Consider the following 56,250-nt stretch of genomic DNA (forward strand, 5'->3'; position numbering starts at 1 on the left):
AAGCTCGCCGACCTGGTCGTGGTCGACTCCGAGAGCTACGACCTGGTCGCCGTCATGCGCCGCGGCCGCTGGGTGCTCGGCGGCGAGGCGTTCCGGCCCGTGAAGGCCGACTGAGCGACCCGCCCGGAACACGACGCGGCCGCCCGTCCCCCTCGGGGGCGGGCGGCCGCGTCGCGTCCGCGGCGGCGTCAGCCGCTCGGCTCGATGGTGATCTGGTCGATCAGGATCGGCCCGGAGGGCACCGTGAAGGTCACCGAGTTCGGCCCGGCCTGGAACTGCGGGAGTATCCAGGTGGAGAACCAGGCGGCGGTCTGGTCCTTGGGGGGCGCCCCGTAGATCTTGTAGGTCACCCCGCTCGGCCAGTCCTTGCCGTTCACCGCGGCCCCGCCCTTGATGTCCGCGCCCGAGTAGTTGTAGTGCACGCTCAGCTTGTACGTCCCGGCCGTGGCGATGTCGCCGGTCCAGGTCACCGAACCGCCCGGCTGGAGCGTCAGGTAGCTGCCGTCGGCGGACTTGGCGCCCTTGACGCTGTTGCCGGACGGCGCGTTCTGCGCCTGGAGCTGGCCCGCGTCCACGCTCGTCGGCCCGGAGATGGCGGTGGCGCTCGACGTGGGGCCGGCGCTCGCGTTCGTGGCCGTCGGCGCCGGGCTGTTGGGGGCCGGCGGGGCGGTGGTCGCGGCGCCGCCCTTGGTGTTCTTGGTGTCGTCCGGGTCCCCGGTGGAGAGCGCTATGCCGGCGCCGATCGCTATCGCCGCGACCACGGCGACCGCGCCGATCACCGCGCCCTTGCTCCGGCCGCTGCTGCGCGGCTCCTCCCCCGGCTGCGGCCGGGAGTGCTCCGCGTAGCGGGTCTGCTGGGTGGGCGCGGCACCGTACTCGGGCTGCTGCGGCGATCCGGGCTGACCGCCGTACGGGGCCTGCGGCTGACCGCCCGGGTACCCCTGCGGCGGCATGCCCTGCTGGCCGTACGGCTGCTGCTGCTGTTGCTGCGCCCGCTGCGGCCCCCCTTGATGGTAGTGCTGGCCGTACTGCGCGCGCCCGACCTCCATCGGGCGGTTGTACGACGTGCGCGGGACCCCCTGCTGCGGCTCGGCCGGCTGCCCGGTGGAACCGTCGGCCGGGCGGTAGAGGTAGCCGAACGGGTCGTCGTCCTGCGGGGCACCGCCCCCCTGGCCCTCGGGCACTCCGTTGCTGCCGGCGGTCGTCACGGTGGTCTGCTCCCCCATCCGGTGCGCCGCCAGCTGCGGGCGGCGCAGATCATGGACGCTGTCGTACCGGGAACCCTACCTGTCGGATGTGACGGCGGGAAAAGACCCCTTGACAACTCACGGGTAACCCGGGCCGACCTGGGCGGACCCGAGCCCGCACCGGCCGTCCGCCGGTTCAGCCCGCGCGCCGGTGCGAGCGCTCGCCGCGCGCTCCGCGCACCGCCCCGCCCCGGGCCCGCTTCTCGTCGTACATCCGCTCGTCGGCGGTGTGCAGCACCTCCTCGATGCTCATCCCGCAGCCGGCCCAGCCGACCCCGAGGCTCACCCCCACCCGCATCGCCCGTCCGTCGATCCGCATCGGCGGGATGATGGCGCCCCGCAGCCGGTGGGCGAGGTCCTTGGCCTCCTCGCGGCCGATCCCGTCGGCCAGCACCACGAACTCGTCACCGCCGAGCCGGGCCACCGTGTCACCGTCCCGGACGGCCTGGCTCAGCCGCCGGGCCACCTCGACCAGCACCGCGTCGCCCGCGTTGTGGCCGAACCGGTCGTTGATCGACTTGAATCCGTCCAGGTCGCAGAAGAGCACCGCGAGCCCCTTGTCCACCGCCGCCGCGCCGCCGGAGCGGAACGGCGCCGACCAGGCTTCGCCGCCCGGCCCGTACTCGGCCGGGACCACCGCGTGGACGTGCTCCCCGTAGCCCGGGGCGAGCCCGCTCGGCAGGCCCTCGGGCAGTCCGTAGCCGTGCACCGGCCCGGCGTACGGGTCCGCGCCCTCCAGCCGCTCGTGCGCCGTGTGCGCGCTGTAGGAGTCGGCCGGGTAGCCGTACGGCTGCGGGTAGGCCGCCTCGACCTGGCCGGCCGCGGCGCCGACCGGCTGCGGCTGGGCGCAGAGCCGGCGGGCCAGCCGGGTCTTGAGCTCGGCGCCGTTCGGCAGCCCGGTGAGCGCGTCGTGGCTGGCCCGGTGGGCGAGCTGGAACTCGTGCCGCTTGCGGTCCTCGATGTCCTCGACGTGGGTGAGCAGGAAGCTCGGGCCCTCGGCCGCGTCCGCGACGATCGAGTTGCGCAGGCAGACCCACTGGTAGCCGCCGTCCCGCCGGGACAGCCGCAGCTCCGCGCGGCCGCTCTCGGCGCTGGTGCGCTCCAGCAGCGCCCGGTCCTCGGGGTGCACGAGGTCGGCGAAGCTCTGCTGCCGCAGCACCGCCCGGGGCCGGCCGAGCAGCCGGCAGAGCGCGTCGTTGACCCTGGTCAGCTGGCCGCGCCCGACGCCGTGCAGCTCGGTGATCGCCATCCCGCTGGGCGCGTACTCGAAGGCCTGGCGGAAGCTCTCCTCGCTGGCCCGCAGCGCCTGCTGCTCCTTCTCCAGGCGGGCCAGCGCGCGTTGCATCTCGGCCCGCAGCCGGGCGTTGCCGATCGCGATGGAGGCCTGCAGGGAGAACATCTCCAGGGCCTCGCGGGTCCACGCCCCGGGCCGCTTGCCGCTGCGCGGGCGGTCCACCGAGAGGACGCCGAGGAGGTCGCCGCCGGCGCTGTACATCGGGGCGAGCAGCCCGTCGGCGGGGTGCCAGTCATTGGCGTACACCGGCAGCGGGCTGTCCCCGATCCAGCGCGGGATGTCGCTGGCGACGGCCCAGCCGCGGTCGTACGGCAGGAAGCGCAGGGTGCCCCAGTGGTCGCTGACGCCGAGCAGCCGGTCCCAGGACTCCCGGGAGCCGACCTGGCCGAGCAGCACGGAGGGGCCGCCCATCGGGCTCTCCTCCAGCTCCCAGACGGCCGCCACCACGAGGTCGCCGTCCGGCCGGACCAGGCTGACGGCGGCGGCGTCGAAGCCGAGCCCGTGCACCGCGCCTTCGACAACGGCCTGGAGCGTGCCAGCGAGGCTGCGGGCAGCGTTGAGGTCCGCCACGACCCGGTGCAAGGTGCGGAGGGTCGCGAGACGGACGTACGGCTCCGACTCGGCTTCCATGCGGGGGCTCCCCGGCTGCTTCGGATAGTTCTTGATTGGTTATCGTCCGATTGCCAGAAGAACTGAATCACAGGGAGCACAGCGCTCGGCACGCTCGGTCAGCAATAGGCCATCACTTGTGACTTAAATCACACGACACTAATGCGCCCTTAATCAGTTCATCTGTCCCATAGCGGGACATAAAGCGCTATCGGCACATTTCTGGTGGTCGACCGCATGGGCCCCGGACTGAAGCCGACTGGGCCCGCCGGTCCGGCCGCTTCACTCCTGAGGGTGAGTTCGGCCACCGGGCGCAACCCTTCGGCCGGAGCGCCGGTCCTACGACCAAGGCCCGATGCCGTTCCTCCCGGGTGACGACTACCGTGCGGTACGTGTACCCGTCCCCGCAGCCCGAAGCTGCCCCCCACGCCACGCCCGACGAGTTCCGGGCTGCCCTCTCCCAGCTCGCCGCCGGCGTGAGCCTGGTGACCGTCCACGACCCCGAGGACGGCGAGGACGTCGGCATGACCGCCACGTCCTTCCTCTCGGTGTCGCTGGAGCCGCCGCTGGTGCTGATCTCGGTCCGCGAGGACTCCCGGATGGACGAGGTCCTCTCCCGGACGGACACCTGGGCGGTCTCGGTGCTGACCGAGGGACAGAAGACGCTCGGCTCCCGGTTCGCCATGAAGGGCCGGCTCAGCGACCGGCTGCTGTTCGCGGACACCCCGCACCGGCGCGGCCCGCGCACCGGAGCCCCGCTGATCGACGGCGCGCTGGCCACCGTCGAGTGCCGCACCGAGCAGCGGATACCCGCCGGCGACCACACCCTGCTGCTCGGCCGCGTCCTGGAGGCCGCGGTCCCCGACCCGGCCGCCCGCCCGCTGCTCTACTTCCGCGGCGGCTACCGCACCCTCGGCTGAACCGCCCGCCGGCTACTCGCCGCCGCGCGGCGCCCGGCGGCCCTGCTTCAGTTCGGAGCGGAGCCGCTTGTTGGTCAGCCGCCGCTCGACCATTCCCCGACTCGGCCTGGTCGCCCGCCGGGCCTTCGGCGGCGGCGCGCACGCCTCGCTCAGCAGCGCCGACAGCCGGGCCGCGGCCGCCTCCCGGTTGCGCCACTGCGAGCGGAACTCCGAGGCCTGGACCACCAGCACCCGGCCGTCCACCAGCCGGCCGGCCAGCCGCTCCAGCGCACGCTCGCGCCACACCTCGGGCAGCGCCCCGGTCGACGCCAGGTCGAAGCGCAGCTCCGCCTTGGAGTCGGAGGTGTTGACGTGCTGGCCGCCGGGGCCGGAGGAACGCGAGAAGCGCCAGACGAGCTCGGCGTCGGGGACGACCACCGACCCCCGTACGCGGATGGGCTCGGACATGCGTCCATCATCCCGCGCCCGGCCCGCCCGGTCACCCGGTTATCGGTACGCCCCCGCGCCCGCGCACCCGGTTACCCCGATCCGCCCCGAGCCCCGACAATGGCGTACGTGATCGAGCTCGGCTACTCCCTCTCCAACCGTTTCCCCGACCCCCCGCAGACGGACTACCGCACCGCGTCCGTGCACGCCCTGCGCTACGACCTGTTCTGCGGCGACGTCTACCTGGACGGCGAGGGCTCGGACCTGTCCACCGCCTGGGGCTGGGTTCCGGTGCTCGACTTCGCCTGGGCGCTGTGCGACGTGGCCGAACTCCTGGACCGCGACCCGGACGGCGGCCGGGCCGCCCGGGTGCAGACCACCGACCTCGACTTCACCCAGAACACCGAGCTGCTGCGCTTCGCCCGCCGCTTCAACTGGGTCGAGGTCACCGCCACCTGGCTGCCGGACGAGCCGCCGGTGGTGGTCCGCCACGGCGAACTGCGGCGCGAGGCCCGGGACTTCCTCCAGGACACCCTGGCCGACCTCTTCGACATGCACCCCGGCCTGGCCGACAATCCGAACATCTGGACTCTGCAGGGCCGGTTCCGGCGGATCTGACACCGGCTTTGCCCGGGCTTTGCCCTCCGATTGGCGCCCGCGAAGAATTCACGCTTCCTGCGGAACCAAGCCGCCGGAGTATTGCGTTGTCCCGGGAAATAGCGCACGAAGCGAACGAAGGGACTGCAATCGTCATGCCAGTGAGCCTCTCCAAGGGTGGCAACGTCTCGCTGACCAAGGAGGCCCCCGGCCTGTCCGCGGTCACCGTCGGCCTGGGTTGGGACGTCCGCACCACGACCGGCGCCGAGTTCGACCTCGACGCCAGCGCGATCGTCCTGAACGCGGACGGCAAGGTGCTGTCCAACGCCCACTTCGTGTTCTTCAACAACACCAGCACGCCGGACAACACCGTCGTGCACACCGGTGACAACCGCACCGGTGAGGGCGCGGGCGACGACGAGGCGCTCAACATCAGCCTGTCCGGCCTGCCGGCCGAGGCCGTCAAGATCACCTTCCCGGTCACCATCTACGACGGCGTCGCCCGCGGCCAGAACTTCGGCCAGGTCCGCAACGCCTACATCCGCGTGGTGAACGCGGCCGGCGGCGCCGAGATCGCCCGCTACGACCTCTCCGAGGACGCCGCCACCGAGACCGCGATGATCTTCGGCGAGCTCTACCGCAACGGCGCGGAGTGGAAGTTCCGCGCCGTCGGCCAGGGCTACGCCTCCGGCCTGGCCGGCATCGCCCAGGACTTCGGCGTGCAGATCTGACGCACCCGCGGGAAACACCGCGGCGGGGGGGGGGGGGGGGGGGGGGGGGGCCGGCCGCGGGGGGGGGGCCGGGGGGGGCGGGGGGGGGCCGCGGGGGCCCGGCCCCCCCCCGCGGGGCCCCGCGCGCGGGGGCCGGGGCCCCCCCCCCGGCCGGGGGGGCCCCCCCCCGGGCCGGGGGGGCCCCCCCGCCCCCCCCCGGGGGGGCCCCCCGGGGGGGGGTTGGGGGGGGGGCCCCCCCCCCCCCGCCGCGGTTCTCGTTTTCCGGGGCCCGGTCGCCTCAGCGCGAGGCGCGCAGCTCCGGCAGCTCGATCAGCTCGGTCTCGTCCTCCGGCGTCAGGTCCACCACGGTCGGCTCGCCCTGTTCGGGCCGCTCGGCCGGCTCCGCCGCCCGGGCCTCGGCCTCGGCCTTCGCGGCCACCGCCTCGTCGCCCACCACGTCCGCCAGGTCGGCGCGCTCCCCCAGCTCGGCGACGCTGCCCACCGCCGGCGCCGGGGCCGCCGGGCGCGCCGGAACGGCCGAACCGCGGCCGAAGAAGCTGAAGCCCTGCCCGCGCGCCTGCCCGGACTGCGCCGGCCGCGGCCGCTGCCGCTCCCCCGGCGCGGGCGCCGCGGCGGGCACGGCCGGAGTCCCGCCGAGCTGACCGACCGTCGCGGTCAGCGCCGGGCGCACCGGCTCCGGACGCACCGGCTCGGGACGCGCCGGCTCGGGACGCACCGGCGACTGGGCGACCGGGGCCTGCCCCGGAGTGGGCACCGAGGGCGCCACCGGAGCCGGCACGGCCACCGGTGCGGGCACCGCGACCGCCGGGGCGGCCGGGGCGACCGCCGGCTCCGCCGCACGCGCCCGCAGGGCGACCTCCGCACCCGCCGTACGCGCCCGCTGCGCCTCCTGCTCCGCCGCGCGGCGCTCCAGGTGCCGCAGCACCGACGCCGCCCGCACGTACGCGGCCGGGCTGGCCGGGTGCTTCGGACGGCTCGCGGCGAGCGCCCGCTGGGCCGCCTCGGCCTCCTTGAGCGCCTGCTCGGCGACGGTCACGGCCCGCTCGCGCAGCAGCCGGGCGATCTCGGTCTCGGCCTTCGCCAGCCGCGACTTCTCCGCCGTCAGCCGCCGCCCGAACCGGGTGGCCCGCTCCTCGGCGACCTCCGCCGCGTACTCGGCCTCGGCCAACTGCTCCTCGAACCGCTCCTCGGCGCGCATCCGCTGGGCCGCGGACATCTCGGCGGCCGCCCGGGCCGCCTTGTCCCGCTGGCGCAGCAGCAGCGCGAAGCCGAGCGTCGCGATCACCGCCGCGACGCCCACCGAGCGCACCAGGATGGTGTCCTGACTGAAAAGCAGAGCGGCCAGTGCGGCGACCAGCAGTACGCCGGTGGCGGTGGGGGGGAAGGCCCGGCCGAGGACGGAGGAATGACGGTGGCGTCCGCGAGACATGTCCAAGAAACTAGCGTGCGAATTGGGGCCGTGTCAGCCCAGGGTCCCCTTCCGCCCTTGACAGGGTTCGGTTCTTACCGCACGTGCCCGGATTCTCACCCAAGATCACGAGGAAAGGGCCGCTCAGCGACACCGCAGCGACACCTCGGCGACGCCTCAGCGGTGCGAGGCCGCCTGACCGCCCGGGTCGTCGTGGTTCTCCGGCAACTTGCACACGTGCTGGATCCAGAGCGCCGCCGCTATCACCGCGGCCCCCGCCAGCACCGCGAGCCCGGCCGTCACGGCCTGGTCCTTGCGGGCCGACACGTCCAGCTCGCCCAGCAGGTAGATCCCGGCCCCCGCGTAGACGCCGGTGACCACTGCCGAGACCAGCGCGCTGGCCTGCCCCAGCACCACCGCCCGGGCCGCCAGCAGCGGGTCGACCCCCTTCGCCCCGGGCTGCCGCTCGCGCACCGCCTTCAGCCGGGCCCGCAGCGACAGCGCGGTCGCCAGCAGGATCACCGCCACCGCCGTCAGCACCACCGGCGCCGCGGCGGGCACGGCCGGCAGCGTGTCCACGGAGGCCCACAGCTTGGAGCCGGCCCAGGACAGCGCCGTCGTGGCGGCGGTGATGCCGATCAGCAGGCGGAGGCGAAGCAGCTTCACTCGGAGGAGGTCCTTCCCGGGTACCAGAACCGGCCGCCCGCCCGGTGGCCCGGCGCGGCGACGCCAAGCCACCGTACCGGGCCCGGCCGGGCGGACACCCGCGCGAACGACGGACACCTACTCGTACGGCCGGGCCCCCGGTCGAGTTCCCCGGGCGCCGGCCCGGCCGTCGGCCCTCCGAGCCCGGCCCCGGACCTACTCCGGCAGCGTCAGCCGGATGTCCTCGCGGCGCTTCACGCCCTGCGCGTCCGGGCCGCCCAGCGCGGTCAGCAGCGCGTCCACCCGCCCGTGCCCGGGCACCTCGGCCTCCGGCTGGGCGTCCAGCCAGGGAGCGAGCACGAAGGCCCGCTCGTGCGAGCGCGGGTGCGGCAGCAGCAGCTGCGGGTCGTCGCTCAGCACGCCCTCGTAGGCCAGGATGTCGACGTCCAGGGTGCGCGGGCCCCAGTGGACGGTCCGCACCCGCCCGAAGGCGTCCTCGATGGCGTTGCCGCGCTCCAGCAGGTCCCGCGGGGGCAGCGAGGTGCGCAGCACCACGACCGCGTTGTAGTAGTTCGGCTGCTCCTCCGGCCCGCCGACGGCCTCCGTCTCGTACACCGCGGAGACGGCCTTGATCCTCAGCCCCGGGGTGTCGGCGAGCGCGTCGACGGCGCCCTGGAGGGTGTCCAGCCGGTTGCCCAGGTTGCTGCCGAGCGCGACGACCGCGCAGCGCTGGCTGTGCAGCGTGGTGTCGACGGAGTCCACCCGGTCCTCCAGGTCGAACGCGTTCGGCGTAGCCGTCTGGTCGCTGGTGCTCATCGGAAAACGTCCTCTACATCGGATACCGGGCGCGCGGTGGGGGTCATGCGCGGCCCCGGTGGATGGTCACGGTCACGTCGTCGAACGGCACGGTGATCGGGGCGTCCGGCTTGTGCACGGTGACCTCGACCTCCTCGACCGCTTCGTGCTTGAGGCACTGGTCGGCGATGCGCTGGGCCAGCGTCTCGATCAGGTCGACCGGCTCCCCGGAGATGATCGCGGTGACCTCCTCCGCCACCAGCCCGTAGTGCGCGGTGCGGGTGAGGTCGTCTCCGGCCGCGGCGGGGCGGGTGTCCAGGTACAGCACCAGGTCGACCACGAAGGTCTGCCCCTCGACGCGCTCACGTTCGAAGACGCCGTGGTGGCCCCGGGCTCGCAGCCCCCGCAGGGTGACGCGGTCCAGCAAACGAATCACTGCTCCCAGTCGGACGGGCCCCACCCGGCGAAAGGCACGGACGGGCAGGGCGAAGGCGGGCAGCACGCCCGCCACTCCGTTTCGAATCTACCCGCGAGCACGGACAACGCCTGACCGTCCTACCCGGCACGAACCGACGCCACGCGCACCGATATGGCGATTGACGTGAACGTTCGGTGACCACTCGGAAATTCCCGGCGACTTTTCGGCACGGCATTTCCGCGGCCGCCGGAATCAGCTCTCCTCGTCGTCGTCCCCGCTGGTCAGAACGGGTGAACCGTGATGCGACCAGAGCTTCCACCCGGCCGGGGTACGGCGGAACAGATTCGTCGACACGACCTTTCCGCCGACCAGCGGTCCGAGCTCCCCCTCCTCCTCCGACTCGCCGCCGGACAGGATGTTCTCGGTGCACGTGACAAGGGCCACATCACCGTGCACCTCGGCCTCGACATCGGTCAGGAAGAACTGGATGTACTCCGTGTTCATCATGATCAGCATGTACGACCTGGTCACCTGCGCCCGGCCGCGGAGCACCGGCCAGCCCGGGTGCACGCACACCACGCCGCCCTTGTCGTCGGCGTCGGCGGCACCCAGCCAGGCCTCCTCGACCGCTTCCAGGTCCCCCCGTTCCAGCGCCTCGTAGAGCCCCCTGTTCGCCGCGAGCACGGCCTCCAGGTCCGCCTCGCGCGCCCGCCCGGCCGTGCCGCCGCTCAACCTGCCGTCACCTGTCACAGACCCTCCCTCACCCCAACCGCGCCGCGTGCTGCCAGGCCGCGACCACCCGGACGGCGTCCGCCGTGCCGGACACGTCGTGCACCCGCACCGCCCAGGCTCCGGCCCGGGCGGACAGCACCGACACCGCGGCCGTCGCGTCGTCGCGCTCCCGGGCCGGGCGCAGTTCCCCGGTTGCCGGGTCGGCGAGCAGCGTACCCAGGAACCGCTTGCGCGAAGCCGCCACGAGCACGGGACGGCCGAGCGCGGTGAGCGCGTCCAGCCGGCCGAGCAGCGCCCAGTTGTGCTCGGAGGTCTTGGCGAAGCCGAGCCCCGGGTCGAGGATCAGCTGGTCCTCCTTGACCCCGGCCGCCAGCAGCGCGTCCACCCGGTCGGTCAGCTCGGCGACCACGTCGCGCACCACGTCGTCGTAGACCGCCGTCGCGTACATGTCGGCGGACTGCCCGCGCCAGTGCATCACCACGAAGGGCGCGCCGGTCTCGGCGACCACCCGGGCCATCGCCGGGTCGGCGAGGCCGCCGGAGACGTCGTTGACGATCGCGGCGCCGGCCTCGACGGCGCGCTCGGCGACGGTGGCGCGCATGGTGTCCACGGAGACCATCACCCCGGCGTCGGAGAGCTCGCGCACCACCGGGAGCACCCGGCGCAGCTCCTCCTCCTCGGACACCCGCTGCGAGCCCGGCCGGGTGGACTCGCCACCGACGTCCACCAGGTCCGCGCCGCGGGCCCGCAGCGCGAGGCCGTGCGCGATCGCCTTGGCGGGGTCGTGCCACATCCCGCCGTCCGAGAAGGAGTCGGGCGTGACGTTGACCACGCCCATCACGGCGCAGCGCTCCAGCCGCGGCAGACCGGCCGGCAGGGAGAAGGACGGCGAATCGTTCATGCTTCCCATTATCGAACGGGGCCCCCGCCGAGGATGCTCGGCGGGGGCCCCGTTCCGTGTCGGCGGGCCGGCCCCGGAGGGCGGTGACGGGCCTCAGGCGGCCTCGGTGACCTCGCGGGTCGACGGGACCGGCATCAGCCCCTCGCGCTGGCGCCGGCGGCCGAAACGCGGCATGCCGAGCGTGATGAAGGCCTCCGCCTGCATCGCGGCGAAGCCGATCCGCGGCAGGTCCCGGGTGCTCGGGAAGACCAGGAAGCGCGGCTCCCACTCGGGCTGGAACTTGGCGTTGAACTTGTACAGCGACTCGATCTGGAACCAGCGCGACAGGAAGACCAGCAGCCCGCGCCAGGCGCGCAGCACCGGGCCGGCGCCGATCCGCTCGCCGCGGGCGAGCGCCGAGCGGAACATCGCGAAGTTGAGCGACACCCGGCGCACGCCCATCGCGGGCACCGCCTGCAGCGCGGCGACGATCAGCAGCTCGTTCAGGCCCGGGTCGGCGGCGCGGTCGCGGCGCATCAGCTCCAGCGAGATGCCGTCCGGCCCCCAGGGCACGAAGTGCAGCACGGCCTTCAGGTCGTCGCCCTCCTCGCCCTCCTCCGGGGCCTTGTGGGCGGTGACCACCACGCAGTCGTCGTCCAGCGGGTCGCCGAAGCGGCCGAGGGCCATCGAGAAGCCGCGCTCGGTGTCGGTGCCGCGCCAGCGGGCGGCGGCGTCGGCGATCCGGTACTTCTCCTCCGCGGTGAGCTCGGAGACCCGGCGCACCTGGCAGGAGTAGCCGTTGCGCTCGATCCGCTTGACCATCTGGCGCACGTTGCGCATGGCCCGGCCGGAGAGCGAGAAGGAGGCGGTGTCCACGATCGCCTCGTCGCCCAGCTCCAGCGCGTCCAGGCCCGCCTCGCGGGTCCAGACCTCGCCGCCGACCTCGCTGCACCCCATCACGGCCGGCACCCAGGCGTGCTCGCGGGCCTCGGCCATGAACACCTTGATCGCGCCGGGCCAGGCCTCGACGTCGCCGACCGGGTCGCCGGAGGCCAGCATCACGCCGGAGACCACCCGGTAGGAGATCGCGGCCTTGCCGGTGGGCGAGAACAGCACGCTCTTGTCGCGGCGCAGCGCGAAGTAGCCGAGCGAGTCCCGCTCGCCGTGCCGCCCGAGCAGCTCGCGGACCTTCTCCTCGTCCTCCGCGGTCAGCTCGGGCTTCGGCTTGCCCGGGCGCAGCGCCAGGTAGGCGGTGGTGAAGGCGGTCAGCAGGCCGAGCCCGCCGAGCAGGTAGGCGACCAGGTCGGACATCCGGACGTTGTTGTACCGGACCGGGCCCTCGAAGCCGAACAGCCCGTACCCGACGTGCTGCAGGCGCTCGGCCAGGCCGGGGTGGCCGATCTCGTACTTGGTCCGGGTGCTCACGATCAGCAGGCCGAGCAGCACGCTGAGGACGCCCATGACGATCAGGTTGACCAGCGCCCGCCAGCGGGTGCGCGGGTCGGCCTTGGCGTAGAACTCGCGCTGGTGGACCAGCATCACGACGAGGAGCACCAGCGAGACGACCGCCGGGCCGATCTGGTGCCAGCGCACGATGTGCAGTCCGGCGCTGACCGGCAGCAGCACGCAGACCGCCCGCCAGGCCCGCCGCTTGCGGCGGCGCAGCGCGTGCGCCAGCGGCACCAGCAGGATGCCGACCATCAGCGCGCCGACCGCCGCCAGGCTGGTGGTGCCGCCCGGCAGCTGCCCCGCGAAGGTGTGCACCTTGGTGTGCCGGAGCTTGGGGAACACCGCGCTGGCGATGTCCACGAGCCCGATCAGCAGACAGGCGTAGCCGACCGCTCCGGGGAGCCAGGCCCTGGGGACGGCGGACGCCTGGTTGCGCAGCGTCTGCAGGCCGCGGCGACGGCGCGGCGGCTGCTCGGGGCTCGGCTCAACGGACACGGGAACGCTCATGGAAGCTCAGCGTAGAGGCTGCGGTGCGGTGTCCTGTCACTCCGGGGGAGGACGCGTGATGGACCTTCATGCCTATTCCTTCATCAGGCAATGCGCATACCAAGGACCCGGAAACGATCGGTAAACCGGGTCCGTGGTCGCGCTGCGGGTTGAGCCGGCGGTGGGAGCCGGGGGCCCGCCGCAGCGTGGCGCGGCAGGACCCTCCGGGACGCGTTACGTACGGTGGACGCCGCATTCTAGGGCGCCGGTTGCCTTCGCTTCCCCCCGCCCTTCCCAGCCCGCCGGGCGTCCGGACGGCCTAGCCGCGGTGGCCGGGCCTGACGGACCGCCAGACCATGAAGCCTGCACCGCCCGTGTCCCACCGGAAGGCCGACGGCATGGAACTGACCAGCGACGCGCTGGTGAACTCGCTGCTCGCACTCGGCGTCGCGGCAGTCGTCGCGACCCTGTGGGTCTGGCCGCGGCTGGCGCCCCAGCGGCCGCTGCCGGTGCTCGGCCGGATCGGACTGCTGACGGTCGTTCAGGCCTCGGTCCTGGCCGTGCTCGCGCTGTCGGTGAACAACTCCTTCGGGTTCTACACCTCCTGGGACGACCTGCTCAGTCCGGGCGGCGCCAAGCTCGCGCTGACCGGCAGCGCGAACCACAAGGGCGGCACCCCGGTCTCCGACGCGCTGGTCCAGCCCACCACCGAGGGCGGCCTGGAGACCATCACCAACCTGCCCAAGGGCCCGCCCGAGGAGGTCGGCAGGATCGAGTCGGTCCGGGTCAGCGGCAAGGAGACCGGCTTCTCCGACCAGATGTTCGTCTACCTGCCGCCCGCGTACTTCGACCAGAAGCTCGCCCTGGTCCGCTTCCCCGTCCTGCTGGCCATCGCCGGCTACCCGGGCACCACGCTGAACCTGCTGCACGAGCTCCCGTTCGCCCAGACCGCGATCGACCTGCAGCGCTCCGGCAGGATGCCGCCGACCGTCCTGGTGATGGCCCGCCCGGCCGTCGTCCCGTCCCGGGACACCGAGTGCGTGGACGTCCCCGGCGGGCCGCGCACCGAGACCTGGTTCGTCAAGGACGTGCCCGAGGCCATCCGCAGCAGCTACCGGGTCGGCCGCACGGCCGGCTCCTGGGGCACCCTCGGCTACTCCACCGGCGGCAGCTGCGCGCTGCGCCTGGCGATGCGCTTCCCGAACGTCTACGGCAACGCGGCGAGCCTGCACGGCGACTTCACCGTGCGCCAGGACAACTACACCGGCGGGGACCTCTTCAACGGCGACAAGGCGCTGACCCAGCAGCACGACCTCGGCTGGCGGCTGCAGAACCTGCCCGTCCCGGCGCTCAACCTGCTGGCGGTCTCCACCCGCACCGAGGGCGACTACCCGCAGACCGTCCAGTTCGTCGACCAGGCCACCCGGGCCGCGGCGGGCAACCCGCAGTTCACGATCGACTCGCTCTACCTGGACGACGGCGGGCACAACTTCGACAGCTGGACCAGGGAGCTCCCGGCCACCCTCGAATGGCTGGGCTCGCACCTGGGCTAGGCCCCGGCCAGGACCCGGCGAGGACCCGGCCAGGACCGGGCTAGGACAGGTGAGTGATTACCCGCCGGTCGGCCCGGACGGCCGGCGGCCCGGGGGGAACGTATCGCGACCGCCCGTCGGCCACCGCCGGGCACCGCCCCGGACCCGTGCAGGAGGCACCGTGCTGAGCACCCGCTCGCTCTTCGACGAGATCTACCGGAACGACCAGGCGTACCAGCTGTTCTGCAGCATCGCGGCCGACGGCGAGGACCAGGGCGGCTGGGAGAACGAGCGGATCAGCACGCTCACCCGGGACCCGGTCCTCGCCCCGAAGGTGGCCCGGCACGGTGCCGACGAGCGCAAGCACGGCCGGATCTTCACCCAGCTGCTGCACAAGCGCGGCCTGCCCAAGGTGCCGGTGCCGGACGAGGCGGACTACTGCATGCTGCTGGAGCGCCAGGGCGTCGGCCTCCCGCACGAGCGGCTGAACAGCGACGTCCCGCTGACCGACCGCGAGATCATCACCTACCTCGTGCACAGCCGGGTCACCGAACAGCGCGCCGCCGAGCAGATGCGCCGGCTGGTGAAGGTGTACCAGGACAACCCCGACCTCGGCCGGGCGATGCGGATGATCTCCGCCGACGAGGACAACCACCTCGCCTACTGCCACGAGGAGCTGCTGCGGCTGGTCTCCGAGGGCCACGGCCCGTACATCCGGCACGCCCTGGAGACCAGCGCCCGCGGCGAGATCCGCACCCACCGGGACGTCGGCCTCGCCGTCACCTCCCGGATGGCCCGGATCCTGCGCTGGCCGCGCTGGCAGCTCGCCCTGGTCACCCTCGGGGTGCGGGCGCTCTACCTGTACGACCGCGCCTACGGCTGGCGCCGGATGGTCACGCTGCGGATGCCGGAGCGCCGCAACGCGCTGGGCACCCCGGTCCCGCCGCACGCGGAGCACGAGGTGCTCTGAGCACCGCCCGGCCGGCCGCTGGCCCCTACCGGCCGATGATGAGGCTCATCGCCTCGGCCCGGGTGGCCGGGTCGCGCAGCTGGCCGCGCACGCAGGAGGTGATGGTCTTGGCGCCGGGCTTGCGGATGCCGCGCATCGACATGCACATGTGCTCGCACTCGACCACGACGATCGCCCCGCGCGGCTCCAGGATCCGCATCAGCGCGTCGGCCACCTGGCTGGTCAGCCGCTCCTGCACCTGCGGCCGGCGGGCGTAGACGTCGACCAGCCGGGCGAGCTTGGACAGTCCGGTGATCTTGCCGCTGGTGGACGGGATGTACCCGACGTGGGCCACGCCGCGGAACGGCACCAGGTGGTGCTCGCAGACCGAGGTCAGCTCGATGTCCTTGACCAGCACCATCTCGTCGTGGCCGAGGTCGAAGGTGGTGGTGAGGACGTCCTCGGGCTCCTGCCACAGGCCCGCGAATATCTCCTTGTAGGCCCGTGCGACCCGGGCCGGGGTCTCCCGCAGGCCCTCGCGGTCCGGGTCCTCCCCGACGGCGAGCAGCAGCTCGCGGATGGCGTCCTCGGCCCGCTTCTGGTCGAAGGTACCGACGGCGGGCGGACCGTCGAACGTCACCGGGTCGATCATGCGGGCCTCGCTTATGTATCGGAAGACTCTGGCTGAACAGCACGGATGCCGCGCCTCCAGGGTACAAACCCTGGTGACGCGGCATCCATTCCCTGCGGAGCGGGGGTCAGCCCTCGGTCGGCGGCTCGGCCGTCGGCAGCGGCGGGAGCTTCACGACGTCCACCGGAGCGCTCTCGACGGAGGCGGCGCCGTTGGTGAGCGCCAGCTCCTTCGGGGACTGCACCGGCGGCCGGGTGGACGGCGTGCGACGGGAGGAACCCGTCCAGGCCGGCCGGGCCGGGCGCTTGACGATCGGGGCGAAGACCTCGGCGATCTGCTCCTTGTTCAGGGTCTCCTTCTCCAGGAGCTCCAGGACCAGGTTGTCGAGCACGTCGCGGTTCTCGACCAGGATCTCCCAGGCCTCGTTGTGCGCCGTGTCGATGAGCTTCTTGACCTCCTCGTCGACCAGCCCGGCGACCTCTTCCGAGTAGTCGCGCTGGTGGCCCATCTCACGGCCCAGGAACGGCTCCGAGTTGTCGTTGCCGAACTTGATCGCACCCAGGCGCTCGGTCATGCCGTACTGGGTGACCATGGCCCGGGCCGTCGCGGTGGCCTTCTCGATGTCGTTCGAGGCGCCCGTGGTCGGGTCGTGGAAGACCAGCTCCTCCGCCGCGCGACCGCCCATCATGTAGGCGAGCTGGTCGAGCATCTCGTTGCGGGTGGTGGAGTACTTGTCCTCCTCCGGCAGCACCATGGTGTAGCCGAGGGCCCGGCCGCGGGACAGGATGGTGATCTTGTGCACCGGGTCGCTGTACTGGCAGGCCGCCGCGACCAGGGCGTGGCCGCCCTCGTGGTACGCGGTGATCTTCTTCTCCTTGTCGGACATGATCCGCGTGCGCTTCTGCGGACCGGCCACGACGCGGTCGATCGCCTCGTCCAGGATGCCGTTGTCGATCAGCTTCTTGTCCGAACGGGCGGTCAGCAGCGCCGCCTCGTTGAGGACGTTCGACAGGTCGGCACCGGTGAAGCCGGGGGTGCGCTTGGCGACGGCCGACAGGTCGACGTCGGGCGCGATCGGCTTGCCCTTCTGGTGCACCTTGAGGATGTCCAGCCGGCCCTGGAGGTCGGGGCGCTCCACCGCGATCTGGCGGTCGAAGCGGCCCGGGCGCAGCAGCGCCGGGTCCAGGATGTCGGGGCGGTTGGTCGCGGCGATCAGGATCACGCCGCCCTTGACGTCGAAGCCGTCCATCTCGACCAGCAGCTGGTTGAGAGTCTGCTCGCGCTCGTCGTGACCGCCGCCGAGGCCCGCGCCGCGGTGCCGGCCGACGGCGTCGATCTCGTCGACGAAGACGATCGCCGGGGCGTTCGCCTTGGCCTGCTCGAAGAGGTCGCGGACGCGGCTGGCGCCGACGCCGACGAACATCTCGACGAAGTCCGAGCCGGAGATGGAGTAGAACGGCACCCCGGCCTCGCCCGCGACGGCGCGCGCCAGCAGGGTCTTGCCGGTACCGGGCGGGCCGTAGAGCAGCACGCCCTTGGGGATCTTGGCGCCGACGGCCTGGAACTTGGCCGGCTCCTGGAGGAACTCCTTGATCTCGTGGAGCTCCTCGACCGCCTCGTCCGCGCCGGCGACGTCGGCGAAGGTGGTCTTCGGGGTGTCCTTGGTCAGCAGCTTGGCCTTGGACTTGCCGAACTGCATGACCCGGGAGCCGCCGCCCTGCATCTGGTTCATCAGGAACAGGAAGACCAGGACGATGATCACGATCGGGAGCATCGACAGCAGCAGGCTGACGAAGGTGCTCTGCTTCTCGGGGCTGATCGTGTAGCCCTCGGCGAGCGTGCTCTGGTCCTTGTCGTTGACCTGCGCCTGCAGCTTGTCGGCGATGGCGACGCCCTGGTCGCCGATGTACGAGGCCTGGAACTTGGTGCCGGACGGGGCCTTGCCCGTACCGGCGCTGGGCAGTGCGGCGCCGTCCTTCAGCTGGATCTTGATCGTGTTCGAGTCACCGGTGGTGATCTGCGCCGACTTGACGTTGTGCGCGTCGATCGCCGCGACGACCTGACCGGTGTCCACCGTCTTGTAGCCGTTCGAGTCCGAAACGACCTGCATCAGTACGATGACGGCGAGGACGGCCAGCACGATCCACATGATCGGCGCACGGAAGTATCGCTTGACGTCCATCCATGCGGGGCGTTGCCGCCCCGTCCCTCCTGCCACTCAACGGCGCCGGGGACTGTTGACCGCGGCGCGTCCGAATTGATGCTCATGTGAAGAGCGGTTTATTGGACCGTACCGCAGTCCGACCCACCCATGGCGGGAGCACGGCGACACGGCTTTGGTTCTCTGTCTCCCGGGTGCAACGGGCGGGAACGGCCCACTGTTCCCGCCCGTCGCCCGAACGGGGACCTCAGCCGCCGTAGACGTGCGGCGCGAGGGTGCCGATGAAGGGGAGGTTGCGCAGCTTCTCCGCGTAGTCCAGGCCGTAGCCGACCACGAACTCGTTGGGAATGTCGAAACCGACGTACTTCACGTCGATCTCGACCTTGGCCGCGTCCGGCTTGCGGAGCAGGGTGCAGACCTCCAGCGAGGCCGGACCACGCGAACCCAGGTTGCCCAGCAGCCAGGACAGCGTCAGACCGGAGTCGATGATGTCCTCGACGATCAGGACGTCACGGCCGGCGATGTCGGTGTCCAGGTCCTTCAGGATCCGCACCACGCCGGAGGACTTGGTGCCCATGCCGTACGAGGAGACCGCCATCCAGTCCATGGTGACCTGCGAGTGCAGGGTCCGGGCCAGGTCGGCCATGACCATCACGGCCCCCTTGAGGACGCCGACGATCAGCAGGTCCTTCCCTGCGTAGTCCCGGTCGATGCGCTCGGCCAGCTCAAGGAGCTTGGCGTCGATCTCGTCCTTGCTGATGAGCACCTTCGCGAGGTCAGCGCCCATGTCGTTCTGGTCCACCGGGGATACGTCCTCAAACGTTCGGGGTCTGTGTGGCCGGCGGTCGGCTCCCCCGGGGCATGCCTCGCCCGTCAGTCGCCCTGCCGCCGAAAGACCAGCGTGCCACACCTGCGGGTGGCCTCGACTCCCCCGGGTAGGTGCAGCGGGCCCTGTCCGCGCCATCCGGTGACCAGCAGGTCGATCGTCTCCAGGTGCCGGGCGAACAGGTCCCCGGCCGGACAGCCCGCCCGCAGCGCGGCCCGGCGCAGCACCCGGCGGCGCACGGCGGGCGGCAGTTCGGCCAGTTTCACGGCGTCCAGGGCGCCGTCGCCCGTACGGAGGTCGCGTTCGGCCAAAGAGGCCCACTGGTCGAGGGCGTCGGCGTCGTCGCGGAACAGCCGGGCGGTCCGGGCCAGCGCCTCGACCACGCCACCGCCCAGGTGCTTCTCCAGGACCGGCAGCACCTCGTGGCGGACCCTCGAGCGGGTGTAGGCGGGATCACAGTTGTGCGGGTCGTCCCAGACCGGGATCGACTGGGCGGCGCAGGCCTGCCGGGTGGCGGCCCGGTCCAGCTCCAGCAGCGGGCGGCGGTAGCGGCCCTTGTGGGCGGGCATCCCGGCCAGCGAACGGGAGCCGGAGCCGCGGGCCAGGCCCAGCAGCACGGTCTCGGCCTGGTCGTCCCGGGTGTGGCCGAGCAGCACCGCGATCGCTCCGTGGCGGTCGGCGGCCGCGTCCAGGGCGGCGTAGCGGGCGTCCCGGGCGGCGGCCTCTGGGCCCCCGGCGCGGCCGACCCGCACCGGGACGGCCTCCACCGGGTCGAGGCCGAGCGTGCGCAGCCGGTCGGCCACCTGGGCGGCGCGCTCGGCGGAGCCGGCCTGGAGCCCGTGGTCGACGGTGACGGCGCCGACCCGCAGGCCGATCTTGGGGGCCTCGAAGGCGGCGGCGATGGCCAGCGCCATCGAGTCCGCGCCGCCGCTGACCGCGACCAGGATCAGCGGTGAACCGGGCGCGGCCGGGGTGCGGGGCAGCCCGGAGGGGTGGCGCGCGGCGTTGCCGATCAGGGTGGTGCCGACCGCGGCGCCCACCAGCGGCGCCCCGGCCGGGCGCTCGCGGGGCTCGCGCACGGGCGCGGTGAAGGTGGTACCGGCCTCGGCGGCGAGGTCGGTGAGCGTACGGCGAACGGCCAGGCGTATCGCGGCGACAGCGGGGTGAGGGCCCACGGCGGAAGACTCCTCGTCGGAGGGGACAGGACTCGCGGCGGACGCGGCGGGGACCGCGCACCGCATGAGCGCCCTGTTACCGGGCGCTCACAGATGGTGGCAGAAAGGAGCGACCCGCTACGCCACCCGCGCCACCGGTACGACCACCGTCCCACGTACGGGTGAATGAAGAAACGCTTCTTCACCCGTCGTCTGGCCGATTGGACCACTCGTACGAGCGGGTTTGACCGACGCGCGCCGCTTGCCGCCCGGCTCACGGCGCGCCCGCGTCAGGAGCACCCGCTCAGCGGGCCACCCGGGCCACCCAGGCGGCCGGATCGTGGATCTCGTCCTTGGTCGGCAGGGTGTTCGGGGAGGTCCACACCCGGTTGAACCCCTCCATGCCGACCTGCTCCACCACGCCGCGCACGAACACCGCGCCGTCCTGGTACTGGCGCAGCTTCGCGTCCATGCCGAGCAGCCGGCGCAGCAGCAGGTCGAGCCGGTTGGCGCCGCGGTCCCGGCGCTGCTGGAACTTCTCCCGGATCTCGGCGACCGTCGGCACCACGGCCGGGCCGACGCCGTCCATCACCACGTCCGCGTGGCCCTCCAGCAGCGACATCACGGCCGTCAGCCGGCCGAGGATCTCGCGCTGCGCGGGCGACTGGACGATCTCCAGCAGGTTCCCGGAGGAGGCGCTCTCCCGGTTGCCGCCGCCCGGCAGGCCGCCGAACGAACCGGCCGCGTCCCGCAGCCGCTCCAGCAGGGCACCCGGGTCGACGTCCGTCTCGGAGAGGAAGGACTGCACCTCGGACTGGATGTGGTCGCGCAGCCACGGCACCGCGGTGAACTGCGTCCGGTGCGTCTCCTCGTGCAGACAGACCCAGAGCCGGAAGTCGGACGGGTCGACGTCCAGCTCCCGCTCGACGTGCACGATGTTCGGCGCCACCAGCAGCAGCCGGCCCGGCCCGGGGCCGTCCGGCCCCAGCCGCGGCTTGTCGAACAGCGCCGCCGGGCTGTCCGGCGCCTCCAGCGGGGGCTCCGCCGGGGCGAAGGTCTCGTACTGGCCCAGCACCTTGGTGGACAGGAACGCCAACAGCGCCCCGACCTCGATCCCGGTGGCCTTCTCGCCCACCGCGCCGAACACCCCGGCCGTCGCGCTGTTCGCCCGACGCGCCTGGAGCTTCTCCACCAGCGGCTGGACGACCGTGCGGAAACCCGCCACGTTGGCCCGGATCCAGCCGGGTCGGTCCACCACCAGCACCGGCGTCGCCGCGGCCCGGGACAGGCTGGACGAACGCATGCCGGTGAACGCCCGCACGTGCTCCTCCGCCTCCAGGGCGTGCCGGCGGAGCTCGGCGACCACCGCCGCCGCTTCCTCCCGGCTCACTTCCGGCCCCGGCCGCACCAACCTGGTCGCGGTTGCGACCGCGAGGTTCCAGTCGACCATGTCAGCACCGCCACTCGCGCTCGTCATGCCCTCACCGTACGTGCTCCCCACCACCGGCGGCAGCCACCCGCCGCCAAGACCTCTCCCCCGACGGCCGATCGGCACGGCCGGCGCGACGGGGCGGGCGGGGCCGGGTCAGTGGCAGCCGCAGCCGCCGAGGCGGCCGGCGACCCGGTCCATGGCGGCACGGGCGGTGTCGGCGGGGGCGGTGGTGCGGGTCATGACGGCGAAGGCGAGGAGGCGGCCGTCGGCGTCGACGACGGTGCCCGCGAGGGTGTTGACGCCGTTGAGGGTGCCGGTCTTGGCGCGGATCAGACCGGCCGCGTCGGCGGCGCCGGACCCGGAGCCGTAGCGCTTGTTGAGGGTGCCGGTGAAGCCGGCGACCGGGAGGCCGGTGAGCACCGGGCGCAGGGTGGGGTGCTGCTCGGAGGCGGCCAGCGCGAGGAGCCGGGTCAGGACGGCGGGCGGGATCGCGTTGCCCGGGTGCAGGCCGCTGCCGTCGTTGAGCACCACGCCGCCCATCGGCACCCCGAGCCGGGTGAGCTCCTGGGTGACGGCCGCCGCGGCGCCCTCGAAGCTCGCCGGCTGGTGGGCGGCGACGGCGACCTGACGGGCCATCGCCTCGGCGAGCTGGTTGTCCGAGGTGGTCAGCAGGCGCTCCACCAGCCGGGCGACCGTCGGCGAGAAGACCTCGCCGAGCGGGGCCTGACCGGAGGCGGTCGGGGCGGGGGCGGGCGCCGCGGCGGGGGCGGCCTTGCCCGTCACGGTGATGCCGCGGGCCCTGAGCAGGGCGGCGAAGGTCTCGGCGGCCGCGGCCGCCGGGTCGGCGACCCGGTCCGGCGCGTCCTCCCGGCTCTTCGGGTCCACCCTGCCCTCGTCCACCATCAACGGGACCACCAGGGCGATGTTCTGCCCGTCGTGGTTCCGGTGCTGCGGGCTGCCCGCGTACAGCGACAGGTCGTAGTCCAGCCGGACCGTCGTGGTGCCGAGGCTCTTGAGGGTGTCGGCGGTCTGCCGGGCGAGGAGGTCCAGCGAGGCGGGGGCGGTGTCGGCGTCGGCCGGCTGCCCGCCGATCTGCACCTGGTCGGCGGGCAGCGCGGTGAGCGTCGGATCGCCGCCGCCGACCAGGGTGATCGTGCCCGGGTCCGCGCCCCGGACCACCCGGGTGTGCAGCCGGGTGTCCCCCGGGATGAGGGACAGGGCCGCGATCGCGGTGGCCAGCTTGGTGGTGGAGGCGGGGGTGGCCGGGGTGTTCTCCCCGGAGCCGTACAGGAGTTGGCCGGTGCCGGCGTCCGCGACGGCGAAGGTGACCTCGCCGAGGCTCTTGTCGGCGAGGGCGGCGGCGAGCGCCTGCTGGAGGCCCTGCGCGGTGGGGACGGCGGCGCCCGTGTCGCCGTCCACGGCGGCCAGGACGGCGCTCGGCGCGGGCGCCGGGCGTGCGCCGGGCGCGTCGCTGCCGCCGGTGGTGGGGGCGGCGGGCGCGGAGGCGACGGGCGGCGCGGCCCGACGGGTGGGCTCGGTACCCGGACCGTCGTTCGACCGGGGTCCGGCACCGCCCTTCCCGTGATCGCCCTTCCCCCGGTCGCGGCCGCCCTGCCCGTCGTGGTCCTCGTCCTCTCCCCGCCCGGCACTGTGCCCGCCCGGCGGCGGGGACGGCTGCGCGTACGCACCACCCGAGGTCAGGACCGTACCGACGACCAGCAGCGCCGCTCCGAACAGCCCCGCGGCCGTCCCCCCGCGACGGCGCGCCGCCCCTCCCCCTGCTCCCACCGACCGGCCCCTTTCCCGAGCACTCGCTCCCGTAGGAGACACTTGGATTCTGTCAGTCCCTACCTTGGAGGAACCGTTGGAGTTCGACGTCCTTATCGAAATCCCGAAGGGCTCTCGTAACAAGTACGAGGTCGACCACGAGACCGGCCGTCTGCGGCTCGACCGGATGCTCTTCACCTCGACCCGCTACCCGGCCGACTACGGCTACGTCGAGGGCACGCTCGGCGAGGACGGCGACCCGCTGGACGCCCTGGTCATCCTGGACGAGCCGACCTTCCCGGGCTGCCTGATCAAGTGCCGCGCCATCGGCATGTTCCACATGACCGACGAGGCCGGCGGCGACGACAAGCTGCTCTGCGTCCCGGCGACGGACCCGCGCTGGGAGCACCTGCGCGACATCCACCACGTGTCGGAGTTCGACCGCCTGGAGATCCAGCACTTCTTCGAGGTCTACAAGGACCTGGAGCCCGGCAAGTCCGTCGAGGGCGCCGACTGGGTCGGCCGCGCCGAGGCCGAGGCCGAGGTCACCGCTTCGATCAAGCGTCTGGCGGAGCAGGGCGGCCACTGAGCCGTCGTTCCGATCTCATTCGATCGAGAGCGGTTCGAGGCAGGTCGGGACAGCCCGGGGCCGGGGTTCGCGGATTTCTTCCGCGGGCCCCGGCCTCTGTCGTTCCCGGGGACGGGACGGTTTGCCGACACCCTGTCGGCATGATGTGAAGTTAGGTTAGGCTAACCAAAACATTCGGTCCGACTCCGAACGGCCGACCCGAACGGCCGACCCCGAACCCTGGAGGCCGCATGCCCACGCCCGCGCCCGCCCCGTTCTCCACCGTGCTCCGCACCGCCAGCAGCGAGGAGCACGAGGCCGCCGAGCAGTCCACGTTCATGAGCCGGCTGCTGGGAGGCCGACTCGGGATCGAGGCGTACGCCGACCTCACCGGCCAGCTCTGGTTCGTCTACCGGGCCCTGGAGGAGCGGGCGGAGCAGCTCGCGCGGCACCCGCTGGCGGGCCCCTTCATCGACCGGGCCCTGCTGCGCACCGCCGCCGTCGAGCGCGACCTGGCGCACCTGCGCGGGCCCGACTGGCGGGACGGCCTGGCACCGCTGCCGGCCACCGCCGCCTATGTCGCCCGGGTGGAGGAGCTGGCCGCCGCGTGGCCGGCCGGGTACCTCGCGCACCACTACACCCGCTACCTGGGCGACCTGTCGGGCGGCCAGATCATCCGGGGCGTGGCCGAGAAGACCTGGGGCTTCGAGCGCAAGGGCGACGGCGTGCGGTTCTACGTCTTCGAGGAGGTCGACAACCCGGCGGCCTTCAAGCGCGAGTACCGGGCCAAGCTGGACGCGGCCGGGGAGGCGATGGACGAGGTCGAGCGGCGCCGGGTGGTCGAGGAGTGCAAGCGGGCCTTCGTGCTCAACGGGGCGGTCTTCCGCGACCTGGATGCGCGTTACCCGCTGAGTGCATAAACGTTTCCCCCTGGTTTTCGAGGGACGGCCCCGGCGAGCGGTTGCTCGCCGGGGCCGTCACCGTCTCCGCCCGCCGTCAGGCCCGGGCGGCACCGCGGCGGTTGCGCACCAGCACGGTGGCGCTGCCGCCGACCAGCAGCAGCCCGGCCGCGGTGGCCAGCAACGGGACCACCGGGGTGTCCGCACCGGTGGCGGCCAGCGAGCCGCCGCCCGTACCGGTCAGGCCGCTCGTGGTCAGCGAGGCGCCACCGGACGTACCGCTGCCGGCGCCCCGGCCGCCGCCGGCCGCCGAGCCGCCGCCGGTGGAACCGGCGGGCGGGGCGGTCGGCAGCTCGGCGTCCTTGTCGAAGGCGAGCGTGGCGCTGACCGGGTCCAGGGCCGTACCGGCCGGGTAGTTGGAGAACGCCGGCACGCCCTCGGCCGTGAGGGTGGCCGGGACGTTCGCCAGCGTGACCACGCCGCCGACCGGCTTCAGGGCGGAGGCCGGAACGTCCAGCCTGGCGATCCTGGCACCGCGCAGCGAGGTCGACGCGCCGTCCGGGGACCTGCCGTTGACGTCGGCGGTCAGGAACGCTCCGTCCCGGCCGATCGTCAGGCCCAGCTTGGACAGCGTGGTGTCCAGCGCCCAGCCGTCCTTGCCGGGGTGCCCGAGGAAGCGGACCGAGCCGTCGAAGGCGGCGGTCAGCGAGTGGTCGGCGGTGTTGTACGCGCCGGTGGCGCCGCCGAAGCGGTAGTCGGCCGCGCCGCCGCCGAACTCGACCTTCCCGGCGGCCATCGGCGACGCCAGGTAGGCGCGGAAGCTCTCCTTGACCTTCCACTCCAGCGCCCCCTTCAGCACCGGCAGGCCGGACGGGACCGTGCCGGGGCTGCCGCCCGCGGACGGGGTGGCGCTCGGCGACTGGCCGGCCGAGGGCGAGGAGGTGGCCGAGGGCGTGCCGGACGGGGTCGAGGTCGGCACGGCGGTGGGTGTGGCGGTGGGGCTTCCGGTCGCGCTCGGGCTTCCGGTCGGATTCGCGCTCGGACTCGCGCTCGTGCTCGCGCTCGGCGAGGAGGTGGCGGACGGCGCGGTGGTGGCCGTCGCGGTCGGCGAGGGCGTGGCCGGGCCCTGCTTCAGCAGCAGCGACAGCGGGTCCATGTCCGCCCCCGCCGGGTAGAAGCCGGCGAAGGCCCGGGCCCCCTGCTCGGTCAGCTTGGCCGCGGCGGGCACCCCGTTGGTGGTGTCCCGCGCGACGGTGAACGTCACCAGCGGCACGTCGTCCCGGCGGGTGACCTCGGTGGCGCCCATCGACTCCTTGGAGGCGGTGTCGGCGGTCAGCGTGCCGGTGGTGCCGGAGGTGGTGATCCGCAGATCGCTGAGCGCGACGTCCAGGGCGCCGTGGTGGGCGGTGAAGTGCACGCCGCCGGTGAAGGAGGAGCTGAGCGCGTGCGTGGTGAGGTCGTACGCCGCGTTCGCCAGGCCGAAGTGGAAGGTGCCGTCGGCGTTGCGGGTCGCACCGCCGGTCAGCTCGATCGCGCCGCCCTGGGAGGCCGGGCCCTCGATGTAGGAGCGGAAGCTCGCCTTCACGCCCCAGTCCAGCGCGCCGGTGTCGTACGTGACGCTGCTCGGTCCGCCCGCGCCGAAGGCCAGTGCGGGGGCACCGAGGGCGGTCAGGCCGAGACCGGCGGTGACGGCCGCGAGGGCGGCCGGCCGGGTGCGGTTGCGGGACATGCTGGGTACTCCGTTCGGATGGGGGGAGGGAGCGGGGGGACGCTCCCGGGAGGGGTCAGGCCGCTTCGTCGGCGTCGGGCCCGGCAGCCGGGGCCCCGGCCGCGGCGGCCGCCCGACGGCGGCGGACGAGCAGGCCGCCGGTGGTGGCGAGGGCCGCCACCAGCACCGCGCCACCGGCCACGGCGGCCACCGGGACACCGTCCGAGGAGGAGGCGGCGACGGGCGCGGCGGCCGGGGGGACGGCGGGGCTCGCGGCGGCGCCCGGCGGGGTGACCGGAGCGCTGCCGAGGTCGGGCAGCGGGGGAAGCGCGGCGGCCGGGTCGAGGGCGACGGCGAAGCTCAGCGGGTCCATCCCGGTGCCCGCCGGGTACAGCCCGCCGAAGGCCTCGGCGCCGTCCTCGGTGAGTTCCAGCGGCAGTTCGACGGCCCGCAGCAGGCCGCCCTCGGCCTTGAGGCCGGCCGGGTCGAAGGTCGCCAGCTCGACACCGGGGAGCTGCCGGGTGCCGCCGTCCGGGGTCCGGCCGGAGACGTCGGCGAGCAGTCGGCCCCGGCCGCCGGAGACGGTGACGCCGGGGTTGGCGAGGGTGAGGTCCAGGCCGTAGCCGTCGCCGGCGCGCATTCCGGTGAAGCGGACGGTGCCGGTGAAGGCCGCGGTCAGCTCGCCGGTGGCCGGGTCGTACCCGCCCTTGGCCGGGGTCCAGCGGAAGAACGCGCCACCGTCCGCCGCCCCGCCGCCGAGCTCCCAACGGCCTTGGGCGACCGCGCCGGTGACGTAGTCCCGGAAGGTGCGGCGGACCCCCCAGTCGAGGGCGCCGTCGGCGAACCCGGTGCGGGCCGGGGCCTGGGCGGTCGGCCCGGACGTCGGCCCGGTGGTCGGAACCGGCGTCGGCGTGGTCGCGGGAGCGGCGGTGGGCGCCGGGGTGGCGGCCGGCGCGGGCGCCGCGGGCTTCTCCTGGGCGGCGGGCAGGTTGACCGACAGCGTGAGCGGGTCGAGGGCCGTACCGGCCTGGTAGAAGCCGCCGAAGGCCTTCGCCCCGGCGTCGGTGAGGGTCGCCGGGACGCCGCTCAGCGTCAGGGTGCCGGCCGCGCCGCGCAGGTCGACGCCGGCCAGCGAGAGGTCGGCCAGCCTGGCCTGGCTCGCGCTGCTCACCTGGCCGGTCTCCCTGGACTTGCTGCTGACGTCCGCGTACAGCCCGGCCGCGCCGCCCTGGACGGCCCTGAAGGTGAGCCGGCCGACGCTCAGGTCGAGCGCGTCGGCGCCGTTCTCCCGGTGCCCCGTGAACCGGACGCCGCCGGAGAAGGCGGCGGTCAGCGCACCCGCCGCCGGGTCGTAGGTGCCGTTCGCGGAGTGGAACCGGAAGGTGCTGCCGCCGACCGTGGCCGCGCCGCCGGTCAGCGACCAACTCCCCTGGGCGATGGGCCCGGTGACGTAGGTCAGGAAGGACTGCTTGATCCCCCAGTCCAGTCGCCCGCCGGAGACCCTGCCCTCGGCGGCCGACGCCGGTCCCGGTGACAGGCCCACCGCCAGCAGGGCGGCGAGGGCGGCCACCAGGGTGGCGGCCAGACGGCGGAGCCGGCTGGACAGGGGCACGGCGGATCACTCCTCGGGGGGCACGGGGGGATGGCGCAGGGGGGCAGGCAACGGCCACCCCCTTGCGGAACTGAGGTAAGGCTAACCTAATATATGAGTCAAGAGCCCCCGCCGCCCCGCTCCCCCACCCCGGGCAGCACGGCACCAACTCCCCGTGAAGGGAACCAGGTTGAGCAGCAGTACGATCCGATCCAGGGCGGCCCGCGGGCCCGTCCTCCTGCTGCTCGCCCTCGGCCTGCTGCTCGCCCTCACCGCCTGCGGCACCGCCGGGGGAACGGTCACGGCAACCGCCTCCCGGGCACCCGACACGGTCGAGCCGCCCGCCACCGAACCCGTCCCGCACCTTCCGGCCACCACCGCCTCCGCCGACGGCCGCCAGGTCACCGTCACCAGCGCCGAACGGATCATCCCGCTCAACGGCAGCCTCGCCGAGCTGGTGTTCAGCCTCGGCCTCGGCCCCAAGGTGGTCGCCCGGGACGTCTCCACCACCTTCCAGCAGGCCGCCGCGCTCCCGGTGATCACCCAGGCCCACGACGTCTCCGCCGAGGGCGTGCTCTCGCTGCACCCCACCGTCGTCCTCGCCGACCGCTCCACCGGCCCGGCCGAGGCGATCGCACAGATCCGGGCGGCCGGCGTCCCGCTGATCGTCCTGGACGACGCCAAGCGGCTGGCCGACGTCGGCCCGCGCATCGACACCGTCGCCGCCGCCCTCGGAGCCCCCGACGCCGGACAGCAGTTGAAGGAACGCACCGCACAGCGGATCGACGAGGCCGCGGCCGCCGTCCCGGCCGCCGGCCGCCACCCCAGGGTCGCCTTCCTCTACCTGCGCGGCAGCGCCTCCGTCTACCTGCTCGGCGGCCCCGCCTCCGGCGCCGGCTCGCTGATCGAGGCGGTCGGCGGCGAGGACGCCGGCACCGCCGCCGGCCTCACCGGCGACTTCACCCCGCTCACCAGCGAGGCCCTGGTCAAGGCCGCGCCCGACGCGATCCTGGTGATGAGCAAGGGGCTGGACTCGGTCGGCGGCGTGGACGGCCTGCTCAAACTGCCCGGCGTCGCCCAGACCCCGGCCGGGCTCGACCGCCGGATCGTCTCGATCGAGGACGGCCGACTGCTCAGCTACGGCCCGCGCACCCCGCAGGTGCTGCGGGACATCGCCGCCCAGCTCTACCCGGCGGACGCCAAGTGACCCTCGCCGCGAGCCGGAAGGCCCTCCCGACCGTCCGCCGCACCACCCTGCTCACCGCCGGGCTCACCGCCGCCCTGGTCCTCTGCGCCCTGCTCGCGGCCGGGGTCGGCGCCTACCGCATCCCGCTCGGCGACATCCTCGCCTCCACCGCCCACCGCCTCGGCCTCGGCGGCCACGCCCTGGACCGGGTACCGGAGTCGGTGCTCTGGAACGTCCGGCTGCCGCGAGTGGTGCTCGCCCTGCTGGTCGGCGGTTCGCTGGGCTGCGCCGGCGCGCTGATGCAGGGCGTGTTCGGCAACCCGCTCGCCGAGCCCGCCGTGATCGGCGTCTCCTCGGGCGGCGCGGTCGGCGCGGTGGCCTGCATCGTGCTCGGCCTGGACGCCCTGGGCAGCTGGACGGTCACCGCCTTCGCCTTCGCGAGCGGCCTGCTGACGGTCTTCGCGGTGTACGCCATGGCCCGCTCCGGCGGGCGCACCGAGGTGGTCACGCTGATCCTCACCGGCGTCGCCGTGAACGCCTTCTGCGGCGCCCTGATCGGCATCCTGCTGTTCACCGCCGACTCCGCCGCGATCAGCCAGGTCACCTTCTGGCAGCTCGGCTCGCTCGCCCAGGCCACCTGGGGCAAGGTGCTGGCCGTCCTGCCGTTCGCGCTGGCCGGCCTCGCCGTCGCCCCGCTGTACGCCCGCAAGCTGGACCTGCTGGCCCTCGGCGAGCGCCCGGCCCACCACCTCGGGGTGGACGTCGAGCGGATGCGGCTGGTGCTGATCACCGTCGTCGCGCTGCTCACCGCCGCGGCCGTCGCGGTCAGCGGGATCATCGGCTTCGTCGGCCTGGTCGTCCCGCACCTGCTGCGGATGCTCGCCGGCCCCGGCCACCGCTTCCTGCTGCCCGCCTCCGCGCTCGGCGGCGCGCTGGTGCTGGTCGTCGCCGACCTCGCCGCCCGCACCCTCGCCGAGCCGGCCGAACTGCCGCTCGGGGTGCTCACCGCACTGATCGGCAGCCCGTTCTTCTTCTGGCTGCTGCGCCGGACCAGGACCAGGCAGGGAGGCTGGGCGTGAAGCTACGCCGCCACCGGGAGATCCCCGAACGGCCCGTACCCGGCACCGAGTTGCTCGCCGCCGAGGCCGTCCGGCTGGAGGTCGGCGGACGCCCGCTGCTGGCCGGCGCCGCCGCCCGGGTGGCGGCCGGCGAGGTGGTCGCCCTGCTCGGGCCGAACGGCGCGGGCAAGTCCACCCTGCTGTCCGTACTGGCCGGCGACCTCCGGCCGGACAGCGGCGGGGTCACCCTGCGCGGCCGTCCGCCGAGCGACTACGACGCCGCCGAACTCGCCCTGCACCGGGCGCTGTTGCCGCAGTCCGCCGCACTGTCCTTCCCGTTCCCGGCCGACGAGGTGGTCCGGATGGGCCGCGCGCCGTGGGCGGGCACGTCGGCGGCCGCCGAGGACGCGGCGGCCGTGGCCGAGGCGATGGCCGCCACCGAGTCCACCGCCTTCGCCGGGCGCCCGTTCACCGCCCTGTCCGGCGGCGAGCGGGCCCGGGTGGCGCTGGCCCGGGTACTGGCCCAGCGCACCCCGCTGCTGCTGCTGGACGAACCGACCGCCGCCCTCGACCTGCGCCACCAGGAGCTGGTGCTGCGGGTCGCCCGGGCCCGGGCCGCGGCCGGGGACGGGGTGGTCGTGGTGCTGCACGACCTGTCCCTGGCGGCGGCCTACGCGGACCGGGTGGTCCTGCTGACGGACGGGGCGACGGTCGCGGACGGGCCGGTCGCCGAGGTGCTGCGGGCCCCGCTGCTCAGCGAGGTGTACGGGCACCCCGTGGAGGTGCTGGCGCACCCGCGCACCGGGGTGCCGCTGGTGCTGCCGGAACGCGGCTGAACCGGGCCGGTCCTGCCGGGCCGGGCCCGGTCGGGCTCGGTCGGGCTTCCGGGCCCGGTCAGTCCTCCAGCCGGAAGCCGACCTTGATGCACACCTGGTAGTGCTTGATCCGGCCCTCCTCCAGGTGTCCCCGGACCTGCGAGACCTCGAACCAGTCGAGGTTGCGCAGCGTCCGGGAGGCGCGCTCCACCCCGTTGCGGATCGCGGCGTCGACGCTCTCGGTCGAGGACCCGACGATCTCGGTCACCCGGTACACATGGTCGGTCATGGCGGACTCCTCAGCTGTGCGACGGCCCCCGGTCCACCGTGCACCGGCCCGGGTCCGCCCGCACCCGGACGGGTCGGCCGCCGACCGCCCGAAACGCCTTAGAACGCCGCCCGCACCTCGCCGACCGGCACGCCGCCGCCGAGCAGCGGGGCGGCGCCGATCCACTCGACGGTCGCGTCCGCCCCCGTCACCCCGAGCCGGCGCAGCGCCGCCGCCAGCACCGGGCCGCGGGCCCGCTCGCCGCCGTCCTCGATCTTGAAGGCCAGCGCCCGCCCGTCCGGCAGCGCGACCACCTGGACGGCCTCGGCGCCCATCTTGGACAGCGCTCCCGGCACCGCCCGCATCAGCCGGGTGTCGGCCCGGCGGGTGCCGGCCACGTACTCGGGGTGGGCGCGCATCGCGTCGGCGACGCGACGCGGCTCGGTGCCCTCGGCGGCCAGCACGAGGCCGCGGTAGCCGCGGGCCAGCCCGGTCAGCGACACGGCCAGCAGCGGCGCGCCGCAGCCGTCCACCCCGGCGTGCGCGGCGGTCTCGCCGGTGGCCTCCTCCAGGGCCTCGCGGGCCAGCCGCTGGATCGGGTGGGCCGGGTCGAGGTAGCTCGCGGTGTCCCAGCCGTTGGCCGTGCAGGCGGCCAGCCAGCCGGCGTGCTTGCCGGAGCAGTCCATCAGGATCGGGGCGCGCTCGCCGCCGGCGGCGAGCAGCAGCTCCGCCTCGGTCTCGTCCAGCGGCAGGTCGGCCGGGGTGCGCAGGGCCGACTCGTCGAGCCCGGCGGAGCCGAGGATGCTCCGCACACCATCGAGGTGAAACGATTCTGCGGAGTGGCTGGAGGCCGCCAGCGCCAGCAGCTCGCCCTCGATCGCCAGCCCGGCCCGCAGCGTGGCCACCGCCTGGAACGGCTTGGCGGTCGACCGCGGGAAGACCGGGGCGTCCGGGTCGCCGAGCGCGAACTCGACCGAGCCGTCGGCCGCGAGCAGCACCAGGGAGCCGCGGTGGCAGCCCTCGACGAAACCGGAGCGCACGACCTCGGCGAGAACGGGCGTGGTGGCGGGCAGGGACATGGCGGGTGAGCCTTCCGGGGCGAGGGTGGGCCGGGCGGGAGCCGGGCCCACCGCCCGCGGCGACTCACCCGGTCAGAGCGGCCCCCCTGCAAGCAGGTCGTCGACCCGTGCTTCCCCATCACGGTACCTGCGGGTGATCTCGGCATTGCAACCGTCGGCCGTGCGCAGCAGCCGCTGGCGCCGTCCGGACACCTCCCGCTCGTGCGCCCGCAGCCGCTCCAGCGCGGCCAGCAGTTCCTCGGCCGGGTGCGCGGCCAGGTCGGCGAGCTGGACGTCGCCCATCAGGGCGTCCGCCTCCAGCCCGGACTCCCGGGTGCGCGGCGGGCCGAGGGTGACGTGCCGGGCCGAGCGCCGCACGGTGGAGGGCGCGTCGGTCAGGATGGCCGGCAGCCGGTCCAGCAGGTCGCCGGGGGCCGGCTCGGGGCCGGACGGGCCGGCGGTAGGGACCGGGCCCGCGCCGGGCCGCCGGTCGAGTTCGGCGCGCAGGATGTCCATCCGCCCGTGCAGCAACCGCCGCAGGTACGACAGGTCGGCCTCCTGCTCCAGGGTCTCCCGGCGCAGCACCCGCAGCTGCTCCAGGCCCAGCCGCTCCAGGTCGGGTTCGTCCCCCGCGCCCGCCGCCGGGCCGTGCGGGCCCCCGGGGGGCCGCACCACCGGCCCGGACCGGTCCCGCGCCGCGCTGCTCGCGTCCATCACCCAACCACCTGACGTCGTCCGATCCCGCCCGCTCGCGGCACCCCGTCCCTGCCGCCGGTCCGGCCCGTCCCCCGACGGGCCGCACGTCCCGTCCACCGGCACGCCCGGGAACCCCCGGAGGCTCCGGTCCCCGGCCGCGACCGCCCACCGGGGCGGCACCGCCAGACGCCTGACCTACCGGCTCGACCGCCAGGCCGAACCCGGCCCGGCGCGGCGGACCTCCTGGCGCCCCGGACCCTTCGTACGGTCCACCAGCGTGCCACCCCGCCCGGCGCACGCGCACCGCCCGTGCACCCGAACGGCCCCCTGGCGAACAGGGGTGGCTGATATGACCGGTCCTTTCCGCAGGAAGAGCAGCGCCCGATTCGGCGCAGGCGCGCACCCAGGGGCACGCAGAGCCGCTTCACGCGCCCCTGGTGTGCGCCCTGGGGAGGCAGCCGGGGCGCACGGGAAGGGTGCGGCACGGGCCCGGAGGCACGACGGGGGCGCGGGGGCGGTGGGGCGGTGGGCGCACGGCGTCCGACGCGGCGGCAACGGACGCACGGGCCGATGCGCGGGGAGGCCCCCACGGCCACCGGGGGCCACCGGGGGCCCTCCGGGGGCCGTACGGCGCTCCGGCACAATGGCGGCATGCGAGCAGTGGTGCAGCGAGTGACCGAGGCCCGGGTGACCGTGGCCGGTGAGACCGTCGGCGCGATCGAGGGACCGGGGCTCTGCGTCCTGGTCGGCGTCACCCACGACGACACCCCCGCGAAGGCCGCCCAGCTGGCCCGCAAGCTCTGGACGCTGCGGCTGCTGCCCGCGAACGACGAGGGCGTCGAGCAGAGCTGCTCGGACCTCGGCGCCCCGCTGCTGGTGATCAGCCAGTTCACGCTCTACGGCGACGCCCGCAAGGGCCGCCGCCCCACCTGGAACGCCGCCGCCCCCGGCCCGGTCGCCGAACCGCTGGTGGACGAGGTGGTGGCGCAGCTGCGGGCGCTGGGCGCCAAGGTGGAGACGGGCCGGTTCGGCGCCGACATGCAGGTGGCGCTGGTGAACGACGGCCCGTTCACCGTCCTCGTCGAGGTCTGAGCGGCCCCTACTGCGGGACGATCACGTCCTGGGTGCCGGGCACCGTCCCGGCCAGCAGCACGGCGTCCACCGGGACGTTCCGCTTGACGATCGCCAGCGCGATCGGCCCCAGCTCGTGGTGCCGGGCCGAGGAGGTCACGAAGCCCAGCGCCCGCCCGTCCGGGTCGGTGGCCAGCCGCACCTCGGTGCCGTGCGGGGGCAGCGACTCCTCGGTGCCGTCCAGGTGCAGGAAGACCAGCCGGCGCGGCGGCCGGCCCAGGTTGTGCACCCGGGCGACGGTCTCCTGGCCGCGGTAGCAGCCCTTCTGCAGGTGGACGGCGGTGCGCAGCCAGTCCACCTCGTGCGGGATGGTCCGGTGGTCGGTCTCGAAGCCCAGCCGCGGCCGGTGGCCCTCGATCCGCAGCGCCTCGTACGCCCAGACCCCGGCCGCCGGGCCGTACCCGGCGGTGAGCCGCCCCAGCTCGCCGCGCGGCACGAACAGGTCACGCCCGTACGGGAGTTCGCGGACGGCGGCGGCGCCCTCCACGGAGGCGGTGGAGCCCGCCGGCAGGTGGACCACGGCGTACTCGGCGGTCGCGTCGGCGACCTCCACCCGGTAGAAGAACCGCATGCCGTCCAGGTAGGCGACCAGCGCCTCCTGGGTGCCCGGCTCGACGTGCGCCCAGGTGGTGGTGCCGTCGTCCACGAGGTAGAGCGCGTGCTCGACGTGCCCGTTCGGGGAGAGCACCAGCGCCTCGGCGGCCTGCTGCGGCGGCAGCTCGCTGACGTGCTGGGTGAGCAGCAGGTGCAGCCAGGAGAGCCGGTCCGGGCCGGTCACGGTGACCACGCCGCGGTGCGAGAGGTCGACGAAGCCGGCGCCCTGCGACAGGTTGCGTTGCTCGCGGAAGATGTCGCCGTAGTGGGCGGCGACACCCTCGTCGGCCCCCTCGGCGGGGACGGCTCCGGGCAGGGAAAGCAGCGGGCTCTTCACACCGGTCATACCGGCCAGCTTACGGCTGCTCCCCGGCGACCTTGGCGGTGCAGTCGGCGCAGCGGCCGAAGATGGCGAAGTGCTTGAGGTCGGTGTCGAAGCCGTGCCGCTCGCGCAGGCTGTCGATCAGCGGCTGGGCGATCTCGGTACTGGTCTCGGTGACCTGCTCGCAGTCCCGGCAGACCAGGTGCAGGTGGTGGTGGCGGCCGGCCAGGTGGTAGGTCGGGGCGCCGTGGCCGAGGTGGGCGTGCGACACCAGCCCCAGCTCCTCCAGCAGCTCCAGGGTCCGGTAGACGGTGGAGATGTTGACGCCGCTGGCGGTCCGGCGGACGTGGCAGAGGATGTCGTCGGGGGTGGCGTGGTCGAGTTCGTCGACGGCCTCCAGCACGAGCTGGCGCTGCGGGGTGAGCCGGTACCCGCGTTCGCGCAGGTCGGCCTTCCAGTCGCCGGAGAGCTGCCAGTCGGTGGTGCCGGTGTCCGCCACGGTACTCGTCCCTGCCAATGGTCGGGGGTCCTGGGGCAAGTGTAGGGACCGGCCGCGGGCCGGTCCCTACCTCGTGCACGGAAGTGCCGGTCGTGCGACCGGCCTGCGCCATCGGCCTACTTGAAGAACGCGATGCCGTCGTCCGGCAGGTCGTTGATGTCCTTGATCAGCTGGGCCGGGCTGAGCACCTTCTTCAGCTGCGCGGACATGTACGGGCGCAGCGGCACGTTCGGGGCGGCCTTCTCGCCGACCCAGAGCAGCTCGCCGTTGACGAAGCCGTACAGCCGCTTGCCGCCCGAGTACTCCGGGGAGCCCTCGATCCGGGCGACCGCGTCGGTGGAGACGTCGACCTGCGGCTTGCCGTCGGCCAGCTCGCCGTACCAGATCTCGACCGTGCCGTCGTCGCGCACGGAGGAGATCTCGATCCCCCGGGCGCCGCTGGTGCCGTCGTGGTTGCTGGTGATGCGCCAGAACGCGTGCTCGTTCTCCAGCGGACGGACCTTCTCGCCCTCCTCGTTCAGCACCCAGGTGCGGGAGCGGAACTCCAGGAAGGGGCGGCCGTCGTGGCGGATCACGATCTCCTGGCCGAAGTTGCACTTCTCCGCGCCCGGGCCCCCGTCACCCGGCAGAGGGGCGTAGACGCCCGCGCCCTCCCAGGTGCCGAGGAGGAAGGCGAGCGGGACGACGTCCTTGTGGAGGTCGGAAGGGATCTCGATCATGTTCCTGGTCGCTGTTCTCGTCGGTGTGGGCCTGCCTCAACCGTACGGCAGGCTCAGCGCTGGCCCTGGTACAGCTTCATCACCGAGAAGATGGCGAACCAGGTGATCAGCACGGCCATGAGGGCCAGCAGACCGTCGAAGAAGATTTCCAGACCGGACACGGGTGGCTCCCAGGCGGCGACAGTGTGGTGGATTGTGCTCGGCTCACTCTATCCGCCGGGTTCCGGCCGGTCGCGGTGAGCCCCACCACGTCGCGGTTCGCGCCGCCTTCCCGCGGCTGCCCAAGCTTTGCCCAAGGGTTCCGGGGATGCCGGACGGCGGGGGCGGCCCGACCTCTATGGTGGCGCCATGTCGAAGAAACTGGTCATCAAGGTCACCGCAGGGGCGGACGCGCCGGAGCGGTGCTCGCAGGCGTTCACGGTGGCGGCGGTGGCCGTCGCCAGCGGGATCGACGTCTCGCTCTGGCTGACCGGGGAGTCCTCCTGGTTCGCGCTGCCGGACCGGGCGGCGGAGTTCGAACTGCCGCACGCGGCACCGCTGCCGGACCTGCTGGAGTCGATCCTGGCGGCCGGCTCGGTGACGCTGTGCACCCAGTGCGCGGCCCGGCGCGGCATCGAGCAGAAGGACACCGTCGAGGGTGTCCGCATCGCGGGCGCCCAGGTCTTCGTCAGCGAGATCATGGCGGACGGCGTCCAGGCGCTCGTGTACTGACGCCTCCCCCGGGCCCTACGGGTGCTCCTCGTGGTCGGGGCGGTCCCGGTCGTGGCCGGGCTCGTCCCACTTCGGGTCGTCCCAGCGCGGGTCGTCCCACCAGTCGTCGTCCGGGTCCCGCTTGTTGGCGAACACCGCGGCGGCGGGCGGGATGACCATCGCGACCACGCACATGCCGATCGCCGCGCCGACCGAGAAGAACCGCACCACGCCCCAGGCCATGACGAACAGCCCCAGGCACACGCCCATCATGGCGAAGTAGTAGCGACGCCGCCGCCTTGCCTGCACCCCTCCACGGTACGACCGAGGGCCCCTGCACGGCAGGGGCCCTCGGGGTGATCCGGGAACGTCGCGGCTCCGGTCAGACCGCGATCGCGACCTCGACGGCGGTGCCCTGGGAGGCCACCACCTGGCGGTCCACGGTCTGGCCCGGCACCAGCGCGCGCAGGGTCCACTTGCCCGGGCGGGCGAAGAACCGGAACTGGCCGGTCGCCGAGGTGGGCACCTCGGCCGTGAACTCACCGCCCTCGTCCAGCAGCCGGACGTAGCCGTTGACCGGCTCACCGTCGCGGGTCACCGAACCCTGGATGATCGTCTCGTTCGCCACGTCAACTCCTGCCAGGTCCGGGCCGCCGGCCTTCGCACCGCACATGTCTGCCTACCTTCTGACTTACTGGCCTTCTGACTTACGGGTCGGGCCTGGGCTCAGTTGCCGAGCTCGATCGGCACGCCGACCAGGCTGCCGTACTCGGTCCACGAGCCGTCGTAGTTCTTGACGTTCTCCTGGCCGAGCAGCTCGTGCAGCACGAACCAGGTGAGCGCGGAGCGCTCGCCGATGCGGCAGTAGGCGATGGTGTCCTTGGCCAGGTCGATGCCCTCGGCCTCGTACAGCGCCTTGAGCTCGTCGTCGCTCTTGAAGGTGCCGTCGTCGTTGGCGTTCTTGGCCCACGGGATGTTGCGGGCGCTCGGCACGTGGCCGGGGCGCTGCGACTGCTCCTGCGGGAGGTGGGCCGGGGCCAGCAGCTTGCCGGAGAACTCGTCGGGCGAGCGGACGTCGACCAGGTTCAGGGTGCCGATGGCGGCGAGCACGTCGTCGCGGAAGGCGCGGATCGAGGAGTCGACGGCCTGCGCCGTGTACTCGGTGGCGGGGCGGGCCGGCACCTCGGCGACCAGGTCGCGGGAGTCCAGCTCCCACTTCTTGCGGCCGCCGTCCAGCAGGCGGACGTCGCCGTGGCCGTACAGCTTGAAGTACCAGTAGGCGTACGAGGCGAACCAGTTGTTGTTGCCGCCGTACAGGACGACGGTGTCGTCGTTGGCGATGCCCTTGGCGCTGAGCAGCGCCTCGAAGCCGGCCTGGTCGATGAAGTCGCGGCGGACCGGGTCCTGGAGGTCCTGCTTCCAGTCGATCCGGACGGCGTTGCGGATGTGGTTCTTGTCGTACGCGGAGGTGTCCTCGTCGACCTCGACGATCACGACCTTCGGCTCGTCCAGGCGGGCCTGGACCCAGTCGGCGTCGACCAGGACGTCGCTGCGGCTCATGGTGGGTTCTCCATCCGAGGGCGGTTGTACGGAAGGTGCTGCTCAGGAGGGTGCTGCAGGGTGCCCGAGTGGGTGCGGTCCGAAATCCTGTCCGAATACCGGGATGAGGGGGCGGACCGGCGCGGCCGGGCAGTGAACTGCGGAGTACCTCGGCGACCGCCCGCTCACAGGGCCGGACGCGGTCACCGGAAAGATCGGCGGCGGGCTTCAACTGCCCAGCCGGAGCGCCGAATCAGCGCATTCGACACAGACAGGCGGACACGCGGCACAGGTCTACCGCCCGCCGCTTCGTGAGGTCCGTCTGTCGCTTCATGCCGACGATGCTAGGGACACCGGAGGCCCGCTGTCATCAGCGTATCGAATGGTGGGATCGAAACGACCGCATGATGGGATTTCGCCCCGCATCGGCCCGCGGGAGCCCGAATCGAAGCCGTCCGAACGCATGCGCGGGGCGGAAACGGCACCGCTCCACGGTCCGCGCTGGACAGCGCGTCTCGCGGAGCGGAACGTTTCGGGGGACCGAGACCGGGACGGGGACCGGGATGGAAACCAGGACCGGGCCGGGGATCAGCCCAGCAGCTTGACGCCCTTGCCGTCGAAGGTCAGCTGGAGGCCCTCCGGCAACGGCGTCACCCCGCTGCCGCCGTCCTTGTCGGCCAGCTTCAGCCCGGCCGGCAGCGAGTCCAGGGTGAAGCTCATCGGCTCCAGCTGCTGGTTGGTGGCACCGGCCACCAACCCCGCCAGCGAGCTCAGCCGGAAGCCGTCCACCGTGACGGTGTTCCCCTTGTTGTGCACGGTGCCCTCGCCGATCGCGATCGGCCCCAGCGAGGCCTTGACCTTGCCCGGACCGGCGTAGGACAGCGTCAGCCGCGAGTTGCCGCCCACCGGCAGCTTGGCCCCGTGCAGCAGCTGGGAGGCCGGCGGCAGCAACTGCGCGAGGTCCGGGTACGAGATCACCCCGCTGCCGGTGCCGCTGTCCACCGTGGCACTGCTCATGCTGTCGCTGACCTTGACGCCGGAGAGCTGCGCCTTGAACGAGTGCAGCGCCACCTGGTGACTGCCGTCCCCGACGGTCAGGCCGTCGGAGGAGATCCGGACGTCGTCCAGCTTCATCGACACCACCTGGGTGAGGAACGGGAAGCCCTCGATCGAGACGTCCGGGCGCTGGCTCATCCGGCCGCTCTTCACGATCCGGTCGGCGGCCTCGTCCTCGGCCACGCCCACCGCGATCCGGTCGGCCCCCAGCAGCAGGCCGGAGAGCACCGCCAGGCCGATCGTGGCCTTCAGCCATCCGCGCATCGTGTCCCCCGTCGTCGCCGCTCGCTGTGGTCGTTCGTCGCTGAAATCGTTCGCAGTGGGTCGTTCGCAGTGGGTCGTTCGTCGTTCCGCGGCGGACGCGGGACACGTCCGCCCTCGCACGACCGTACGACGTCCGGCTCCGGAACATGGTTCCGGAGCCGGAATCCGACCCTGCGCGCAGCGGACGGGAGGATCAGGCCAGCAGCTCGGTGGCGATCCAGATCAGCGGCGCGGCCACCGCCAGCGGCAGCGCCACCCCCGCCGTCATGTGCACGAAGCGGGACGGGAAGTCGTACGCCGCGACCCGACGGCCGACCAGCGCACCCAGCCCGGCCAGCGCACCCAGCGCCACCGGCGCCCCGACCAGCAGGCCCAGCACCACCGCCGCGGCCAGACCCAGCACCGGGCCCAGCTGCTTCGGTCCGGGCAGCGGCGCCGCGGCCAGCAGGGTGGCCAGCGCCACCGCGCCCACCGCGGCCGGCACCCAGTCGGCCAGCAGCAGCATGGTGCACAGCGCGGTCACCACGGTGGCCGAGCCGAGCACGGTCAGCGCGTAGAACCGCTCCTTCGGGTCCGACGGACGGAACGTCTGCAGCACCAGGACGAGCAGGAAGAACCCGCCCAGGGTGCCCACCACCGCCGCCACGCCGCCGTCGGAGTCCGCCAGCAGCACCGCCACGTCCGCCGTGAAACCGGCCAGCGCGGCGAGCAGGATGCCCTGCCGGGCCGGCCACATGCCGTTCAGCCGGAACCAGCCGGCCGCCGTCAGCAGCTGGAGCAGCGCGACCACCAGGGCCAGCGCGACCTGCCCGAGCGCGGCACCGCCGGCCAGCAGCGCGGCCGCACCGGCGGTGATCAGGGCCGGCTGCAGGCCCGGGTCGATGATCGGCGAGCCGGTCCGGCCGCGCGGGCCCGCGGGCGGCGCGGACTGCGGCGGGACGGCCGGGAACGGCGCCGCGGCGGGGACGCCCAGCGGGCCGGGGGCCCCGGCCGGACCCGGCACGCCGGGGGCGGTCGGGCGCTTGAGCGTCATGGTCGGCGGATCGAAGGCCTCCGCCGGCTGCGGCCCGGGAGCCGGCTGCGCCGCGGGAGCCGCGTGCCGGGCCCGCGGCCTCGACGGCTGCTGGAGCTGGAGCTGGATCGTCGGGTCCGGCTGGGGCTGCACCGGCTGCTCCGGCTGCTCCGACTGCCGGCGCCGCTGCTGCCTCGACTGCTGCTGCTGCGGCTGCTGGAACTGGTGGGGCTGGTGGGGCTGCGGCTGCGGGTACGGCTGGGGCTGTTGCGGCTGCTGGGGCCGGGGCTGCGGCTGGAACTGCTGCTGGTGCTGCTGGTGGGGCTGGTGCGACCGGGGCGGCGCGACCGGCACCGAACCGGACACCACCACCGGCGGAAGCAGCGCCGTCACCTCGGCGTCGTCCACGGCCGGCACCGGCGGCATCACCGTGGTCGCGGCCGCGTCGTCGAACGCGGGCACCGGCGGCATCACCGTGGTCGCCGCCGCGTCGTCCACCGGGAAACCGTACGGCGACGGCTGGCCCGGCTGCTGCGGCGGGACGTGCGACTGCTGCGGGCGCGGGTGCTGCTGCGGGTGCGGGTGCTGCTGCGGGTGCTGCTGCTGTGCCCGGGGCGGGTACGGCTGCTGCGGTTGGTGGGGCTGCTGCGGCCATCCGCCGTAGCCGCCGCGGTTCGGGTCGTTCGGGTTGTTCATGTCCGTCACGCCGCTCAGCCTCCCGCGAACGGGGGGAGGACCTCCACCGTCCCGCCCTCGGTCAGGGCGACGGTCGCGTGGTCGCGGCCGCCCACCTGGGCCCCGTCGACCAGGTACGAGCAGTGCCCGAGCAGCCGGACGAGCTTCGGCCGGTCGGCGTGCCGGTCCCTGACCGCCGTCAGCGCCTCCGCCAGGGTCGCCGCCTCGTACGGCTCCTCGGCCAGCCCGGCCTCGGACTTCGCCGCCGCCCAGTAGCGGATCGTCCCGCGCGCCCGGGCGCCGCTCGCGGGCTCGGTGGTCACGCCCATCGGGCCACCCCTTCTCGTCGTCCTCGCCCGGTGCCGGTGTCCCGGTCCGGCTCGACACCTCAACGGCCGCCCGACCACCCGAACGATGGACCCGAACAGCGACTTCGATGCGCGTCCCATGATGGCGTGTCCGCCGCCACGAGCGGCAATCGCCCTGGCCGGGCCGGCACGGAGAAACGCACCTGAGCGCCACCGGGGCGCGCCGGACCGGCGCTCGAAGCTGTGTCCAGCCTCACCCGGCGCACGCCCGAATTGGGCGAACCGCCGGATTCCCGCACTCCCGGTGGAGGGGGCGGTCGGCTATCCTCGACCACCAAGAGGGATCCGGGCAGAGTCGCCCCCGGGTCCTTTTGTGCTTTCAGGACGCCAGTACGGACGTTCTTGCGATTCGTCGGCCCACCCCCGGCGCGCAGCAGGAACCGCCCCGCCTGACGCGGCACAACGACGTGCCCCGGCCGGCCGGGGCACCGCCACCGGCACCGGGCCGCCACCCGGCACCGGACCAGACCGGAGGGTTCGCGGTGATGAACAGGGCAGAAACGGTGCGCCAGGGGTTGCGGGACCCCCGGCCGACCCGCCGTCGCGCCCTGCTCGCCGTCCGCTCCCCCGGTTCGCCGCGGCCGACCGTCGTCCTCCCCTCCCCCTCAGCACGTGCGCCATCCGGCTGTGGCGGCAGCCGTAACGCGACCGCGACGACCCGGAAAGGGGACCACCGGGCATGAGTTCTCTCCTCCTCCTCACCAATGCGCTGCAACCCTCCGCCGAGGTGCTGCCCGCCCTCGGACTGCTGCTCCACAACGTCCGGGTGGCGCCCGCCGAGGGCGCGGCCCTGGTGGACACCCCCAGCGCGGACGTCATCCTGGTCGACGGCCGGCGTGACCTGCCGCAGATCCGCAGCCTCTGCCAGTTGCTGCGCTCCACCGGCATCGGCTGCCCGCTGATCCTGGTGGTGACCGAGGGCGGCCTGGCCGCCGTCACCGCCGAGTGGGGCATCGACGACGTCCTGCTGGACACCGCAGGCCCGGCCGAGGTCGAGGCCCGGCTGCGGCTCGCCCTCGGCCGCCTCCAGGTCGTCACCGACGACAGCCCGATGGAGATCCGCAACGGCGACCTCTCGGTCGACGAGGCCACCTACTCCGCCAAGCTCAAGGGCCGGGCGCTCGACCTCACCTTCAAGGAGTTCGAGCTGATCAAGTACCTCGCGCAGCACCCCGGCCGGGTCTTCACCCGGGCGCAGCTGCTCCAGGAGGTCTGGGGCTACGACTACTTCGGCGGCACCCGGACCGTGGACGTGCACGTCCGGCGGCTGCGCGCCAAGCTCGGCGTGGAGCACGAGCAGCTGATCGGCACCGTGCGCAACGTCGGCTACCGCTTCGTCGTCCCGGAGAAACCCGACAAGGGCGAGCGGCCGGAGCTCGCCCAGCGCCCCGCCACCCCCCTGGACGCCTGAGCCGGGCCCGCCCGGACACCGCTCCGGAGCCGGGCGGGCCGCGCCCCGCCCGGCTTGTCCGGTTCCTCCTGGAGGGGCCCGTCGGCCTGCCGAACAAGGCCCCGGACCCCACTGCCGCCCCGGAGGCCACACGCGTAGACTCCCCCCGTGGCCAAAGTGACGCGCGACGATGTAGCCCGGCTGGCTGGTACCTCGACCGCGGTCGTCAGCTACGTCATCAACAACGGGCCGCGCCCGGTCGCGCCCGCGACCCGGGAGAAGGTCCTCGCGGCGATCGATCAGCTCGGCTACCGGCCGAACAGCGTCGCCCAGGCGATGGCCTCCCGCCGCACCAACCTGATCGGCATGGTCGTCCCGGACGCCCGCCAGCCCTTCTTCGCCGAGATGGCGCACGCCGTGGAACGGGCCGCCTCCGACCGCGGCAAGCTCGTGCTGATCGGCAACTCCGACTACGTGGACGACCGCGAGGTGCACTACGTCCGCGCGTTCCTCGGGATGCGCGTCTCCGGCCTGATCCTGGTCAGCCAGGGCCCCTCGCAGCGCGCCGCCGAGGAGTTCGCCGCGATGGAGGGCGCCAAGGTGGTGCTGCTGCACCGCCGGCCCGAGGCGATCGACGACGTCGCGGTGGTCACCGACGACGTGGCGGGCGCCGAGGCCGTGGTGCGCCACCTGCTGGAGGTGCACGGGCACCCGTACGTGGCCTGCTTCGGCGGCCCGGTCGAGTCCCCCGCCCCCGGCGACCCGGTCATCGACCACGTCGAGGGCTGGCAGCGCGCCATGGACGCGCACGGCATCCCCACCGAGCCGCACCTGATCGACGCGCCCTTCCACCGCTACGGCGCCTACGACGTCGCGCTCGGCCTGCTCCGCTCGCCGGACCGGCCGCGGGCGATCTTCTGCTCCACCGACGACCAGGCGATCGGCGTGCTGCGGGCCGCCCGCGAGGTCGGCCTGCGGGTCCCGGAGGACCTCGCGGTGGCCGGCTTCGACGACGTGCCGGAGGCCGCGCTCGCCGACCCGCCGCTGACCACCGTCGCCTCCGACCGCGACGCGATGGCCCGGGCCGCCGTGGACCTGGTGCTGGACGACTCGCTGATGGTGCCCGGCTCGGACACCGAGCGGGTCCGCACCTTCCCGTCCCGGCTGGTCATCCGCCGCTCCTGCGGCTGCGGCGGCTCCGCCCCGGGCCGATCCGTACCGGAGTAGCCGATTCCGCTCGGCAGGCCGCCTGACCAGGCTTTATGAGAACCCAACGGGCTTCTCTCCCCGTTCTGAGCCGGTTCTCATGCACTCCTCATGCAGCGGGACGAGCTTGGTCGGCATGAGCGAACAGCAGCGGTACCCCGGCGAGCAGTACGGCCCGTACGAGCCCCACGCGTCCCACCCGCAGCACGACCAGTACGGCCAGTACGGCCAGTACGAGCAGTACGGCCCGTACGGCCAGTACGAGCAGCAGGGCCCGGACCGGGCCCCGGAACCCCGGGTGATCGAGGGCACCGTGCTCGGCGCCGGCCGGACCGCCGACGCCCACGGCACCACCGGCCCGGCCGGGTACGGCTACCGCGAGGACCACTCCGGCGGCGTCTTCGACGGCCCGCCGCCGCCCCCGCCCACCCCGCCCGAGCCGCCCACGATCCTCGGGCCGGGCTCCCCCGAGGGCCCCGGCGACCACGGCAACCGGGCCCGGCGCGGACTGCTGCGCGGGCGGCTCGCCCTGGTCACCGCCGTCGCCGCGATCGCCGCCGTCCTCGGCGGGGTCACCGGCGGCCTGGTCGCCGGTGACCGGCAGGGTGCCGACAACCGCGTCGGCACCGTCGCCAGCCCGGTCTCCGCCCGCTCCGACGGCAGCGCCGACGTGGCCGCCATCGCCGCCGCCGTCTCGCCCAGCACCGTCCAGATCACCGTCAAGAACGGCAACGGCACCGCCACCGGCACCGGCGTCGTCCTCGACACCGACGGCCGGATCCTCACCAACTACCACGTGATCGACACCGCGACCGCCGGCGGCCGGATCACCGTCACCTTCAAGGACGGCTCCACCGCCCAGGCCACCGTCACCGGCACCGACAAGGCCCTCGACGTCGCCGTGATCACCGCGACCGGCGCCAAGAACCTCACCCCCGCCGTCCTCGGCGACTCCTCCGCCGTGGCCGTCGGCGACCCGGTCGTCGCCATCGGCAACCCCGACGGACTCACCGGCACCGTCACCTCCGGCATCATCAGCGCCGAGAACCGCGACGTCACCGTCCAGCTCGACGAGGGCAGCACCAGCAACAACGGCGGCTTCGGCCTCCCCTTCCTGCCCGGCGTCCCCGGCCTGCGCGGCACCACCCCGCAGCCCACCGGCGGCAGCAGCACCACCTACAAGGCCTTCCAGACCGACGCCGCGCTCAACCCCGGAAACTCCGGCGGCCCGCTGATCAACGCCAACGGCCAGGTCATCGCCGTCAACTCGGCGATGTACGCGCCCGGCGGCTCCGGCTCCTCCGGCGGCGGCTCGGCCGGCAGCGTCGGCCTCGGCTTCGCCATCCCGATCAACGACATCAAGCAGGTCCTGCCGAAACTCGAAGCCGGCCAGAACCTGTGAGCCACACTCGCTGAGACGGACAATTGCTCCCAGCAGGCCCTCCACCCGACGAGAAAGGGCACCCGCCCATGACCCCGTCCGCCGACGACCGCACCACCGCCGAGGCCGGCCACCCCTCCGCCCGGCTCCTCGTGGTCGACGACGAACCCGCCCTCCGGGACGCCCTGGAGAGCAGCCTCGCCTTCGAGGGGTACGAGGTCGCCACCGCCACCGACGGCTACGAGGCCCTGGAATCCGTCGAACGCGACCGGCCCGACCTCGTCCTGCTGGACATCATGATGCCCCGGATGGACGGCCTCACCGCCGTCCGCCGGATGCGCTCGCGCGGCGACACCGTCCCGGTCCTGATGCTGACCGCCCGCGACGCCGTCGGCGACCGCGTCACCGGCCTCGACGTCGGCGCCGACGACTACCTCGCCAAGCCCTTCGAGCTCGACGAACTGCTCGCCCGCGTCCGCGCCCTGCTGCGCCGCAACGCCCTCGCCGCCGAGGCCGCCGCCCGCGCCGCCGTCGAGGACGAGAGCGAGGTCCTCTCCTTCGCCGACCTGCGGATGAACACCGCCACCCGCGAGGTCACCCGGGCCGGCAAGCCGATCGAGCTCACCCGCACCGAGTTCATGCTGCTGGAGATGTTCCTCGCCCACCCCCGCCAGGTCCTCACCCGCGAACAGATCCTCAAGGCGGTCTGGGGCTTCGACTTCGAGCCCTCCTCCAACTCCCTGGACGTGTACGTGATGTACCTGCGCCGCAAGACCGAGCAGGGCGGCATGCCCCGCCTGATCCAGACCGTGCGCGGCGTCGGCTACGCCCTGCGCCAGGCCGCCGGCACGAGCGCGTGAACAACGTTCCGCCCCCTCCGCTGACCCCTCCGCAGGCCCGGACCCGCACGCCCGACCGCCGACAGCGCCTCCTCCGCTGGTTCCGCTCCCGCTCCCTGCGCAGCCGCCTCATCTTCCTGAGCGCGGCGGCGGTGGCGGTGGCGATCGCGCTGTCGGCACTGGCGTGCTGGTTCATCGTGGAGAAGCAGCTGTACGGGCAGGTGCGGGCCGACCTGGCCGGCGCGACGCTGCCGCCGGGGCCCAGAGTGCCCCTGCTCTGCTACCCGACCCCGGAACAGGCCCTGGCGAACCAGCCGACGAGCCTCACGTCGGAGAACGGCAGCGCGGTGGCCCGGGACACCCAGTTCGTGACGGCCAACCTGACGGCCGTCTGCCTGCCACCGAACGCGACCAAGGCGATCGTGGTCCAGCCCGGTGACTCAGCCGGGTACAGGCTCAAGAACGGCCAGTCGATCATCCGCGACGGCCGTTTCACCGACGGGACTCCGGCAGTCGTCCGGATCTCGCTGACCCGCTCCGCGACGGGGCCGGTCCTGCTGATGGTGGCCACCTCCACCCAGCCCGTCGAGGACTCCCTCCAGGGCCTCGCCATCCTCCTCGGCTCGGTCTCCGTCGGCGGCATCCTGCTCGCCGCCGTGGCCGGCCGCCTGGTCGCCCGCTCCGCCCTGAAGCCCGTCGACCAGCTCACCGACGCCGTCGAGCACATCGCCCGGACCGAGGAGGTCGGCACCACCATCCCGGTCCACGGGGACGACGAGATCGCCCGGCTCTCCACCTCCTTCAACTCGATGAGCACCGCCCTCGCCAACTCCCGCGAGCGGCAGACCCGGCTGATAGCCGACGCCGGGCACGAGCTCCGCACCCCGCTGACCTCCCTGCGCACCAACGTCGACCTGCTGATCCGCAGCAACGACACCGGCCGCCCGCTGCCCGCCGCGACCAAGACCAAGCTGCTCGGCAACATGAAGGCACAGATGCAGGAGCTCACCCTGCTGATCGGCGACCTGCTCCAGCTCTCCCGCCCGGACACGCCGAAGAGCGGCCCGGCCCTCACCGTGGTCGCCCTGCACGAGATCGCCGGACGGGCCGTCGAGCGGGCCGAACTGCGCGGCCCGGGGCTGGTGTTCGAGACCGACACCGAGCCCTGGTACGTGCACGGCGACGCGGCCGGGCTGGAACGCGCGGTGATCAACCTGTTGGACAACGCGGTCAAGTACAGCCCGCCCGGCGGCACCATCGAGGTCCGGCTGCACCAGGGCGTGCTGACCGTCCGCGACCACGGCCCCGGGATCCCTCCGGACGAGCTCCAGTACGTCTTCGACCGGTTCTGGCGCTCGCCCTCCTCACGCCAGCTGCCCGGCTCCGGCCTCGGGCTGTCGATCGTCGCTCAGAGCGTCCGGGAGGCGGGCGGCGAGGTCACCCTCGGTCCGGCGGCCGACGGCGGCCCGGGCGCGCTGGCCACCGTCCGGCTGCCCGGCGGCCCCGCCCCGGAATGACGGGAGGGGCGGGTGGGGCGCCCCGACAGCGCCCCACCCGCCCCTCCCGGGCCGGCTCACGGTCAGTCGATGTCGCTGCCCGGGCCGATGATCTTGATCCGGTCCTGCGCCGGGGCCTGGAGCGGCGAGGCCGCCGAGCTGTGGGCGCTCAGGTAGGTCGCGAAGAGGTCCAGGTCCGAGGCGCCGACCAGCTTGTCGGTGCCGGCCGCGAAGGCCGGGAAGCCGTCGCCGCCGCCGGCCAGGAACTCGTTGGCCGCGACCCGGTAGGTGGCGGCCGGGTCGACCGGGGCGCCGTTCAGCCGGACCGAGTCCAGGACCACCCGGTCCGCGCCGGTCTTGCGCATGTCCAGGGTGTAGTGCAGGTTCGAGGACACCTGGAGGACCTTCGGCGCGGCGGTGTTGGAGCCGCTCACCTGCTGCTGGAGCAGCTGGATCAGCTGGGCGCCGGTCAGCGTCTTGACCTGCATCATGTTGGTGAACGGCTGGACGGTGAACGCCTCGCCGTAGGTCACCACGCCGTCGCCCTCGCCGCCGGAGGCCTTGTAGACCAGGTCGGAGCGGATGCCGCCGGGGTTCATGAAGGCGACCTGCGCGCCGCCCTTGTCGGCCGGGGCGAGCCCGGCGAGCTGCGCGTCGGCGATCACGTCACCGAGCGGCTTCTCCAGGTCGCTGTTGCCGCGGCCGTTGATGTCCGAGGCGATGTAGCCGATCGGACGGTTGGCGATCGGGGCGGCCAGCTTGGAGTAGCGGTCGACCAGCGCCGTCATGTCGGGCGCCTTCTCGACCGTGCGGCGCACCACGTGGTTCTCGGCCTTGACCGAGGGGCGCACGATCTCGCCGGTGGTCTTGTCCAGCTTCATGTCGATCTCGGTGAAGAGCCGGCCGAAGGAGGCGGCACTGGTCACCGAGCGCGGGACGCCGTTGGGGTCGGGGATGCTGCAGGCGTACGCGTTGTGGGTGTGGCCGGTGACGATGGCGCCGACCGCCGGGTCGATCTTCTTGGCGATGTCGACGATCGGGCCGGAGATGCCCTGGCCGGCCGCGCCGCAGTCGTAGTTGTAGACGCTGCTGGCCGGGTACCCGCCCTCGTGGATCAGCGCGACGATCGAGTTGACGCCCTTGGCCTTGAGCTCGGCGGCGTACTTGTTGATCGTGGTGACCTCGTTGGCGAACTTCAGGCCCTTGACGCCCTCGGCGGTCACGATGTTCGGCGTGCCCTCCAGGGTGACGCCGATGAAGCCGACCTTCACGCCCTGGGACTTGGTGATCCAGTACGGGGCCAGCAGCGGCTTGCCGGTCTTCTCGTCGGTGACGTTGGCCGACAGGTAGTTGAAGTTGGCGCCCTTGAAGGTGCGGCCGGGCTCGTAGCAGCCGTCGGTCGGGTGGCAGCCGCCGTCCTGCATGCGGCGCAGCTCCTGCGCGCCCTCGTCGAACTCGTGGTTGCCCACGGAGGTGACGTCCAGGCCGAGCTTGTCCATCGCCTCGATGGTCGGCTCGTCGTGGAAGAGCGCCGAGGTGAGCGGGCTGGCGCCGATGATGTCGCCGGCCGCGACGGTGATCGAGTCGTCGGCCGGGATGCGCGCCTTGCGCAGCTCGGTGGCCAGGTACTCGATGCCGCCGGCCGGGGTGGCGACCTCCTTGCCGGTGGCCGGGTCGATCTCCTTGATCGTGCCGGACGAACCGGCCGGGGGCTCCAGGTTGCCGTGGAAGTCGTTGATCGCCAGCAGCTGGAGGTTGACGGTCTTGTGGCGCTTGGCGTCGGCATCGGCGGCCTGGGCGGCCGTCGGCACGACCACCGTGCCGAACAGACCTGCGGCGGCGACGACGGCGAGCGCCGTCCGTCGGGATCTGACGGTGAGCATGAAGGGTTCCCCTGCACCTTGGAAGGAGCACCGGCTGTGGACAGCATCGGCGTTCGAACATGTGTTGCGACTGCGAAGCCTAGGGTCAACGCGCGTAGCTGTCAGGACGTCGAACGTAACGAGAGGATTACCTACTGACGAACCGTCGCCGTCCGCCGGATGCGGAGACCGTGCAGAAGAGCCCCGACGACCCCGCTCAGACTCCCGGCTCGGAAGCCAACTGCCGTTCCGCACGCACCCGTTCGGCCACCGCGTCCTCGGTCATCGCGCGGTCGGTGTAGACCAGCGGACGCTCGGCCTCGGTGATGATGTGCTTGACCACCTGGACGTTGCCGTTGACGTCCCAGACCGCGATGCCCGGCGACAGGGTGGGGATGATCTCCACCGCCCAGCGCGGCAGGCCCAGCACCCGGCCGGTGGCCCGCGCCTCCTCGGCCTTCTGCATGTAGATCGTCCGGGTGGAGGCCATCTTCAGGATCGCCGAGGCCTCCTTCGCGGCCGCGCCGTCCACCACGTCGGACAGGTGGTGCACCACCGCCACGAAGGACAGGCCGAGCCGGCGGCCGAACTTCAGCAGCCGCTGGAACAGCTGGGCCACGAAGGGGCTGTTGATGATGTGCCAGGCCTCCTCGACCAGGAAGATGCGCTTCTTCCGGTCCGGCCTGATCCAGGTGTGCTCCAGCCACACCCCGACGATCGCCATCAGGATCGGCATCGCGATCGAGTTGCGGTCGATGTGCGAGAGGTCGAAGACGATCAGCGGCGCGTCCAGGTCGATGCCGTCGGTGGTCGACCCGTCGAACATGCCGCGCAGGTCACCGTCGACCAGCCGGTCCAGCACCAGCGCCACGTCCAGGCCCCAGGACTGCACCTCGTCCACCGCCACGCCCAGCGACTCCACCGAGGACAGCTCGGGGCTGCGCAGGGTGTCGATGATGTCGTTCAGCACCGGCTGGCGGTCCTGCACCGAGGCCACCACATGGGCGTGCGCGGCCTTCAGCGCGAAGCCCGCCCGCTCCTCCAGCCCGCGCCCCATCGCCACCTCGACGATGGTGCGCAGCAGCGACAGCTGGCCGGTCTGGGTGATCGCCGGGTCCAGCGGATTGAGCTTCACCCCGCCGTCCCGGGCCGCCATCGGGTCCAGCCGGACCGGCTTTATGCCCAGCGCGTTGGCGATCAGGTTCCACTCGCCCACGCCGTCCTCGCCCTGCGCGTCCAGCACCACGACCTGGCGGTCACGGAACCTCAGCTGCCGCAGCACGTACGTCTTCTCCAGCGCCGACTTGCCGTTGCCGGACTCCCCGAGCACCAGCCAGTGCGGGGCGGGCAGCTGCTGCCCGTACAGCTGGAAGGGGTCGTACACGTACCCCTTGCCGCTGTACACCTCGCGGCCGATGATCACACCCGAGTCCCCCAGCCCCGGGGCGGCGGTGGGCAGGTAGACGGCCTGCGCCTGGCCGGTGGAGGTGCGCACCGGCAGGCGGGTGGTCTCCACCTTGCCGAACATCAGGCTGGTGAACGCATCGGTGAGGTTGCCGAGCGCCATGGGCGGTCTCCTGACGGGTCAGCGGTGGACGGACGTGCGGGTGCGCGGGTTGCGGGTGCGCGGGTGCGCGGGTCGGCCGGTGCGCTCAGCGGCGGATGCCGGTGGCGAACGGGAGGGTGTTGACGAAGGCCCGGTGGTGCTCGCGGTCGCACCACTCCAGCTTGAGGTAGCTCTTGCCGGCCGAGGCCCGGATGGTCCGCTTGTCGCGGGCCAGCGCGTCGGGGTTGCGCGAGGAGACCGTGATGTAGCCGACCAGGTTCACCCCGGCCGCGCCGGAGGCCAGGTCGTCGCCGCGCTGGTCCACCCGGCCGGTGTGGGCCAGGTCGCGCGGGTCCACCGTGCGGTTCATCTTGGCCGCACGGCTGGCCTCGGCCTCGTCGTTGGTCTTCTCGGTCAGCATCCGCTCGATCGCGACGTCGGTGGGCTCCAGGTCCATCGTCACCGCCACCGTCCGGATCACGTCCGGGGTGTGCACCAGCAGCGGCGCCAGGAAGTTGACGCCCACCGGGGTGAGCGGCCACTCCTTGATCCACGCGGTGGCGTGGCACCACGGCTCCCGGGTCGCCGACTCCCGGGTCTTCGCCTGCAGGTACTGCGGCTGGGTCGCGTCCAGCTCGGCCGGCCAGGCGTTGCGCCGGGACATCGCCTGGATGTGGTCGATCGGGTGGTCCGGGTCGTACATCGAGTGCAGCAGCGAGGACAGCCGGGCCTGGCCCAGCGGCTGGCGCACCCGGATGTCCGCCTCGGCCAGCCGGGCGCAGATGTCCGTCAGCTCGCGCGCCATCACGGCCGCCAGCCCCTCGTCGTCCCGCGCCCGCCGCCCGGTGGCCGTCCGGCCCATCGCGTGCGCCTCGGCCGCCAGGTCACGGGTGTAGTGCATGCAGGCCACCAGGTACGCCCGGTGCTGCTCCGAGGAGGTCGACACCATCGACTGGAGCTGGTCGTACGAGTCCTGCAGCCAGCGCGGCGAGGACGGGTCACCGCGCCGCTCGACGTCCTTGGCGTGCGCGTCCGGGTCCGCCGGCAGGGTCCGGGCCAGGATCTGCAACCGGGTCACGAAACCGTCCCCGTTGGCGACGTGCTTCAGCAGCGTCCCGAACCGGTCGACCAGGGCCTCCTGGTCCTCCGAGTCGCGCAGACCGACGCCCGGGCCCTCGATCTCGATCGCGGCCGTCACCGTACGCCGCTCCAGGTGCATCAGCACCCCGACCTCGTCCGGCCCGAACGGCGCCGCCAGCCAGCGCAGCCGCCCCACCCCGGGCGGCGGGCCCACCTCCACCTCCCGGCCGTCCAGCCGGGTGCCGGCGTCCATCACGTCCGAACGCCACACCGCCCGCCCGCTGCGGACCGTCCGACGGTAGGTGCGGTTGATCTCCACCCACTTGTAGAACGTCCTCTTGCGGTACGGCACGTACACCGCCGCGATGGCGAGCGCCGGCAGACCGACCAGACCACCGATCCGCAGCGGCAGGACCGGCATCAGCAGGCCCCAGAGCATGCCGAGGAAGGCCCCGAAGATGATCAGCACGATCTCGCCGGACTCCCGGTTCCGGCCGATCGGCGCGTTCGGGCGGGCCTTGCCGATCAGGTAGGTGCGGCGCTGGTGCACGTACGGCTGGGCGTACTGGGCACCGTACTGGCCGAGCGGTTCACTGCTCACTTACCCGTCACCCTCCCTTCGCTGGATTGCTGTCGCGGATCGGAACCGGGGCCTGCGGCGGCCCGCCCTGCGGCGGCGGGGCCGGCGTCCGGCCCGCGTGGGCGGCGATGCCCGGCGCGACCGAACCGCCGCCCGCACCCCCGCCACCCGTGCCGGCCCCCTGCGGACCGCGGTCGCCGTGGGTGGTGATGCCCTGCTTCATCAGGTTCGCGGTGCCGTTGATCATCGCCGAACCGGCCTGCACGGCGTTGGCCCGGGCCCCGCGCATGTTCAGCAGCTCGTCGCCGAAACCCGGCACGAAGCGGTACACCGCGGCACTCGCGAAGATCGACAGGAACAGGATCGCCAACCCGGACAGCACCCGGGCGAAATCGTCGTCGGCCCCGGACCCCGTCGCCACCGCCCCCGCCAGGCCCAGGATGACCACGATGATCGGCTTCGCCAGATCCACCGCCAGCATCACGCCCGCCCAGCGCCGCACGTGCTTCCACAGCTGCCGGTCCACCAGCCCCGCGTACACCGCCGTCCCCAGCAGCGCGCCGACGTACAGCATCGCCGCCCGGATCAGCAGCTCGATCCAGAGCACCGCCGCCGCCAGCACCGCGACCAGCGACACGATCACCAGGATCAGCGGACCGCCGCCCACGTCACCCTTCTCCAGCGTGTCGGCGAACCCGCCCAGGTACGACCCGGTGTCCGTCTTCGTCCCGACCGCTATCGCCTTGGTCAGCCCGTCCGTCACGCTCACCACGGTGAACAGGATCAACGGCGTGAACGCGGACGCCACCACCGTCAGCCACAGGAAGCCGATCGCCTCCGAGAACGCCGTCGTCAACGGCGCCCCCCGCACCGCCCGCTTCGCCACCGCCAGCAGCCACAGCACCAGCGTGATCACCGTCGACACGGCGAACACCACGGCGTACTGCTGCAGGAACGACGCATTGGTGAAGTCCACCTGCGTCGTCCCGTCGATCGCCCCCGACAACTTCCGCACCACCCACGCCGCGGCCTGCGCACAGCTCTTGGCCAACGACCCGAGGGGGTCGGTCACGGCCCCGACGGTGCCGCTCCCGGGGATGACGACTGCTCCCCCCGGGGCACAGCCCGCATCACTGCCGGGGATCGGAAGATCGACCTTCTGACAGGTCGGAGTGGCCGTCGGCGAAGGCTCTGCGAACACCCGTTGGGCCGCCGACAGTGCCGCCACCTGCAAGGTGGCCAGCACACCGGCGAGGGTGCCCACACGGCGCCGTGTGCCGGAACGGCGTGAGGTCTGGTCAACGCGCAAAACGGAACCCCCCGAACTGCTGGACGGCGCCGGTGATCTCATCGGCGGTGGCGGCCTGCTGGTCTGCGGGCACCGGCGCGGGGCCCTGCCTGCTGGTGTAGTCGGTGAGCTTCCAGTCGCTGCCCGTCCAGTGCAGCGAGAGCGTGAGGGTGAACCAGTTGGTGGTCACCGGCTGGACGGAGCGTTCGCCGGCGAGGCCGGTGAGGCCGGTGCACCACACCTCGACCACGGCGTCGCCCTCGCTGTAGCCCGTCGATTTGGTGCCGACCGGGACGGTGCGGCTGACGAAGGTGAGGCCCTTGGGCGCGCGGCCCTGGGCGTCGAGGCCGTAGCGGGTGGCGGTGTCGCCGCCGAAGCCCTGGTCCAGCCGGCTCTGGAGCCCGGCAAGGGCGCCCGGGTCGGTGATGGTGGCGACGATGCCGTGCCGGCTGTCGGTGCGGAACATATCCGCGGAGCCGATCGCCACCGCGTAGTTGGTGGCGGCCGACTGGGCGCCCGGTTCGGTGTGCGGGTAGCCGGTCGGGATGCCGTTGACGGTGGTGCCGGCGGGCTGGTCGCCGCTGGGGGCGGGGCCGGCGCCGGTGCCGGAGCCGGCGCGGTCGGCGGAGGAGCCGTCGCTGCCGGTACCGGTGCCGGGTGCGACGCGGTTGGCGACGGCGATGGCCACGACGAGCAGGGTGACGACGGCCAGGACGGCCAGCAGGGCGCGCAGCGGGCGGGTCTGACGGTGGTTCGACGGGGGGGAGGACTGTTCGCCGACCGGCAGGCGCGTACGGGTGCGCGGCTGGTCGTCGGACAACGGCACGGCGGCCCTCCTGGTGCGGGGAGCCGGGGCGGCTCCGGGGGCCCTCCGTCCGGGGGCGGGCGCGGACGGGGGGTGGGAACGGGGGTGGATTCCTGGCGGGTCGGCTGTCGGAGGGGGTCCGGGCGGGGGCCCGGTCTCAGGCAGGTCGGACTACTGCTGTCCGATCGTCAGATCGCCATGCCGTAGACAATGGTGAACAGGGTGCCCAGTGATCCGATGATGAACACGCCGGTAAGTCCGGCGACGATCAGTCCCTTGCCCTGTTCGGCGCCGAAGCTGTCGCGCATCGCGGTCGCACCGATCCGCTGCTTGGCCGCGCCCCAGACCGCGATGCCGAGGCAGAGGAGGATGGCGACGGCCATGATGACCTCGACCATCACCCGCGCCTCCGACCCGAGGGTCGCGAACGGCCCCCAGTCCGGGGCGATTCCGCCGATGATGGTGTCGATGTTCGGCTTCTTGGGGGGGTCCTCGGCCAGGTGGCCGACCGCATTGGTGTGCACGCTGCTCAGGTTCATTTCCATCTCACCGCCCGATCAGGCAAATTCAAGGGCCCGGACCCGGCCCGCGCGAAGGGTCGGTACCTATTCTTGGCCAGATCTGATGTCGACTTGGCTACTTCTCGCGAATCGGTCGTGAGGCATCGGACACGTACGCGAGGATGTACACCGTACGAAGGATAGCGCTCACTGTTCGTATCTCTGATGATTGCGGTGAGCAACGCCTTCCGGGACACTTCGACTGACGATTCGTCGGGATGGTGCTGATGGTACTCCGGAAGGCCGGTACGGCCGCCGCCGCTGCGGGAGTTGTTGCGTTCGGGTTCATCGGGCTGGTGACGATGGGGACTTATGCGGCAAGTGGGACGCCGCAGCAGGCGGCGAATCGTTCCGCCCTCTCCCCCGGAACGGTCCCCGCGGCCTACCAGGACCCGATCCAGAAGTGGGGCGC

General features: G+C 73.3%; 55 protein-coding genes (1 of these 55 only partly in view). 18 read left to right on the top strand and 37 right to left on the bottom strand.

The features are described from left to right. Positions 1 to 188: 188 nt before the first annotated feature. Complete coding sequence (locus ACGFSC_RS41085; RefSeq protein ID WP_359909327.1) at positions 189 to 1,208, bottom strand: hypothetical protein; 1,020 nt, start codon at positions 1,206 to 1,208, stop codon at positions 189 to 191. A gap of 175 nt (positions 1,209 to 1,383) precedes the next feature. Further along, complete coding sequence (locus ACGFSC_RS41090; protein WP_359909330.1) at positions 1,384 to 3,171, bottom strand: diguanylate cyclase domain-containing protein; 1,788 nt, start codon at positions 3,169 to 3,171, stop codon at positions 1,384 to 1,386. Between the two features lie 362 nt (positions 3,172 to 3,533). On the opposite strand from ACGFSC_RS41090, the gene ACGFSC_RS41095 reads away from it, so the two are divergent. Further along, on the top strand, positions 3,534 to 4,070 hold the full coding sequence (locus ACGFSC_RS41095; RefSeq protein ID WP_392865221.1) for a flavin reductase family protein: 537 nt from the start codon (positions 3,534 to 3,536) through the stop codon (positions 4,068 to 4,070). 12 nt (positions 4,071 to 4,082) lie between these two features. Here the strand turns inward: ACGFSC_RS41095 and arfB are convergent, their stop codons facing one another. Then, positions 4,083 to 4,517 (bottom strand): alternative ribosome rescue aminoacyl-tRNA hydrolase ArfB, encoded by a 435-nt coding sequence (gene arfB, locus ACGFSC_RS41100; RefSeq protein ID WP_359909336.1) that lies wholly within the window; start codon positions 4,515 to 4,517, stop codon positions 4,083 to 4,085. Positions 4,518 to 4,625: 108 nt separating this feature from the next. On the opposite strand from arfB, the gene ACGFSC_RS41105 reads away from it, so the two are divergent. Beyond that, positions 4,626 to 5,114 (top strand): hypothetical protein, encoded by a 489-nt coding sequence (locus ACGFSC_RS41105; protein ID WP_359909339.1) that lies wholly within the window; start codon positions 4,626 to 4,628, stop codon positions 5,112 to 5,114. Between the two features lie 134 nt (positions 5,115 to 5,248). Continuing rightward, on the top strand, positions 5,249 to 5,824 hold the full coding sequence (locus ACGFSC_RS41110; RefSeq protein WP_359909342.1) for a TerD family protein: 576 nt from the start codon (positions 5,249 to 5,251) through the stop codon (positions 5,822 to 5,824). A gap of 277 nt (positions 5,825 to 6,101) precedes the next feature. Here the strand turns inward: ACGFSC_RS41110 and ACGFSC_RS41115 are convergent, their stop codons facing one another. The 7 genes from ACGFSC_RS41115 to ACGFSC_RS41145 form a co-directional block, all read right to left on the bottom strand. Further along, positions 6,102 to 7,253: a hypothetical protein gene (locus ACGFSC_RS41115; protein ID WP_359909345.1), complete on the bottom strand. Its 1,152-nt coding sequence runs from the start codon at positions 7,251 to 7,253 to the stop codon at positions 6,102 to 6,104. Between the two features lie 156 nt (positions 7,254 to 7,409). Then, a complete protein-coding gene (locus ACGFSC_RS41120; RefSeq protein WP_359909348.1) occupies positions 7,410 to 7,898 on the bottom strand; it encodes a DUF3180 domain-containing protein in 489 nt (162 codons plus the stop codon). Between the two features lie 195 nt (positions 7,899 to 8,093). After that, positions 8,094 to 8,693 (bottom strand): 2-amino-4-hydroxy-6-hydroxymethyldihydropteridine diphosphokinase, encoded by a 600-nt coding sequence (gene folK, locus ACGFSC_RS41125; protein WP_359909351.1) that lies wholly within the window; start codon positions 8,691 to 8,693, stop codon positions 8,094 to 8,096. Positions 8,694 to 8,736: 43 nt separating this feature from the next. Further along, entirely contained in the window at positions 8,737 to 9,096 is a 360-nt protein-coding gene (folB, locus tag ACGFSC_RS41130; RefSeq protein ID WP_359909425.1) for a dihydroneopterin aldolase, read from the bottom strand. A 246-nt stretch (positions 9,097 to 9,342) separates the two neighbouring features. After that, complete coding sequence (locus tag ACGFSC_RS41135; protein ID WP_359909353.1) at positions 9,343 to 9,822, bottom strand: nuclear transport factor 2 family protein; 480 nt, start codon at positions 9,820 to 9,822, stop codon at positions 9,343 to 9,345. Between the two features lie 28 nt (positions 9,823 to 9,850). Beyond that, a complete protein-coding gene (folP, locus tag ACGFSC_RS41140) occupies positions 9,851 to 10,732 on the bottom strand; it encodes a dihydropteroate synthase (protein ID WP_359909356.1) in 882 nt (293 codons plus the stop codon). Positions 10,733 to 10,816: 84 nt separating this feature from the next. Continuing rightward, positions 10,817 to 12,658, bottom strand: coding sequence for a phosphatidylglycerol lysyltransferase domain-containing protein (locus tag ACGFSC_RS41145; RefSeq protein ID WP_359909359.1), 1,842 nt, complete (start codon positions 12,656 to 12,658; stop codon positions 10,817 to 10,819). 377 nt (positions 12,659 to 13,035) lie between these two features. Between ACGFSC_RS41145 and ACGFSC_RS41150 the strand changes: the two genes are divergently transcribed. Then, complete coding sequence (locus ACGFSC_RS41150; protein ID WP_359909362.1) at positions 13,036 to 14,190, top strand: alpha/beta hydrolase-fold protein; 1,155 nt, start codon at positions 13,036 to 13,038, stop codon at positions 14,188 to 14,190. A 160-nt stretch (positions 14,191 to 14,350) separates the two neighbouring features. After that, positions 14,351 to 15,139: a ferritin-like domain-containing protein gene (locus ACGFSC_RS41155; RefSeq protein ID WP_359909365.1), complete on the top strand. Its 789-nt coding sequence runs from the start codon at positions 14,351 to 14,353 to the stop codon at positions 15,137 to 15,139. Between the two features lie 25 nt (positions 15,140 to 15,164). Here the strand turns inward: ACGFSC_RS41155 and folE are convergent, their stop codons facing one another. The 6 genes from folE to dacB all read right to left on the bottom strand — a co-directional run bounded on the left by folE (position 15,165) and on the right by dacB (position 23,110). Continuing rightward, positions 15,165 to 15,770, bottom strand: coding sequence for a GTP cyclohydrolase I FolE (folE, locus tag ACGFSC_RS41160; RefSeq protein WP_359909368.1), 606 nt, complete (start codon positions 15,768 to 15,770; stop codon positions 15,165 to 15,167). A gap of 106 nt (positions 15,771 to 15,876) precedes the next feature. Further along, positions 15,877 to 17,931: an ATP-dependent zinc metalloprotease FtsH gene (ftsH, locus tag ACGFSC_RS41165; RefSeq protein ID WP_359909371.1), complete on the bottom strand. Its 2,055-nt coding sequence runs from the start codon at positions 17,929 to 17,931 to the stop codon at positions 15,877 to 15,879. 226 nt (positions 17,932 to 18,157) lie between these two features. Continuing rightward, complete coding sequence (gene hpt / locus ACGFSC_RS41170; protein WP_280685463.1) at positions 18,158 to 18,712, bottom strand: hypoxanthine phosphoribosyltransferase; 555 nt, start codon at positions 18,710 to 18,712, stop codon at positions 18,158 to 18,160. Positions 18,713 to 18,783: 71 nt separating this feature from the next. Next, complete coding sequence (gene tilS, locus ACGFSC_RS41175) at positions 18,784 to 19,911, bottom strand: tRNA lysidine(34) synthetase TilS (RefSeq protein WP_359909374.1); 1,128 nt, start codon at positions 19,909 to 19,911, stop codon at positions 18,784 to 18,786. 283 nt (positions 19,912 to 20,194) lie between these two features. Next, entirely contained in the window at positions 20,195 to 21,367 is a 1,173-nt protein-coding gene (locus tag ACGFSC_RS41180; RefSeq protein ID WP_359909377.1) for a zinc-dependent metalloprotease, read from the bottom strand. 108 nt (positions 21,368 to 21,475) lie between these two features. Further along, on the bottom strand, positions 21,476 to 23,110 hold the full coding sequence (dacB, locus tag ACGFSC_RS41185; protein WP_359909380.1) for a D-alanyl-D-alanine carboxypeptidase/D-alanyl-D-alanine-endopeptidase: 1,635 nt from the start codon (positions 23,108 to 23,110) through the stop codon (positions 21,476 to 21,478). Positions 23,111 to 23,186: 76 nt separating this feature from the next. Here dacB and ACGFSC_RS41190 point away from each other — a divergent pair, with 76 nt between their 5' ends. Continuing rightward, positions 23,187 to 23,678 carry an inorganic diphosphatase gene (locus ACGFSC_RS41190; protein WP_188300447.1) on the top strand — a complete coding sequence of 164 codons (492 nt, stop codon included), beginning with the start codon at positions 23,187 to 23,189 and terminating at the stop codon, positions 23,676 to 23,678. Between the two features lie 230 nt (positions 23,679 to 23,908). Further along, the gene (locus ACGFSC_RS41195; protein WP_359909383.1) at positions 23,909 to 24,577 is read left to right on the top strand and encodes a biliverdin-producing heme oxygenase; all 669 of its coding nucleotides are present in this window, start codon (positions 23,909 to 23,911) and stop codon (positions 24,575 to 24,577) included. Between the two features lie 76 nt (positions 24,578 to 24,653). Here the strand turns inward: ACGFSC_RS41195 and ACGFSC_RS41200 are convergent, their stop codons facing one another. Beyond that, positions 24,654 to 26,285 (bottom strand): HtaA domain-containing protein, encoded by a 1,632-nt coding sequence (locus ACGFSC_RS41200; RefSeq protein WP_359909385.1) that lies wholly within the window; start codon positions 26,283 to 26,285, stop codon positions 24,654 to 24,656. A 55-nt stretch (positions 26,286 to 26,340) separates the two neighbouring features. Then, on the bottom strand, positions 26,341 to 27,876 hold the full coding sequence (locus ACGFSC_RS41205; RefSeq protein ID WP_359909388.1) for an HtaA domain-containing protein: 1,536 nt from the start codon (positions 27,874 to 27,876) through the stop codon (positions 26,341 to 26,343). Positions 27,877 to 28,045: 169 nt separating this feature from the next. On the opposite strand from ACGFSC_RS41205, the gene ACGFSC_RS41210 reads away from it, so the two are divergent. From ACGFSC_RS41210 to ACGFSC_RS41220, 3 genes are read left to right on the top strand one after another with little or no spacing between them, the layout of a single operon-like run. Beyond that, positions 28,046 to 29,062, top strand: a complete 1,017-nt coding sequence (locus ACGFSC_RS41210) for an ABC transporter substrate-binding protein (RefSeq protein WP_359909391.1) — start codon at positions 28,046 to 28,048, stop codon at positions 29,060 to 29,062. Then, the gene (locus ACGFSC_RS41215) at positions 29,059 to 30,120 is read left to right on the top strand and encodes an iron ABC transporter permease (protein ID WP_359909393.1); all 1,062 of its coding nucleotides are present in this window, start codon (positions 29,059 to 29,061) and stop codon (positions 30,118 to 30,120) included. The genes ACGFSC_RS41210 and ACGFSC_RS41215 overlap by 4 nt, the downstream gene beginning before the upstream one ends. Beyond that, the gene (locus ACGFSC_RS41220; RefSeq protein ID WP_359909428.1) at positions 30,111 to 30,935 is read left to right on the top strand and encodes a heme ABC transporter ATP-binding protein; all 825 of its coding nucleotides are present in this window, start codon (positions 30,111 to 30,113) and stop codon (positions 30,933 to 30,935) included. The genes ACGFSC_RS41215 and ACGFSC_RS41220 overlap by 10 nt, the downstream gene beginning before the upstream one ends. A 58-nt stretch (positions 30,936 to 30,993) precedes the next feature. On the opposite strand, the gene ACGFSC_RS41225 is transcribed toward ACGFSC_RS41220, so the two are convergent. The 3 genes from ACGFSC_RS41225 to ACGFSC_RS41235 form a co-directional block, all read right to left on the bottom strand. Next, positions 30,994 to 31,203: a dodecin gene (locus ACGFSC_RS41225; protein ID WP_359909395.1), complete on the bottom strand. Its 210-nt coding sequence runs from the start codon at positions 31,201 to 31,203 to the stop codon at positions 30,994 to 30,996. A gap of 98 nt (positions 31,204 to 31,301) precedes the next feature. Further along, entirely contained in the window at positions 31,302 to 32,261 is a 960-nt protein-coding gene (locus ACGFSC_RS41230; protein ID WP_359909398.1) for an asparaginase, read from the bottom strand. Between the two features lie 72 nt (positions 32,262 to 32,333). Beyond that, positions 32,334 to 32,954: an ABC transporter substrate-binding protein gene (locus ACGFSC_RS41235; protein WP_359909401.1), complete on the bottom strand. Its 621-nt coding sequence runs from the start codon at positions 32,952 to 32,954 to the stop codon at positions 32,334 to 32,336. Between the two features lie 633 nt (positions 32,955 to 33,587). On the opposite strand from ACGFSC_RS41235, the gene dtd reads away from it, so the two are divergent. Beyond that, the gene (gene dtd, locus ACGFSC_RS41240) at positions 33,588 to 34,028 is read left to right on the top strand and encodes a D-aminoacyl-tRNA deacylase (protein WP_224283110.1); all 441 of its coding nucleotides are present in this window, start codon (positions 33,588 to 33,590) and stop codon (positions 34,026 to 34,028) included. 7 nt (positions 34,029 to 34,035) lie between these two features. Here dtd and ACGFSC_RS41245 read toward each other — a convergent pair whose 3' ends face one another. The 3 genes from ACGFSC_RS41245 to ACGFSC_RS41255 all read right to left on the bottom strand — a co-directional run bounded on the left by ACGFSC_RS41245 (position 34,036) and on the right by ACGFSC_RS41255 (position 36,201). Further along, a complete protein-coding gene (locus ACGFSC_RS41245) occupies positions 34,036 to 34,998 on the bottom strand; it encodes a folate-binding protein (protein WP_359909431.1) in 963 nt (320 codons plus the stop codon). Positions 34,999 to 35,017: 19 nt separating this feature from the next. Beyond that, positions 35,018 to 35,482: a Fur family transcriptional regulator gene (locus ACGFSC_RS41250; RefSeq protein WP_359909404.1), complete on the bottom strand. Its 465-nt coding sequence runs from the start codon at positions 35,480 to 35,482 to the stop codon at positions 35,018 to 35,020. 116 nt (positions 35,483 to 35,598) lie between these two features. Next, the gene (locus tag ACGFSC_RS41255) at positions 35,599 to 36,201 is read right to left on the bottom strand and encodes an FABP family protein (RefSeq protein ID WP_359909407.1); all 603 of its coding nucleotides are present in this window, start codon (positions 36,199 to 36,201) and stop codon (positions 35,599 to 35,601) included. Between the two features lie 348 nt (positions 36,202 to 36,549). On the opposite strand from ACGFSC_RS41255, the gene ACGFSC_RS41260 reads away from it, so the two are divergent. Further along, complete coding sequence (locus ACGFSC_RS41260) at positions 36,550 to 36,912, top strand: DsrE family protein (protein ID WP_359909410.1); 363 nt, start codon at positions 36,550 to 36,552, stop codon at positions 36,910 to 36,912. A gap of 15 nt (positions 36,913 to 36,927) precedes the next feature. Here the strand turns inward: ACGFSC_RS41260 and ACGFSC_RS41265 are convergent, their stop codons facing one another. The 7 genes from ACGFSC_RS41265 to ACGFSC_RS41295 all read right to left on the bottom strand — a co-directional run bounded on the left by ACGFSC_RS41265 (position 36,928) and on the right by ACGFSC_RS41295 (position 41,766). Next, positions 36,928 to 37,200 (bottom strand): DUF3099 domain-containing protein, encoded by a 273-nt coding sequence (locus ACGFSC_RS41265; protein ID WP_359909413.1) that lies wholly within the window; start codon positions 37,198 to 37,200, stop codon positions 36,928 to 36,930. Positions 37,201 to 37,273: 73 nt separating this feature from the next. Then, positions 37,274 to 37,564, bottom strand: a complete 291-nt coding sequence (locus tag ACGFSC_RS41270; protein ID WP_030059605.1) for a DUF1416 domain-containing protein — start codon at positions 37,562 to 37,564, stop codon at positions 37,274 to 37,276. Positions 37,565 to 37,617: 53 nt separating this feature from the next. Then, positions 37,618 to 38,451 carry a sulfurtransferase gene (locus ACGFSC_RS41275; protein ID WP_359909416.1) on the bottom strand — a complete coding sequence of 278 codons (834 nt, stop codon included), beginning with the start codon at positions 38,449 to 38,451 and terminating at the stop codon, positions 37,618 to 37,620. Between the two features lie 232 nt (positions 38,452 to 38,683). Next, on the bottom strand, positions 38,684 to 38,764 hold the full coding sequence (locus tag ACGFSC_RS41280) for an Ms5788A family Cys-rich leader peptide (RefSeq protein WP_353652343.1): 81 nt from the start codon (positions 38,762 to 38,764) through the stop codon (positions 38,684 to 38,686). A 254-nt stretch (positions 38,765 to 39,018) separates the two neighbouring features. After that, complete coding sequence (locus ACGFSC_RS41285) at positions 39,019 to 39,750, bottom strand: DUF2993 domain-containing protein (protein WP_359909419.1); 732 nt, start codon at positions 39,748 to 39,750, stop codon at positions 39,019 to 39,021. 193 nt (positions 39,751 to 39,943) lie between these two features. Then, positions 39,944 to 41,467 (bottom strand): hypothetical protein, encoded by a 1,524-nt coding sequence (locus ACGFSC_RS41290; protein WP_392865206.1) that lies wholly within the window; start codon positions 41,465 to 41,467, stop codon positions 39,944 to 39,946. 5 nt (positions 41,468 to 41,472) lie between these two features. Beyond that, positions 41,473 to 41,766 (bottom strand): MoaD/ThiS family protein, encoded by a 294-nt coding sequence (locus tag ACGFSC_RS41295; protein WP_359915057.1) that lies wholly within the window; start codon positions 41,764 to 41,766, stop codon positions 41,473 to 41,475. Between the two features lie 718 nt (positions 41,767 to 42,484). Between ACGFSC_RS41295 and ACGFSC_RS41300 the strand changes: the two genes are divergently transcribed. From ACGFSC_RS41300 to ACGFSC_RS41320, 5 genes are all read left to right on the top strand, one after another. Further along, positions 42,485 to 43,216 (top strand): response regulator transcription factor, encoded by a 732-nt coding sequence (locus ACGFSC_RS41300; protein ID WP_359915060.1) that lies wholly within the window; start codon positions 42,485 to 42,487, stop codon positions 43,214 to 43,216. Between the two features lie 147 nt (positions 43,217 to 43,363). After that, a complete protein-coding gene (locus ACGFSC_RS41305) occupies positions 43,364 to 44,422 on the top strand; it encodes a LacI family DNA-binding transcriptional regulator (RefSeq protein ID WP_359915062.1) in 1,059 nt (352 codons plus the stop codon). A gap of 115 nt (positions 44,423 to 44,537) precedes the next feature. After that, the gene (locus tag ACGFSC_RS41310; RefSeq protein WP_359915064.1) at positions 44,538 to 45,803 is read left to right on the top strand and encodes a trypsin-like peptidase domain-containing protein; all 1,266 of its coding nucleotides are present in this window, start codon (positions 44,538 to 44,540) and stop codon (positions 45,801 to 45,803) included. Positions 45,804 to 45,871: 68 nt separating this feature from the next. Next, positions 45,872 to 46,642, top strand: a complete 771-nt coding sequence (locus ACGFSC_RS41315) for a response regulator transcription factor (RefSeq protein ID WP_359915066.1) — start codon at positions 45,872 to 45,874, stop codon at positions 46,640 to 46,642. Further along, a complete protein-coding gene (locus ACGFSC_RS41320; protein ID WP_359915069.1) occupies positions 46,639 to 48,138 on the top strand; it encodes a HAMP domain-containing sensor histidine kinase in 1,500 nt (499 codons plus the stop codon). Before ACGFSC_RS41315 ends, ACGFSC_RS41320 begins: the two co-directional genes overlap by 4 nt. Before the next feature lie 62 nt (positions 48,139 to 48,200). Here ACGFSC_RS41320 and ACGFSC_RS41325 read toward each other — a convergent pair whose 3' ends face one another. From ACGFSC_RS41325 to ACGFSC_RS41350, 6 genes are all read right to left on the bottom strand, one after another. Then, positions 48,201 to 50,000, bottom strand: a complete 1,800-nt coding sequence (locus tag ACGFSC_RS41325) for a bifunctional metallophosphatase/5'-nucleotidase (protein ID WP_359915072.1) — start codon at positions 49,998 to 50,000, stop codon at positions 48,201 to 48,203. A gap of 196 nt (positions 50,001 to 50,196) precedes the next feature. Continuing rightward, complete coding sequence (locus tag ACGFSC_RS41330) at positions 50,197 to 51,546, bottom strand: ATP-binding protein (RefSeq protein WP_359915075.1); 1,350 nt, start codon at positions 51,544 to 51,546, stop codon at positions 50,197 to 50,199. Between the two features lie 85 nt (positions 51,547 to 51,631). Then, positions 51,632 to 53,206, bottom strand: a complete 1,575-nt coding sequence (locus ACGFSC_RS41335; protein WP_359915077.1) for an SCO6880 family protein — start codon at positions 53,204 to 53,206, stop codon at positions 51,632 to 51,634. A gap of 7 nt (positions 53,207 to 53,213) precedes the next feature. Beyond that, positions 53,214 to 54,449, bottom strand: coding sequence for a hypothetical protein (locus ACGFSC_RS41340; RefSeq protein WP_380354397.1), 1,236 nt, complete (start codon positions 54,447 to 54,449; stop codon positions 53,214 to 53,216). 34 nt (positions 54,450 to 54,483) lie between these two features. After that, positions 54,484 to 55,299 carry a hypothetical protein gene (locus tag ACGFSC_RS41345; protein ID WP_359914194.1) on the bottom strand — a complete coding sequence of 272 codons (816 nt, stop codon included), beginning with the start codon at positions 55,297 to 55,299 and terminating at the stop codon, positions 54,484 to 54,486. Positions 55,300 to 55,466: 167 nt separating this feature from the next. Then, positions 55,467 to 55,817: a hypothetical protein gene (locus ACGFSC_RS41350; protein WP_359914191.1), complete on the bottom strand. Its 351-nt coding sequence runs from the start codon at positions 55,815 to 55,817 to the stop codon at positions 55,467 to 55,469. Between the two features lie 248 nt (positions 55,818 to 56,065). Here ACGFSC_RS41350 and ACGFSC_RS41355 point away from each other — a divergent pair, with 248 nt between their 5' ends. After that, a protein-coding gene (locus ACGFSC_RS41355; RefSeq protein WP_359914189.1) for a bifunctional lytic transglycosylase/C40 family peptidase crosses the window boundary here: on the top strand, positions 56,066 to 56,250 show its beginning. 1,015 nt of this gene lie beyond the right edge of the window; only the first 185 of its 1,200 coding nucleotides appear in the window; its start codon is at positions 56,066 to 56,068; the stop codon falls past the right edge of the window.

The sequence above is a fragment of the Kitasatospora sp. NPDC048715 genome (assembly GCF_043198905.1).
In the GTDB taxonomy this organism is placed as follows: domain Bacteria; phylum Actinomycetota; class Actinomycetes; order Streptomycetales; family Streptomycetaceae; genus Kitasatospora; species Kitasatospora lactacystinica.

Coding starts and splice junctions, on each gene's coding strand:
- ACGFSC_RS41090 (WP_359909330.1), bottom strand. CDS start 3,171: ATGGAAGCCGAGTCGGAGCCGTACGTCCGTCTCGCGACCCTCCGCACC.
- arfB (WP_359909336.1), bottom strand. CDS start 4,517: ATGTCCGAGCCCATCCGCGTACGGGGGTCGGTGGTCGTCCCCGACGCC.
- ACGFSC_RS41110 (WP_359909342.1), top strand. CDS start 5,249: ATGCCAGTGAGCCTCTCCAAGGGTGGCAACGTCTCGCTGACCAAGGAG.
- ACGFSC_RS41115 (WP_359909345.1), bottom strand. CDS start 7,253: ATGTCTCGCGGACGCCACCGTCATTCCTCCGTCCTCGGCCGGGCCTTC.
- folK (WP_359909351.1), bottom strand. CDS start 8,693: ATGAGCACCAGCGACCAGACGGCTACGCCGAACGCGTTCGACCTGGAG.
- folP (WP_359909356.1), bottom strand. CDS start 10,732: ATGGGAAGCATGAACGATTCGCCGTCCTTCTCCCTGCCGGCCGGTCTG.
- ACGFSC_RS41145 (WP_359909359.1), bottom strand. CDS start 12,658: ATGAGCGTTCCCGTGTCCGTTGAGCCGAGCCCCGAGCAGCCGCCGCGC.
- ACGFSC_RS41150 (WP_359909362.1), top strand. CDS start 13,036: ATGGAACTGACCAGCGACGCGCTGGTGAACTCGCTGCTCGCACTCGGC.
- folE (WP_359909368.1), bottom strand. CDS start 15,770: ATGATCGACCCGGTGACGTTCGACGGTCCGCCCGCCGTCGGTACCTTC.
- ftsH (WP_359909371.1), bottom strand. CDS start 17,931: ATGGACGTCAAGCGATACTTCCGTGCGCCGATCATGTGGATCGTGCTG.
- ACGFSC_RS41180 (WP_359909377.1), bottom strand. CDS start 21,367: ATGACGAGCGCGAGTGGCGGTGCTGACATGGTCGACTGGAACCTCGCG.
- ACGFSC_RS41195 (WP_359909383.1), top strand. CDS start 23,909: ATGCCCACGCCCGCGCCCGCCCCGTTCTCCACCGTGCTCCGCACCGCC.
- ACGFSC_RS41200 (WP_359909385.1), bottom strand. CDS start 26,285: ATGTCCCGCAACCGCACCCGGCCGGCCGCCCTCGCGGCCGTCACCGCC.
- ACGFSC_RS41225 (WP_359909395.1), bottom strand. CDS start 31,203: ATGACCGACCATGTGTACCGGGTGACCGAGATCGTCGGGTCCTCGACC.
- ACGFSC_RS41230 (WP_359909398.1), bottom strand. CDS start 32,261: ATGTCCCTGCCCGCCACCACGCCCGTTCTCGCCGAGGTCGTGCGCTCC.
- ACGFSC_RS41235 (WP_359909401.1), bottom strand. CDS start 32,954: ATGGACGCGAGCAGCGCGGCGCGGGACCGGTCCGGGCCGGTGGTGCGG.
- dtd (WP_224283110.1), top strand. CDS start 33,588: ATGCGAGCAGTGGTGCAGCGAGTGACCGAGGCCCGGGTGACCGTGGCC.
- ACGFSC_RS41255 (WP_359909407.1), bottom strand. CDS start 36,201: ATGATCGAGATCCCTTCCGACCTCCACAAGGACGTCGTCCCGCTCGCC.
- ACGFSC_RS41260 (WP_359909410.1), top strand. CDS start 36,550: ATGTCGAAGAAACTGGTCATCAAGGTCACCGCAGGGGCGGACGCGCCG.
- ACGFSC_RS41270 (WP_030059605.1), bottom strand. CDS start 37,564: ATGTGCGGTGCGAAGGCCGGCGGCCCGGACCTGGCAGGAGTTGACGTG.
- ACGFSC_RS41275 (WP_359909416.1), bottom strand. CDS start 38,451: ATGAGCCGCAGCGACGTCCTGGTCGACGCCGACTGGGTCCAGGCCCGC.
- ACGFSC_RS41280 (WP_353652343.1), bottom strand. CDS start 38,764: ATGAAGCGACAGACGGACCTCACGAAGCGGCGGGCGGTAGACCTGTGC.
- ACGFSC_RS41285 (WP_359909419.1), bottom strand. CDS start 39,750: ATGCGCGGATGGCTGAAGGCCACGATCGGCCTGGCGGTGCTCTCCGGC.
- ACGFSC_RS41295 (WP_359915057.1), bottom strand. CDS start 41,766: ATGGGCGTGACCACCGAGCCCGCGAGCGGCGCCCGGGCGCGCGGGACG.
- ACGFSC_RS41300 (WP_359915060.1), top strand. CDS start 42,485: ATGAGTTCTCTCCTCCTCCTCACCAATGCGCTGCAACCCTCCGCCGAG.
- ACGFSC_RS41310 (WP_359915064.1), top strand. CDS start 44,538: ATGAGCGAACAGCAGCGGTACCCCGGCGAGCAGTACGGCCCGTACGAG.
- ACGFSC_RS41315 (WP_359915066.1), top strand. CDS start 45,872: ATGACCCCGTCCGCCGACGACCGCACCACCGCCGAGGCCGGCCACCCC.
- ACGFSC_RS41325 (WP_359915072.1), bottom strand. CDS start 50,000: ATGCTCACCGTCAGATCCCGACGGACGGCGCTCGCCGTCGTCGCCGCC.
- ACGFSC_RS41330 (WP_359915075.1), bottom strand. CDS start 51,546: ATGGCGCTCGGCAACCTCACCGATGCGTTCACCAGCCTGATGTTCGGC.
- ACGFSC_RS41350 (WP_359914191.1), bottom strand. CDS start 55,817: ATGAACCTGAGCAGCGTGCACACCAATGCGGTCGGCCACCTGGCCGAG.